Origin of the sequence: Halegenticoccus tardaugens (assembly GCF_004116405.1) — an archaeon.
Taxonomy (GTDB): Archaea; Halobacteriota; Halobacteria; order Halobacteriales; family Haloferacaceae; genus Halegenticoccus; species Halegenticoccus tardaugens.
Genome location: NZ_SDIC01000012.1, coordinates 1 through 55,716, shown reverse-complemented (window position 1 = coordinate 55,716; position 55,716 = coordinate 1). Strand labels below are relative to the sequence as shown.

The following is a 55,716-nucleotide window of genomic DNA, read 5'->3' as shown; positions in this document are numbered from 1 at the left end:
ACGATCAATCAGACGAGACAGACAGCGAAGATGGCAAGAGCGCGGCGGGACGCCTCCCCCTCCGCCGCCGAACCGTGCTGGGTGCGGTGGCCGCCGCGGGCGCGGTGGGCGCGCTGTCGGAGCCGGCGGCTGCGGATGCGGCCGACGACGCGAGCGCGAAGCCGGCGTCGGTGGAGGGGGACGACGCGCCGCCGGGGACGGACGCCCTGCTCGCGTACGTCGAGGCCAACTACGGCGAGGAGTTGACGGACGACCGGCTCGACGCGGTGCGGGCGGGGATCGAGGCCGACCTGCGCGCCGCGGCGGAGGTGCGCGCCGTGGACCTCGATCCGGCCACCGAGCCGGCGTTCGCGTTCCGGCCGCACCGGGGTGAGGACTGATGGACGAGTCGGTCCTCTTCGGCACGATCGACGACCTCGCCGCGGGCCTCCGAGCCGGCGAGTTCACCTCGCGCGAACTGACGGAAGCGTACGTCGAACGGTTGCGGACCGTCGGCGAGGAGCTGAACGCCGTCGTCACGGTCACGGAGGGGCGCGCGCTCGACGCCGCCGACCGGATGGACGCGGAGCTGGCGGCCGGGGAGGACCGCGGACCCCTCCACGGCATTCCCTACGGCGTGAAGGACCTGCTCGCCACGCGAGACTACCCGACGACGTGGGGGGCCGTCCCCTTCCGCGACCAGCAGTTCGACTACGACGCGACGGTGATAGAACGGCTCGACGCGGCCGGCGGCGTGCTGGTGGCCAAACTCGCCATGATCGAACTGGCAGGCGGGCTCGGCTACGACGCCGCCGACGCGTCCCTCACCGGCCCGACGAAGAACCCGTGGAACGCCGAGGCGTGGACCTGCGGCTCCTCCAGCGGCCCCGGCGCCGCGGTACCGGCCGGCCTCGTCGGCTTCGCCGTCGGGAGCGAGACGTTCGGCTCCATCGTCTGCCCGTCCGCGTTCAGCGGCGCGGTCGGCTTCCGCCCGACCTACGGCCGGGTGAGCCGCCACGGCGCGATGGCGCTGTCGTACACCATGGACAAACTCGGGCCGATGTGCCGGTCGGCCGAGGGGTGCGAGCGCGTGTACCGCGCGGTCGCCGGCCCGGACGAGCGCGATCCGACCACCGCGGATCGGCCCGCGTGCGCACCCGGCTCGACGGGACGAAAGCGACCGCGCGTCGCCGTCGTCGAAGGGGCGGGCGAGGACGAGCAGGAGGGCGTCCGCGAGAACTATCGCCGGTCGGTCGAGATCGTTCGAGAGTTCGCCGCGGTCGAGGAGATCTCGCTGCCCGACTTCCCGTACGAGTCGGTCGCGGGGCTCGTCATCGACGCCGAGTCGGGATCGGCGTTTTCGGACCTCGTCGAGGGCGGCGACGCGCTCGAGCTGTCGAACGAAGGTTCGCGGGTGGGCGGGTACGCCCAACAGGTCGTCCTCGCGCGCGACTACATCGACGCGATGCGCGTCCGGACGGAGATCCAGCGCGCGCTGGACGAGACGTTCGCCGGCTACGACGCCGTGGTGGTCCCGGCGCGAGCGTCCGTCGCCAGTCCGCTGGAGGGCTCGTTCGTGGACTACTTCGCTGAGTACGGTACGACGTCGATGGGCGCGGCCTCTAACGTGGCCGGCCTGCCGGGCGTCGTCGTCCCGAACGGGTTCGGCGAGCGCGACCTCCCGACCGCGATCGAGTTCGTCGGGCGGGCGTACGCCGACCTCTCCGTGCTCGCCGTCGCGGAGGAGTACCAGTCGCGGACCGATCACGTCGACTACGCCGACCTCGCGGGAGCCGTGGGCGGATAGTCTCGGACCGTCGGCCGGGGACGGTCGCGGACGTCGCTCACTCCAGAAGCTGGCGGGCGATCGTGTTCCGCAGGACCTCGCTCGTCCCCTCGTAGATCTCGTTCAGCTTCGCGTCGCGGTAGTACCGCTCGACGGGGAAGTCGCTCGTGTAGCCGTATCCGCCGTGGATCTGGATCGCCTCGTTCGCGACCTCGCGGCTGATCTCGCTCGCGTAGAGCTTCGCCTGCGCGGCCTCCTTGATGTAGCTCTCGCCGCGCATCTTCCTGTCCGCCGCGCGGTGCATCAAAAGCTTCGCGGCCTGCACCTTCGTGTCCATGTCGGCGAGCTTGTGCTGGATCGCCTGAAAGTCCGCGATCGGCCCCCCGAACTGCTCGCGCTCCTGCGAGTACCGCAGCGCGTCCTCCAGCGCGGCGCGCGCGATTCCGATGCTCCGAGCGGCGATGGTGATCCGTCCGCCGTTGAGCGTCTTCAGCGCCTGGACGAACCCCTCGCCCTCCTCGCCGAGCAGCCGATCGGCGGGGATCCGCATGTCGTCGAACCGAAGCTCCGCGGTCGGACACCCCTTGTCGCCGAGCTTGTGCTCCGTCCCCTCCACGACGAAGCCATCGTCCTCCTCGGGTCGGACGACGAACGAGGAGATCCCCCTGTTGCCCGCCTCCGGGTCCGTCTTGGCGAACAGCGTGACCGTGTCGGCGACGGAGCCGTTCGAGATCCACAGCTTCCCGCCGTTTATCACGTACTCGTCGCCATCCTCGACCGCGGTCGTCCCCATCGCGGGCACGTCGCTGCCGGCCCCCGCCTCCGAGAGCGCGAACGCGCCGACGTCCTCGCCGAGGTTGAGCGGCGTGAGGTACTCCTCCTTTTGCCCCTCGTCGCCGAACTCGTACAGCATGTTGCCCGCGAGGCTGGTGTGGGCGGCGACGACGGTGCCGAGCCCGCCGCTGCCGCGGCTGATCTCCTCCAGCCCGATCGCGTAGGAGTGGTAGTCGAGACCGGCCCCCCCGTACTCCTCGGGGAACGGCATGCCCATCAGGCCGAGTTCGGCCATGGCGTCGATCAACTCGCGCGGGAACTCGTCCGTCTCGTCGATCTCGGCGGCGACCGGCCTGATCTCCTCGTCGACGAACTCGGCGACCATGTCCCGGATCTGCGCTTGCTCCGTCGTGAGGGCGAAGTCCATACCACGCACTTCGGGCGTCGACGCTTTATCTTTTCCACACGGTTCATCGTTTACGACCGCGGGCCGCTCCCGTCATTTTCGGGTACGCCGGGCGTCAGAATTCGGTCTGCCCACGAGACTTTTTATGTTCCCCTCCCTAACCCACCGTACTTGAATGTCTGGAGACGTTGATCCCCGGCCCCTCGACGAAGATTCCGACCTCGAGTGGTGCCACGAGGCGGTGCAGGGCGTTTCGCGCACCTTCGCGCTGACGGTGGACGTGCTCGACGAACCGATGTCGTCGTACATCTGTCTCGGCTACCTCGTCTGCCGAATCGCCGACACCGTCGAGGACGCGGACCACATCCCCGTCGACGAACAGGCCCGCCTGCTCCGGCTGTACGACCGCGCGCTCGACCCCGACGACGGGACGACCATCGACGAGTTCGCGGCCGCGGTCGCACCGCACGTACCGGCCGGCGACGATCGAAGCGAGGACTGGAACGTCGTCGCGAACGCCCCCCGGATCGTTCGAACCTTCGAGTCGCTGCCCGACGACGTCCGCGAAGCGGTCACGCCCCCCGCACGCGAGCTCGTCCAGGGGATGGCGATGTTCGTCGAGCGCCACGCCGACACCGGCGGCCTGCGCATCCAGTCGCGCGAGGAGCTCGAAGAGTACTGCTACTACGCGGCGGGCACCGTCGGCAACCTCATCACGAACCTCGTGACGCGCGGCGAGATCGACCGCGAGCGGCGCGCGCGGCTGTACGACACCGCCGAGGAGTTCGGGCTCCTCCTCCAGCTCGTCAACATCTCGAAGGACGTGTACGACGACTACACGGCCGAGAACAACGTCTACCTCCCCGCGGAGTGGCTCGCGGCGGAGGGCGTCTCGCAGGACGAACTCGTCGAGCCGAAGAACGCGACCGCGTCCGCCGCGGTCGTCAAACGGACGGCCCAGCACGCCCGTTCGTTCCTCGACGACGCGCAGACGTACCTGGAGACGGTGCCGACGACGGACGGCAACACGCTCGCGGCGTGGGCGATCCCGTTCCTCCTCGCGGTCGGGACGCTCCGGGAGCTTCTGGACAACCCGGAGGACGCGCTGTCGGAGCGCGGCGTGAAGATCTCCAGACAGGAGGTGTTCGCGGTGGTGTCGTCGATGTCCTCGGGGGGTCGCGAGTCCCTCGCGGAGCTTCGGGAGACGATCTTCGCCCAGCCGTACCACCGAGCCGCGGCGCAGCCCGAGTAACGCCCCGGCGCGAGCGGTCGGACGGCGTCCTCAGGCGAACACCGCGTAGGCGAACAGGAAGCCGAAGTAGACGAGCACGAGCGCGCCGAGCGCGACGATCCTGAAGCGTCTGATCTCGGCTTCCTCCTCGTCGTACGCCTCGTAGAACGCCTCGCGCTCCGCCTCGTCGAGCGAGCCGGCGTGGTCGAGCCCGCGGTGGAGCGCGAGGTGTTTCTCGCGCGCGAACGGCCGACCGCAGTCTGGGCACTCGTACGCCTGTTCGCCGTCGGGAACGGTCGCGCCCGTCTGGGCCGGGTTCGGGCCCGTCTGAGTCGGGTTCGCGTCCGTCGCGGTCGTGTTCGTGCGCATGGTCGATGGAGCGGTCGTCGAGTCGGTACGGTCGATCTAGGACGGACCCACCCGAGTAGGTTTCGGAACGGGGCGGGGTCACGGGGTCGCGCGCGCTTGGGAGGTTTTTTAGTAGTCGAAGGGCAACGCCCGGGTATGAGTACGGAAGACTCTCACGAGGACCACGGCCATCACCTCCCGGCCGTCCAGGACTGGCCCCGCGGGTTCGGCGAGGCCAGCTGGTGGCCGTTCGTCACCGCGCTCGGAGGTGCGGGGATCTACTTCGGAGCCGGCCTGTACATCGTTGGCGAAGGAAACAGCGGCCTCATCGATCCGATCGTCGGACCCGCCGTCGCCATCGCGAGCGTCGGGCTGTTCCTCGTCGGCCTCTACGGCTGGCTCTACCACGCGTTCGTCAGCCACTTCTGGTCGCGCGGCGCGGACGAGGAGGCCGAAACGGCGCTCCGCTGGGGCATGATCGCCTTCCTCGGCTCCGAGTTGGCGACGTTCGGCGCGGTGTTCACCTACTACTTCTTCATCCGCGCGGGCACGTGGCCGCCGGAAGGCGCGGAACTCCCGGGGCTGATCAACTCGCTCGTCCTCGCCAACACCGCGCTCCTCGTGGCATCGAGCTTCACCCTCCACTGGGCGCACGTCGCCATCCGCCGCGAGAACCGCCGCCAGTTCGTCCTGGGGCTGCTCGCGACGCTGGTGCTCGGCGCGGTGTTCATCGCCGGGCAGGTGCTCGAGTACTTCGAGTTCATCGTCCACGAAGGGTTCACCCTCACGAGCGGCATCTTCGCCTCCGCGTTCTTCGGGCTGACCGGCCTGCACGGCCTGCACGTCACGCTCGGCGCGGTGCTCCTCGGCATCGTGTTCGTCCGCGCGCTGGCCGGGCAGTACTCCGCCGACCGTCACGTCTCCGTCAGCACCGTCTCGATGTACTGGCACTTCGTCGACGTCGTCTGGATCTTCCTCGTCGTCGTGCTGTACGTCGGCGCCGCGATCGGCGGCGCGTAGGCGTTCGACCGACTCCCTTCTGCGTCCGACGGGTCCGCGCTCAGCGGTCCGCCTCGCTCGCATCGCGCGTCGGCTCGCCCGTCCCGCGCGTCGGCTCGTTCGTTCCGCGCGGTTCCTCGCTCGAATCTCGCGCCCGCTCGCCGTCGGCCGACGGCGTCTCGACCGTTCCGTCGGCGTACTCGATTCGCGCGACCTCCCGCCGAGTTCCGTCGTCGTACCTGTACCTGACGCCCTCCTCCTCGGACCCCGTCGCCCGGTGCGAGCCGTCGCAGAACGGCGCGTCGTCGCTCAGGCCGCAGCGGCAGATCGCGATGTCGCCCTTCTCCTCGTCGACGTGCTCCGGACCGACGATCAGCGGACGGCGTGCGGTGTGCGTGACGTCTCTGGCCATGGCGGGCGTTCGGACGGCGGGCGGTTAGCGTTCACGGCGGCGCGCGAAACGGGGAGGTGGTACTCGTACGCGTCCCGCGTCGAACGCTTAATGCACCTGCCGCGACCGAGTGTCGACTAGATGATCGACTGGAAGCGACAAACGACCTACTACCTCCTCACGCTCGTCGCCGTGATGCTCGGCTACGCCGTCGTCTACCACGAGGCGATGGCCGCCTTCGAGGGGCGGGAGCCGACGTTCCTCCACTCGCTCCAGGTCGTCGTCGAGACGTTCACCACGACGGGCTTCGGCTCCGACGCTCCGTGGTGGAGCCCGGAGATGAACCTCCTCGTCATCGTGATGGACCTGACCGGGGTGGTGCTCATCTTCATGGCGCTGCCGGTGTTCGTCTTTCCGCTCCTCGAAGAGCGGCTCTCGACGACGGTGCCGACGTCGGTCGCGGGGTACGAGGACCACGTCGTCATCTGCGCGCACACGCCGCGCGGGGAGACGCTGGTGCAGGAGCTCGATTCGATGGACGTCGCGTCCCTGTTCGTCGTGTCCGATCGAGACGAGGCGCGCGACCTGTACGAGCGGGGCCGCAGCGTCATCCACGGCGACCCCGAGTCGGTCGAGACGCTCGAAGGCGCGTGCGTCGCGGACGCCAGGGCGCTCGTCGCCGACGCGGACGACGAGACGAACGCGAGCGTCGTCCTCTCGGCGAAGGAGGCCGCGCCCGACACGCGGGTCGTGAGCCTCATCGAGAGCCCGGAGGTGGCGGACTACCACCGCTACGCCGGCGCGGATCTGGTCGTCTCGCCCCGACGCATGCTCGGCGAACGCCTCGCGAGCAAGGCGACGACGGCCGTCTCGGCGAATCTGGGCGAGGGGGGGTTGTCCGTCGGAGGGGACGGAATCGGCGGGGACGAACCGCCCGGCGACGATGCGGGCGACGGTGACGGATCGACCGACGACGAGAACGAAGGCGACGAACCGGCCGTCGACGCCGTCGACGCCGACGAATCGGCGGTAGACGCCGTCGAGATCGGCGGCGAGCTGGAGATCGCCGAACTCCTCGTCCACCGGGGGAGTCCGCTGGTCGGCGAGCGACTCGCGGACAGCGGCGTCGCCGACCTCAGGGGAACGAACGTCATCGGGGCGTGGTTCCGCGGGGAGTTCGTCACGCCGCCCTCGCCCGACGACGTCATCGACGAGCACACGATCCTGCTCGTGGCCGGCCCGGAGTCGCAGCTGGAGCGACTCAAGGAACTCACGCTCTCGGCGACGCGACACAGCGGAGGCGGGGCGGTGCTCGTCGCGGGGTACGGGGAGGTCGGCTCGACGGTCGCCGAGGCGCTCGCCGCCGCCGGCTCTCGGACGGTCGTCGTGGACCGCGTCGAGGGACCCGGCGTCGACGTCGTCGGCGACGCCACCGACCCGCAGACGCTCTCGTCGGCGGGGATCGAGGACGCCCGGAGCGTCGTGTTCGCGCTGGCCGACGACACGGCGACGATCTTCGCGACGCTCGTCGCGAAGCAGCTCGCGCCGGCGGTCGAGGTCATCGCCCGCGCCAACGACGCCGAGAACGTGCCGAAGCTCTACCGCGCCGGCGCGGAGTACGTCCTCGCGCTGTCGACGGTGAGCGGCCGGATGCTCGCGTCGGACCTCCTCGACGAGGAGATCATCTCCCCGAGCACGCAGATCGAGATCGTCCGCACCGCGGCCCCGCGACTCGCGGGTCGCAGCCTCGCGCAGGCCGACGTCCGCGCGCGGACGAACTGCACCGTCATCGCCGCGGAACGGGGCGGCGAAATCCTGACCGAGATCGGGCCGGACTTCGTCGTGCGCGACGACGACGCGCTGATCGTCGCCGGGACCGACGGGGACATCAACCGGTTCAACGAGCTCGCGAGCTGAGCTCGGAGGGTGCGACCGAGACGGTACGCGCGACCGACTCGCCAGTAGGGTTTTGTCGACGTGACCGAAGGGTCAACCGTGTCACGCCCCGACGCGTACTCGTTCGAGCGCTACCTCGCCGCCAAGCGGACCGTCGACGACCGCGCCCTGCACCGACCGACGCTCGACAGGCTGACGGCGGAACTCGCCGAGAGAGCGTCGCGAGCCGACGGACCGGTTCGGATCCTCGAAGTGGGCGTCGGCATCGGAACGATGCTCCAGCGGCTCCTCTCGTGGGGGGCGCTGCCGGACCGCGTCCTCTACACCGGCGTCGACGTCAGGCGGGAGGCGGTCGACGCCGCCCGTCAGCGCCTCCCGCCGTGGGCGCGCGATCGCGGCTACCGGGTCGACGGCGGCGACCGACCGCTGCGGCTGCTCCGCGACGACGAGGCCGTCACGGTCGAGTTCGCGGTCGAGGACGCCTTCACGTTCGCCGCGCGGGAGGCCGTCGAGCGCGAGTGGGACGCCGTCGTCGGCTGCGCCTTCCTCGACCTCGTCGAGCTACCGGCGGCCCTCGACGACCTGTTCGACCTCCTCGCACCCGACGGCCTGTGTTACTTTCCGATCACCTTCGACGGGGAGACCGTCTTCGCGCCCGCGCCCGACCCCGCGTTCGAGCGCGGGGTGATCGACGCCTACCACGCGACGATGGACGCGCCGGATCGCCCCGGCGGGAGCCGAACCGGGCGGAGACTGTTTTCGGAGATCGGGAGGGCCGGCGGCGAAGTCCTGTCGGCCGGCGGTTCCGACTGGGTCGTCCATCCGCCGTACTCCGACGACGAAGCGTACTTCCTGCACCACATCGTCGACATCGTCGAGCGGGCCGTCGGCGGCGCCGCGGAACCGGGAGACGAAAACGGGATCGACCGCGAGGATCTCCGCGCGTGGGCCGAGGGCCGACACGACGCCGTCGAGGCGGGCGAACTGACGTACGTCGCCCACCAGATCGACCTGCTCGGCCGCGTCCCGTAGGCCGGCGTCGCTCGTCGAACTTCTGATCAGCCCGCGGGCTGTCGGTCGCGGTCGGTCCGCTCGGTCGGTCCGAGGCGTCCCGTCACCAGGAACCAGTCGCGGACGAAGCCGAGGAGGAACGCGCCGCCGAACAGCGCGGCCCCGGCGGTCGCGGGCGCGCCGGCGAGCGCCGGCGAGAGCGCGGCGGCGACGAACGCCATCTGGAGTCCCGCGAGGGCGCGCCTGCTCCGCCGCGGCGGGAGGTCGTACACCGGGAGTCCCCGCCGCTCGCGGAGGCGGATCCCGGCGACGAACAGGTAGCGCGCGGCGCTCACCGACAGGTAGGGGACGGGGAGCGCGCCGGCGACGACGGCGACGGACGGCGCGACGAGCAGTCCGAGCGCGTCGAACGACGTGTCGAGGCGCGCCCCGAGCACGGTCTCGCGGCCGGCGCGTCGCGCGACCGTCCCGTCGGCGTAGTCGAGCACGACCGCGGCTCCGTACAGCAGGGCGGGCACCCACCGGAGCGCCCCGCCGGTCCAATCGAGGAGGAGAAATCCCGCGAGCCACGAGAGCAGGACGCCTCGACAGAGCGTCAAGTCGGTGCCGAGGCCGAACCGGGGGAGGAGCGCGTCGCCGTCTCGACGGCGGTTGGCGTCGAGCCGGCGGCCGACGAGCAGGCCCTCGGCGGCGAGGACGACGCCCGCGAGTCCGAGCCACCGAGCCGCGGCGGCCGCGCCGACGGCGAGCCGGAACGTTCCCGCGACGGCGAGCGTCAGACACGCCGCGACCGTCGCGAGAAGCGCCGCCCGTCGGCGGAGACTCGCGCGCGCGCTCCGGTCGCGGGTGTGCTGGACGCTGCTCACGTTTCGAGAACGGCTTCGAGTGTAATAGTTCTAGTCGAATAGAACGTGAAACGGCGGACGCGGCGGCGTGGATTCGGTCCGTTCGCTGATACCTCCGGAAAGTATTTGTTCGGCTTTGCGGGACATAGGGGCGAATGAAGGGAGACATAGTCGAAACGGTCACGGGGTGGGACTCGGAGCCGTTCGCGGGCGGGTACGCCGGCCTCGCCGCGCTCGCAGAGGAGGGATTCACGGGCGCGCTCAGCGAGGGGTCCGCGTGGGCGTTCGCGGTCAACGGGCGGTTCGTCGGCGTCTTCGACGGGACGATCGAGGCGTTCGAGGGGGCCGACGGCACGGCGTACGCCGCGCCCCATCCGTCGCTGCCGCTCCTGTACGCGATGCGCCTGCGCGGCGGCGAAACGAAAGGGAAGTACTACACGAACGACACCCCGCTCTCGGAGGTCGACGAGACCCTCTCGGCCGGGAACTTCACCGGGTACGTCGAACTGTCGGAGAACGTGCTCTCGGGGGAGTACTACGTCGTCTACCACGGCGGGACGTCGATGAGCGTCGCGTTCGTCGGCAACAACGGAACGTGCGTGACCGGCGACGAGGCGTTCGAACGCGCGGACGGCGAGGTCGGCATCTACGAGGTCACGGCCGTCGACCTCGATCTGGTCGAACTTCCCGAACCCGCGTCGACGGACGCGACCGAAGGCGACGGCTCGGCCGAGCGGGCGATAGACCGAGGTGCCGAAGCGGGAGGCGTCGAGCGGGGGGAGACCGACGTCGGAGGCGACGACGAACCCGGCGATCGCGACGCGGCGAGTCGGTCCGAGACGGACGAGACCGAAGGCGACGGACGCGACGAACGCGCCGCCGTCGAATCGGAGGCGGCGACCGAAACCGCGGTCGACGACCCCGGCGGGTCGATCGCCGACGCCGGCCGGCCGACCGACGCCGACGGCGGATCGGACGACTCGGCGGAGGTCGAATCGACGGAGGTCGAATCGGCCGACACGAGCGAGCGGTCGTCCGAGACGACCGATGACGATGACGTGTTCAGCGAGGAGGCGCAGTGGCGGAACGCCAAATCGATCCCCTCGCTCGACCCCGAACGCTCCGGGTCGGTCGCGAGCGGGGGAGGGCGTCCGGGCGGCGCGGAGCGGACCGCCGGCGGCGGGCAACGCGCGAACAGGAGCGCCCGAAAGCCCCCCCGCCGCCCGAACGCCGAGGACCCCCGTCGAGAGCCGGTCGCCAAAGCGGGCGAGGCAGGCGGAGCGGGCGTCGTCCAGCGGCTCGAACGACGGCTCGACGCGGTGACGAGAGAGCGCGACGAGGCGGCGGCGAAGGCGGAGCGACTCGCGGTCGAGCGGGGCGAACTCGCGGCGGAGCGCGACCGTCTCCGGGAGGAGCGCGAGCGACTTCGATCGCGGGTCGAGGAACTCGAAGCCGAGAGGGAGCGGTTGGAGGACGCCCTCGACGACGCCGGATCCGGGACCGACTCCCGAGCGGCCGGGCGGACGATGACGGAGCGGTCGGCGCTCGACGGGACCAACCTCTTCGTTCGCTACGGGACGAAGAGCGAGGGGACGCTGGAGAAGGCCCACGGGGGGGAGGCAACCCGCGAGGAGGTCAACGAGAACCTGCGCGTCGAACACCACACCGGATTCGACGCGGACGGCGTCTCCGTCGGCGGCGAGCCGTTCGAGGAGTTCCTCGCGGAAACGGTCGAGTACGGGTTCGTCCGGTGGGTCGTCGAGGACCTCCTCTACGAGATCCGCGAGACGGGGAACGAGGGCGTTCTCGACGGCCTGTTCGACGCGATCCCGAAGATCGACCGGGCCGAACTCGGCGGGTCGGTGTCGCTCCGGTACAGCGAGGGCGGCGAAGAGCGCCGCGAGCAGCGATCCTTCGACGTCGTCCTCCGCGACAGAATGGGGAATCCCTTACTCGTCGCCGACCTGAACGACTCTCGCGAGCCCGCGACCGAGCGCATGATGACGGATCTCATCGAGAACGCGAGCAAGCTGTGCGAGTCGGCGTCGTCGCTCGGCGGGGCGTTTCTCGTCACCGCGAGCTACTTCGAGCCCGAGGCGCTCGAGACGACCGCCGACGCGACCGGCGGCGGGTTGCTCGGCCGCGGGCGGCGAAAGAGTTTCGTCAAGCTGTCGCGGAAGCGCGGGTTCCACCTCTGTCTGGTCGAGACGCGCGGCGGGGACTTCCACGTGAGCGTTCCGGAACTCTGATTCGGGCGGCGCGGGGACGCATCCGCCGTCGTTCCTCCCTCCGTCTTATCGCTCGATCTCCGCCGCGTCTTCGATCCGCATCGTGCGGAGCTTTTCGACGATCTCGTCGAGCTTGTCGTCGAGTTCGTCGACGAACTCGGAGGTGCGCTCGGTCGTGATCGCGCCCTGGCTGGACGGCTCGATGAGGTTCTCCTCTTCGAGCACGCGCAGCGAGTATCGGACCTTGTGGTGGGGGTACCCGGTCTCGTTGGACATCTTCACGATGCCGATCGGCTCGCTCTCGATGACCATCTTCAGCACCTGCAAGTGCCGTTCGAGCATGTCCACTTCCTTCTCAAGTCGATCTATCATGCCATTTGTTAACTTGTCTTTTAGGCTTTTAAAAGTTGCTGTCGAACGTCGAAAATCGATCGACTGGTGTCACACGTCGGTTGTGATAGTAGTTAACAGTTCTGGTCGGAGCCGGGAAAATACACGGGTCTGCGCAGTCGACGGCCGAACGCCGCTCTCCTGTGCTCGTTCGTGCACAGGATCCGTCGAGAGATCGTAATCGGTTTAGCGGGTGGGCCTGAATCGGCGGGTATGACCGTCACAATCGTCGGCTCGCAGCTCGGCGACGAGGGCAAGGGCGCGCTCGTCGACCTCTGGGGCGGCGAGGCCGACGTCGTCGTCCGGTACCAGGGCGGCGACAACGCAGGACACACCGTCGTCGAAGGCGGCGAGGAGTACAAGCTGTCTCTGGTCCCGAGCGGTGCCGTCCGCGGCAAGGTGGGCGTGCTCGGAAACGGGTGCGTCGTCAACCCGCTGACGCTGTTCGACGAGATCGACGCCCTCCGCGGTCGCGGACTCGACCCCGACGTCCGCGTCGCGAAGCGCGCGCACGTCATCCTCCCGTACCACCGCGTCCTCGACGGCATCGAGGAGGACGCGAAGGCCGATTCGGGCGTGAAGGTGGGCACGACCGGCCGCGGCATCGGCCCGACGTACGAGGACAAGGTCGGCCGGCGCGGCGTCCGCGTCGGCGACCTCCTCGACCCGGAGGTGCTCCGCGACCGGCTGGAGTACGTCGTCCCGCAGAAGCGGGCGCTCATCGAGGAGGTGTACGGGCTGGAGGCCGGCGAGGAGTGCGACGTCGACGCCCTCCACGAGGAGTACGCCGAGTACGGCCGCCGGCTCGCAGAGGAGGGCATGATCGTCGGGGGGAGCGACTTCCTCCACCGCCGGCTGGAGGCGGGAGACGACCTCATGTTCGAGGGCGCGCAGGGCACGCTCATCGACATCGACCACGGGAACTACCCGTACGTCACCTCCTCGAACCCGACCGCCGGCGGCGCGGCGACCGGCAGCGGCGTCGGTCCGACCGTCGTCGGGCGGGGCGAGGTCGTCGGCATCGTGAAGGCCTACCTCTCGCGGGTCGGCGAGGGGCCGCTCCCGACCGAGCTGGACGGCGACGAGCGCGACGAGGAGCTCGCCGACTACATCCGCGAGAAGGGAGGCGAGTTCGGCACCGTCACGGGCCGGCCGCGGCGCATCGGGTGGCTCGACGTGCCGATGCTCAGACACGCCGCCCGCGTCAGCGGCTTCACCGGCATCGCCGTCAACCACCTCGACGTGCTCGCCGGGCTGGACGAGGTGAAGGTCGGCCACGCCTACGAACTCGACGGCGAGGAGCGGCTGACCGTGCCCGCCACGACGGAGCGGTGGGGCGACTGCGAACCGGTCCTGAAGGAGTTCGAGCCGTGGCCGGAGGTCGACTGGGGCGAGGTCGCCGCCGAGGGGTACGACGCCGTCCCCGAGGCCGCCCGCGAGTACCTCGACTACGTCAGCGACGAGGTCGGCGCGCCCGTCTACGCCGTCGGTATCGGCCCCGGGCGCTCGCAGACGGTGGAACTGATCGATCCGTTCGACGCGTAGCCGGTGGAGGGAAAAACCGAACTCGAAACCGTGCCCGACCCGGCGTTTCTTCGCGGTGATCGGCTCGCCCTCCGGACCCGCACGAAACGTCGCTATCCAAACACTTATCCCGGCCGCGTCGGATCGACGTAGCCAACGGAGGGGAAGGAAGATGGGCATCAGAAATCGGCGAGGGAGGCCGACGGAGTTCACGCGGGAGGACTGTATCGAAGCGTTACGGACGGCCACGGAACGTCTCGGGCGCGCGCCGACCATCCTCGAATACCAGTCGCTCGGCCTTCGACCGTCGTCGGCGACGATCCGGAACCGGCTCGGCGGGTGGACCCGCGCGAAGCGAAGCGCGGGGGTGGCGTCGGGCGAGTCGAGGATCGAATCGGACGAGTGACGGCGGCGGCCGCCGGGCTGGCGTTCACTCCTTGAGCGCGCCGCTCGTGAGGCCGCTTATGATCTTCTCCTGGGCGATCACGACGAGGATCGCGACGGGGAGCAGGCCGATGATGCTCGACGCGGCCATCAGGTTGTACAGCGCGGTGTACTGGGTCTGGTAGCCGAGGATGCCCCAGACGATCGGCGACCAGTTCCCCGCCTCCCCGTTCGTCATCAGGAACGAGAAGAAGAACTCGTTGTACACGTAGATGAACGTCAGCACGCCGGCCGTCGCGACGCCGGGCGCGGACAGCGGGACGATCACGCGAAAGAGCGCGCCGAACCGCGTCGCGCCCTCGACGCGAGCGGCGTCCTCCAGCCCGTCGGGGATCTGCCCGTAGAACGTCGTGAGGATGAAGATCGAAAGCGGCATGTACAGCGCCCCGGCGGGCAGCATGATCGCGAAGGGCGTGTTGAACAGCATCGGGCTGCTCACGCCGAAGATCTCGACGTTGCCGGTGAAAAGCTGGAACAGGGGGATGATGAAGCCCGCCGGCGGGAAAAAGGAGATCGCGAGGATGACGAGCATGAGCGGTCCCCGACCCGGGAAGTTGATCCGACCGAAGACGTACCCCGCGAGGCTCGCGAGCACCAGCACGACGACGGTGGTCGACAGCGCGATCACGAAGCTGTTGAACATGTAGACGTGGAACGGGAGGACCTGGAACACCTCGACGAACGCGCCGGGGTTGAACCCGTTCGGGAGCAGCCCGATGTTCGACAGCGCGCCCTCCGGCGTGAGCGCCACGACCAAGAGCCAGTAGATCGGAAACAGCGTGGTGACGAGAAAGAAGATCGTCACGACGTAGAACATCGCCCGGTACGTCCGCCGCGGGTTCTCGATCGAGCGCCGCACCCACCGCGTGTACGGCCCGGCGTCGTCGTCCGGTTCCTCCGTCCGCGGCCGTTCGGTCTCGGCCGCCATCTCAGACGCCCCCCTCGCTTCGGTAGAAGCGCACGATGTAGATCGAGGCGATCAGACCGATGATGGCCGCCGTGACGAACGCCACGGCCGCGGCCGTCGCGTAGCGGCGCACGCTGAACGTCGTGACGACCAGACACGAAAGCGTCGGCACCGTCGTACAGCCGGCCATCGTCTCGGCCAGCCCGTAGATCCGCGCCGCGTCGAGCGTCCGAAACAGCATCGCGACGAGCAGCGTCGGCAGCACGAGCGGCAGGGTGATCAGCTTGAACTGCTGCCACTTCGTCGCGCCGGCGACCTTCGCGACGTCGTAGAGGCTGCGGTCGACGCTCTGGAGGCCCGCGAGGATGAGAAGCGCCATGAACGCGGACGTCTTCCAGACGTCGGCGAGGATGATGAGCCAGATCGCCTCCGCCGAGTTCGTGAGCGGCGTCCCCGAAAAGCCGAGCGACTGGGCGACGTCGACGCCGAAGCCGATCCCCGGCGTGAAGATGAGATAGAAGATCATCCCCTGGATGACGATCGGCACGGCCCACGGGAGGATGATCGCGACGCGGACCCACCGACGGCCGCGGAAGTCCTGATCGAGCACGAGCGCCTGCCCGAACCCGATCACCGTCTCGAAGAGGACGCTCACGACGGTGAAGATCGCCGTCACGAACAGCGCGCTCTCGAACGGCGAGTTCAGGTCGATGAACGGGTTGGGAAGCGCGACAGTGTCGAGTTCCCCGGTCAGGAGCGCGACGTAGTTTTCGAGCCCGACGAACCGCCCCACCTGTTCGGTGCCGCGGAGGCTGTCGGCGCGAAGCGAGAGTTCGAACGTCATGGCGAGCGGCGCGAGCGCGATAACCGTCAGGAGGACGAACGCGGGTATCAACAGGAGATAGGCGAACTGCGTGTCGTTCAGGTTCTCCGCCCACTGGATCGCGCGGGCGTACGCCCCGGATCGTTTCTGTACCCCGGATTCCGTTCGTTGTTCTTGTGCCATCGTTATCCGTTGTAGTTCTCGATCTCTTCGAGCTGCGACTGCAGCGTCGCCATCGCTTGCTCCGGCGCGACGCCGCCGCCGTACGCGCTGTTTACGATCTGTGCGATTTTCGTCGACTCCTGCGGCCAGACGACCGTCACCGGCCGGGGGATCGCGTTCTCCCCGGCGACGCGGAGCGGTTCGACGGCGTCTCCGAGCAGGTCTCGGGCCGCCTGCGACCGGAAGAGTCGCGGCTCCGGCGGGAGCCACCCGATGGCGTCCAGGAGCGTGAACCGGAAGCTGCGCGTCGTCATCGCTTCGAGGACCTGCACGGCCCTGTCCAGCTTTTCGGTGTTCGGATTGATCGCCACGTGCCACCCGCCGAGCGACGCGGTCGGTCCGCCGATCCCCCGATACCGCGACTGGCCCTCGGAGACGGCGTACGGGAGAGGCATCACGCCGAGTCTGTCCCCGAGCGATTCTCTGCTGAGGGGGATCGCGTACGGCCAGTTGCGGTTCGCGACCGCGTTGCCGTTGGTAAAGGGCGAGAGCGAGGGATCTTCGATCCACGAGAGCACCGCTCGCGGGGAGATCGGGCCGGCGTACCCGTCGAGCGCGCCGGACGCGTCCGGACCGCCGATGAAGGTCCGGATCATCCGGATCGAGTCGATCACGGGCTGGGTGTCGACCGTCACGGGACGCTGGCCGACGGGGCCGAAGAGGGTGTCGCGGCCGCCGAAGTACGCGCCGCCCCACGACGACATGAACTCGTTGAAGTCACAGCACGAGAGTCCCTCGTAGGCGCTCGCCTGGAACGTGAAGCCGTACTGGAGGTCCCCGTTTCGATCGAGTACGTCGCGCACCGCCCGCGCGAATCGCTTCCAGCGGATCGACTCGGTGGCCCAGTTTTCGCCGGCCGGATCGTAGCCGGCCGCCTCGATCAGGTCCCGACGGTACAGCATCGTCGGGACGTCCATGAACAACGGCACGCCGTACAGATCCCCGGTCTGCGGGTGTTCGGCGGTCTGAACGCTCGCTTCGAAGTACCGGTTTTCGATCCGTCGGACGAGGCGGTCCGGGAACGCGTCGCTCTCGGTGAGGTTCAGGAACTGTTGCCGGACGATGAAGGGGATCGCCCACCCGCTGTCCACCATGATGAGGTCCGGATTCGAGAGGTTCGCGTCGAGCCACCGCTGGATCTGTTGCTGGCGGGAACTCGTGCTGCTCGGGCCGGCGAGGATGTCGAGCGAGACGTCCCGCGAGAGACCCGCATCGTACAGCCCCTGGCGGACCTCCCCCGCGACCCCGGTCACGTTCGAATCCGCGAGCCACTGCACGGTGTTCGCGTCCGTCTCCCGCCCGAACGCGGTACAGCCGGCCAGTCCCGCCGCGGCTCCCGTCGCTCCGGCCGCCTTCATGAAACTCCGACGGGAAACGCGTCTGCGCGCCGACTCGCGTGAGTTCCCACGGTCCATCACTACACACGTCGGTCCGCTCTCGAATAAATTTCAAGTCGGATGACCTTGATTTACAGCGCAGTCGGTCATTCACCGTTCGTCACAGATACGGAATCTTGGACGATGCACGCGTGCGAGGGGGAACGGCGAACGTCGGGTGGGAAACCGGACGGTGCCGAGCGCTCGCGGCGCGAGATCCCGCGCGCACGCCCGCAGGTCGCGCGAAGCGCGGGTCGCGAGCGCGAGGAGGCGCTTTCGGACGCGTCGTCGTCGGTACCGAAGCCGCCGACCGTCCCTCATCCGAACGCGACCCTGAAAGCGAACCCGTACGCTTTTGAGCGGTCCGACCTTCACGTCGGGCAATGAAGGAGTCGCTGATGGACATCGTCTGCTGCCCGATGGACAAACACGACCTCGAACTCGAGGTCGACGAGCGAACCGACGAGGAGGTGCTCGAAGGGACGCTCGTCTGCACCGAGTGCGGCGAACGGTACCCGATCGAGGACGGCATTCCGAACCTGCTGCCGCCGGACATGCGGGACTGACCCCGCCCGTCGTGGGCGATCGGGTCCGGTCGCAACGTCGGGTCCTGAACCTTTTTCGTTGGTGGGTGCAACGGGGCACACGTGCCCGACTCGCTGACAGTGGACGTGAACCGAAAGCGGCTCCACCACGTCGAGGTTCCGGACCGGTTCGTCACCGACGAGTCGTTCGTCGTCGACCTCGTCAACCGCGGCGAGTCGGTCCACGTCCACCTTCACCTCGACGACGCGTTGTCGCAGGTCGCGACCCTCGAAGGCGGCAACCACTACGTCGAACGGGGCTCGACGCGCTCCGTCGAGATCGACGTCGCCGCCGTCCGCGAGCCGGTGACCGGAAAGCTCAAACTCGTCACCGGCTACGGGGCCGAGGTCGCGTACGTCGACGTGACCGTCGAACCGCTCGCCGTCGAGAAGGAACCCGTCGACGTGGACGAGGCCCTCGGCCGCCCGCGGCGACCGGAACCGGGCGAGGAACCGCTCGTCGAACGCCTGCGGACGCTCACGGCCGACGTCGGAACGCTCTCGATCGCCGGATTCGGGATCTTCGCGATCGTGCTCGCGCTCGGCGTGGGCGTGGTGGTCGACAGCGCCGCGGTGCTTCTCGGCGTCGGCGTCGTCATCGGCGGCGTGCTGGCGGCGCTCGTTCTCCTCACGAGGTAGCCGTCACTCCTCCCCGCCGTCCGGTCCCGTCGGTTCTCCCGAGAGGTTCCCCTCCTCGTCGAACCGCTTGGCCCTGAGGTATCGCGCCCGGTAGCGGTTCGCTCCCTCGTACACGTCGGCCTCGCGGATCTCGTCGATCCGCCCGTCGGCGACCGCGTCGACGATCGCTTCGAGCCCTTCCTTCTCGCTCGGCGTCAGTTCGAACTCGTAGGTCCGCGGCTCCTCGCGTTCGAGCGTCGCCCACGTTCGCGCCGCGGCGATCACGAGCGAACACGGCTCTCGACAGGGAAAGATCCCCTCGCCGCGATCCGGTTCGAGTTCGCGATCCGCGGTCTCGTCCCACTGTCGCCGCTTGAGACACTGCGAGTCGACGCAGCACGACTCGGCGATCCGATCGACGGCGTCCCCGCGGAGTTCGTCGACGACGTCGTAGATCCCGGTCTGGCGCGCCGCGGTTTCCGCCCAGTGGCTCACGTCGAGTTCGCCCGCGCGTTCGAGGTTCCAGTTCGCGATCGTCGCGGGGTAGAAGGCGTCGACGGCCTCGACGACGGCGCGCTGGTCGAGGGTTTCGATGATCCACCCGGATCGGAGCGACGGCGCCGTCTTCAGGGGGCGGTACCGCCCCTTCTCGTCGTAGGTGGCGATCTCGCGGGCCGCGAGGGGGTCGCAGAACGCGTCGAGATCCGCGGAGGGCGTCTCCGCGTCGTCGACGTGGCGGAGTTCGTACCGCCTCCCCCCGTCGGAACCAAGGGTCGCCGTCACCCGGAGCTGTCCCCACTCTCGGGAGACGCCCCCGCGGAGCGCGGCGTAGCGCTCCGGAACGCTCCCGTCGCCGTCGAGCGCGCCCTCGACCCACCGGAGGAACGCCCGGCGGTGGTGGCGCGGGGCGTCGGCCTCGACGCCGCCGCGACGCCGCGCCCCCCCGACCTCGTGGTGCCAAAAGTACCAGTTGGTGACGTACTCGGCGTGGGCCTCCGCCGCGGCGTGGAACGCCGACTCCGAGAGGTTCGTCCGCTCCTCCTCGGGCGTGCCCAGCGTGTAACCGCCGGTCCGGTCGTAGTCCTCCGCGCCGCGGTGGGCGTACAGGCCGTCGAACTGGACGCCGGGCCCGTCGGCGGCGGCGGCGAGGAGCGCGTCGAACTGCCGGGCCGCGAGCTCGATTCGAACGTCGGCGACCGCGTCCGCGTCGGTTCCCATCTCAGTCCCCCGTCGCCGGCGCGCTCCGGGTTCGCTCCCGGACGATCTCGATCGCCTCGCCGATGTCCGCGCCCGCGTCCGCCGCGCGTTCGAGGATCACGTCGGCCATCAGCGCCTCGGTGCCGACCGCGCCGGCGTACCAGATCCGGTGGCCGTCGACCTCTGCGGGCACGTCGTACCCCTCGCGGTAGTCGTCCGTGATCCCCATGTCCTCGGGGATGTCCTCCTGCGTGTGAAAGCCGTCGGCGATGAACAGCGGGACGACGACCACGTCCTCGGCCTCGAAGTGGTCCGTCACGTCGTCGACCTCCGGCTCCTCGTCCATGAAGAGGGCGCGGACCTCGTCGAACCGGTCCATCTCGCGGATCCGCGCCGCGTGGTAGTGGATCGCCTTCGCGCTGTTCTCGTTTCGTTCGGTGCCGTGACCGACGACCGCGAGGCCGAAGCCCTCGCCCACGTCGGGATCGTCCGTCACCGACTCCGCGCGGCGGATGATCACGTCGGTCATCGACTCGTGCGTGCCGACCGGGCCGCAGTAGTGGACGGTCTTGCCCACGTCCGTCGCCGAGAGCGTGACGTGGTCGGCGTCGATGCCGTCCGAGTCCCACTCGGAGACGTCCCACCCGTCGAGGCGGAGTTCGCGCGGGATCACCTCCTCGGTGAAGTAGCCCTCGCTGACGAAGAAGGGGACGACGTACGCCTCGTCGCTCTCGACGGTCCGAAGCACCTCGCGGAGGGAGGGCTCCTCCTTCCAGAAGCCGGTCTTGACCTCGTCGAACGCACCGACGGCGCGGATCGTGTCCGCGTGGTCGTGCGTCGGCGCGCTCGAATCGGGGTTGAGGTGCGACCCGTGCGCCACGATAACCAGCGCTTGCATACGTACGAGTGGGGAAAGGACGGTCTTAGGGACTTCGACTCGACGGGTCCGGGGCGGTGGGATCGACCGTCCTCTCAGGCCGTGATGCAGATGTCCGTCCGGGGGACGCAGACGGTGCGCTGACCGCCGGCCCGTCGACGCGCCGAGAGCGCCCTCGTCGCGACGCCGTACGCCGCCGCGGCGGCGACGAACGCGACGGCGGCCGCGCGCGGCTCCGAGACGACGATCACGAGGGCGACGTTCAGCGCGAGGAAGACCAGCGTCCCCGCGACGGTCGTCCGCGGACTGTACACTGGGTTGGGAGCGTGCGGTGGCTCTCTCATACAGATGGACGGACGTTCGCTATCGCCATGAATATAATCTGAATTACATTTCAGTCGGGGAGCGTACTGAAATCGAGTTCAGTCGATCGGGGGAACGCGCACTACACCGCGCCCCGGTCGCGCATCGCCTCGATTTCCTCGGACGAGTAGCCGAGCGACGCGAGCACCTCGTCCGTGTGTTCGCCGAGTCGGGGCGGATCGGCGGAGTCGACGCGCTCGAACCCGCTGGCGCGGACCGGAAACCGGGGGACGCGGACGGTGCGCCTGCGCCCCTCCGCGGTCGTCACCTCCGCGAGCGCGTCCGTCGCCGCGAGGTGCGGGTCCGCGGCGACGTCGCCCGCGTCGTTGACCGGGGCGACGGGCACCCCCGCCTCGCGGAGCGTCTCGACGAGCGTTCTCGCGTCGAACCCACGGAGCGCGTCGCGGAGCAGTTCGGTGAGCGCTTCGGCGTGCTCCCGACGACCGACGAGGGTCTCGAAACGCTCGTCGCGGTGGAGGTCGAGGCCGAGCGCCTCGCACATCGCCACCCACTGACGCTGGCTGGACGGCCCGACGAACACCCACTCGTCGTCGTCGGTGCGGAACACGTCGTACGGGGCCCAGTTCGGGTGGCTCGCACCGAGCGGTCCCGGCGTCTCGTCGTACGCCTGCGCGAACGAGAGCCAGTACCCCATCAACGCGACGGTGCTCTCGAAGAGCGGCGCGGTCACCTTCCCCCCCTCCCCCGTCGCGTCGCGCCGTCGAAGCGCCCCGAGGACTGCGATCGCGCCGTAGAACGACGCCGCCATGTCGGCGATGCTGGTCCCGCTGCGGACCGGCGGCTGGCCCGGGTGGCCGGTCACGCTCATCAGACCCGAGAGCGCCTCGGCGACCGGATCGAGCGCCGGATAGCGCTCGTACGGGCCGGGGTTGAATCCCTTGATCGAGCAGTAGACGAGCGAGGGGTGCGCCTCCCGGAGGTCGTCGTACCCGATGCCGAGTCGCTCCGCGGTTCCGGGCGCGAAGTTCTCGACGAGGACGTCGGCGTCGGCGAGCAGCTCTCCGAACACCGCCGCGCCGGCGTCCGATTTGAGATCGAGGGTGACGCTCCGTTTGTTCCGGTTCACGTAGTTGAACGAGCTGTTTCCGAGGGGGCTAGATTCGCGGATGGCGTCGCCGCCGTCGGGGTGTTCGACCTTTATCACGTCGGCGCCGAGGTCGGCGAGCAGCAGCGCGCAGAACGGCCCGGCGACGATGTGTCCGAGTTCGACCACCGCGATCCCCGACAGGGGGAGGTCGGCTCCGTCGCTCATCGGATCGACCGCTCCCGGTCGTCCGCCAGTTCGTCGCCGAAGACCGCCGACTCGCCGTCGGCGTCGAAGACGAACGCGTTCTCGCGGTCGAACCCGACCGCGATCCGGTCGCCGGGGCGCAGCGCGTCGAGGCCGGTCGCGACGACGTCGATCCGCGTCCCGTCGTCGGTCCGCCCGTGGACGACCGACTCGATTCCGATCGGTTCGACGACCTCGACGGTCACCTCGAACCGGTGCTCGCCGGCGTCGACCGCGAGGAACTGGGGGCGGATCCCGAGCCGAACCGCGTCGCCGACGGACGCCGGCAGCGCGTCGGCGGGCAGCGGGATGCGAAAACCGTGGCCCGCGACCGTCGCCGTCGAGCCGCTTCGTTCGACCCGACAGTCGAGGACGTTCGTCGACGGCGTGCCGATGAAGCGCGCGACGTACTCGGAGCGCGGCCGGTCGAAGAGTCGACGCGGCGGGTCGGCCTGCGCGAGTTCTCCCTCCCGGAGCAGCACGACCTGATCGCTCATCGTCATCGCCTCGGTCTGGTCGTGCGTGACGTAGACGATGGTCGTCTCCAGTTCCTGGTGGAGCCGCTGGATCTCGACCCTGAGTTCGGATTTCAACTTCGCGTCGAGGTCGCTCATCGGCTCGTCGAGCAAGAGCACGTCCGGATCCTGCACGAACGCCCCGCCGAGGGCGACGCGCTGTTGCTGTCCGCCCGACAGCTCGGCGGGCATCTTCTCCAGTTGTTCCGTGATCTGGAGCGTCTCCGCCGCCTCTTCGATGCGCGCGTCGCGCTCCGATTTCGGAACGCCCCTCACCTTCAGGCCGTACCCGATGTTCGCCCGGACGGTCATGTGGGGGTAGAGGGCGATGGACTGGAACACCATCGCCACGTTCCGTCGCTGGGGCGGCAGGTCCGTCACGTCCCGGTCGCCGAACGCGATGCGTCCGGCGGTGGGCGTCTCCAGCCCGGCGAGCATCCGCAGCGTCGTCGTCTTCCCGCACCCCGACGGGCCGACGAAGGTCGTAAAGGACCCGTCGGGGACGTCGAGCGTGAGGTCGTCGACGGCGACGTGGGTGTTTCCGAGGGTGCGAAACTCCTTTCTCAGGTTTTCGAGGTGAATGCTTGTCGACATCGTTATTCGAGCCCTCCCACGCTGAAGCCCTGCAGCAGGTACCGCTGGAGGAACAGCGCGATGAGAAACGGGGGGATCGAGATGAGAAGCGAGACCGCCATCGTCTCCCCCCAGCCGATCGTCACGCGGTCCAGAAACAGGCTCGCGCCGACGGTGATCGTGTACATTTCGTCCTGGCTCATCACCACGCGGGCCATCGTGAAGTCGTTCCACGCGACCGCGAACGAGAAGATGGCCGCGGAGATGTAGCCCGGCCGGGCGACGGGCAACACGACGTCCCGGAGGGTCCGAAAGCGTCCCGCCCCGCGGACCCACGCGGACTCTTCGAGCGCGATCGGAACCGTCTGGAAGTACTGCCACATCAGCCAGATGGTGAACGGGGCGGAGATGGCCGTCAGCGCGAGCGTGAGCGCGAAGTAGCTGTTCAACAGCCCGAGGGCGAAGAAGATGACGTAGAGGGGGATGGCGAGCACGATCGGGCTGAACATGTACGAGAAGAGCACGGCCCGGGCGGCGAGGCGTTTTCCTCGGAAGTCGAACCGCGTGAGCCCGTACCCCGCCGCGACGGCGATCGACGTCGAGAGGAGCGTCGAACTCGCCGTGACGATGAGGCTGTTGACGAAGTACCGGACGGTGCTCGTCGTCTCCAGCAGGACGCGGAAGTTTCGCAGCGTGGCCTCCGTCGGCACCAGACTCACCTTTCCGCCGGCGAACGTCGCCGACGGCGATTGCATCGCGATGATCACCATCAGGTAGACGGGAACGGTGACGAACACGGAGACCACTAGCGCGGTGAGATAGATCGCGACGCGCTTGAAGCGCCGCTGGTTCCGGTAGGAAATCCGCGGCGCGCGCCGAGGGGCGGTCGCCATCAGACGCTCACCTCTTCCTCCGGCGCGAACGCACGGAAGTACACCGCCGCGACCGCCGCGAGAAGGGCGAACATGATCCCCGCGAGCGCGGTCGCCTGCCCGAAGTTCACCTCGTTGAAGGCGAGCTGGTAGATCTGGATCGGTAGCGTCGTCGTCTTCTGAAGCGGCCCCCCGCGGGTCGACAGGTAGATGATATCGAACTTGTTGAACATCCAGATCCCGCGCACGAGGAGGATGATGAGGATCGCGCTCCGGAGGTGCGGCAGCGTGATGTCGCGGAACGCCTGCCACGTCGTCGCGCCCTCGACGCGGGCCCGCTCGTAGAGATCCGAGTCGATGGCCTGAAGGCGCGCGAGGAGGATGAAAAACGAAAACGAAGCGAACTTCCAGACGCTCGTGACGACGACCGCGGGCATCGCCCACGTCACCGTCGAGAAGAAGGCGACGGGTTCCTCCACGAGCCCGGCGTCCCGTAGCACCTGGTTGAGGACGCCGATGTTCGGATCGAGGATGAACTTCCACATGAAGATGACCACGAGCGTCGGCAGGAGGTACGGGAAGATCATCATCGTCCGCAGCGCCGCGCCGCCGCGGATCCGCTGGTTGACGACGAGCGCGAGTCCGAGACCGATCACCAGGCTGAGAACGGTCGTCGAAACCGCGTAGACGACGCTGTTCCAGAGGAACCCCCAGAACGGCGGCGCGGCCAGGAGTTCGACGTAGTTACCGAGGCCGACGAACGTCGGGTCGGTCGTCGGGTCCCGAAACAGGCTCATCCACAGCGCGTAGAGGATGGGCACGGCCCAGACCACCGCGAAGAACACGACGAGGGGGAGAAAGCAGACGGCGAGAAGCAGCGCCGAACCGCCGAGCCGGCCGGAGAGTCGCGTTCCGACCGCCGCGCTCATCGCTGGAACTCTCGGAGCTTCCCGCCGAGCCAGTCGACCGTCTCCTCGGGCGATTTCCCGCCCACGAGCAACTGGTCCGCGGCCTGTCCGAACGCCTGGTTGCCGTAGGCGTCCGCGGCGACGATGTTGGGCGCGCCGTCGTCGCCGGTGGCGAGCACCGACGTGAACACGTCCCAGTGTTCCCTGACGAGTTCCATCACTTCCGGGAACTGCTGGATCGTCTCGTTGCTCTCGACGGCCTCGCTGTCGAGCTGCGCGCGGGTCGGCGGGAACTGAAACAGCGGGGCGGAGAGGACGAAGTCGAAAAAGCGGTCGCTCTCGTTGAAGAACGACACGAATTCCTGCGCACCCTCGGTCGCCTGGCCGTCGTTTCTGACGAGGTGGCCCTCCATGTACGCCCACCACTGGTCCTGCGATTTGCCCGAAGGTACCGGAAACGGCATCGGTTCGAGCGTTTCCACGAGGTCCGGCCGGTTACCCTGAATCGTCAGGATGGGAAGCCCGCCGACGCTGACGATGGCGGCCGCGTTCTCCTGCTGGAGCGCGCCGATGGCGTCGCCCCACTCCCAGCCGCTGCCGTTCGGCGAGAACTCGGCCATCCGCTTTACCCACTCGAACGTCTCGACGGCGGCCTCGCGGTCCGATCCCTCGTCGACGGTCACCTCGATGTCGTCGGAGGGGCCCCGATAGATCTCGACGTCGTTCTGCCAGAGGTACTGGGTCATCTGCGTGTCCGCGTTGTTCGTCTGCCCGGACTGGACCACGTACCCGTTCATCTCGCCCTCCCCGGTGACGCGCTCCGCCTCGGAGAGCCAGTTCTCCCACGTTTCGGGGTCCTCGTCGTACACGTCGCTTCGGTACCACCCCATGAGCGGTTCGACCATCGCCGCGGCGAAGTACGACTCGTCGTCGACGGAAACCGGGTCCGGGAGGTCGTTGTCCTCGACGGCCCCCGTGACCGGCGCGAGGACCTCGTCCCGCTGAAGCCGGTAGGCGTCGGTCGAGGTGTCGAAGATGACGTCCGGCGGGTTCCCCGCGGCGACCATCTTCTGCATCTCCTGATCAGACGAGGTGCCCTTCGCGGTGTAGATCATCTCCACCGTGTAGTCGGACTGCTCTTCGAACTCGGAGACGATCTGATCCATCACCTCCTTAGAGTCCCCTCGGTCGGAGAGGTACCTGATCGTCGTACCGTCGCCCCCTCCGCTTCCGTCTCCGCCGCCGGTGCCGAGACAACCGGCGAGCGCCAGCGCCGTCGCACCCCCGGCCGATCGGAGAAAGCGCCGGCGCGTCGTCGTTCGCCGTTTCGTCGTCGAACCTGTCGCGTGTGCCATCAACGTTTGTTATAGATTATCACACGTACCTTCACGCCCCACGAGTGTCGGGTTACTAAATACGCCCGACGGACGACGGGTTCGACGGTCAGCGCGCGTCTTCGACCGGAGGTCGGTCGGCAGACCTGGGGGAGGCGGCGATCGAAGCGTCCGCGAGCGCCTCCGACAGCAGTTTCTTTTCGGCCTTGCGGAGGTGTTCCAGGAGCGTGGAGTGGCAGATGCCGAGGCGTCCGGCGAGCGTCTGCGCGTCCGTCCGCCGGGGCCAGTCGTAGTAGCCCGCCTCCAGCGCGAGCGAGAGGACCTCGGCCTGTCGCGCCGAAAGCGGCGTCGACGGCGTCGAAAACGGCTTGAGTTTCTCGAGGTGGACGCTCCCGAGTTCGCGCAGGTCCGCGATTATCGCCTTCAGGTCCGCCCGCCTGAACACCACGACGTCGAACACGCGCGTCGTTCCTTCGAACTTGCTCATCCGCTGTAACATCCCGTGGTTCTTCCGGATTATCGGCAGCGCGCCCGACGATCGCTTGGTGATCAGAAGCTCTTTCTCCCCGACCCGTTCGACCGCGTGTACCGCCTCGCTCGCCCGGAGCCTCCCCTCGATCCCGTCGCAGTGGTCGCCCGCGTCGATGACGAACTTGATTGACTCGCCGTCGATGACCTCACACTGCGTCACGAGAAACGGCCGCTCGCTCCGATCGCTGATCTCGCTGAGGACGTAGTCACGATCGAGGTCGAGATAGATCGTCGCCCTGAGCATTGATACGCGTTACCATCAAACTCATATGAATGTGTCCCCCGAGACCTCCGTCCAAACGGAATCGTCGAACGGCGACCGGCCCCCGCAGAACAGTTATGAGGCGACCCGAAGAGGCCGAACTATGACCTCGCTTGCAGCCGAAACGCGAAGCGCCGTCCGCGAACGCCCGTTCCTCCTTCGGGCGCTCCGAGCCGGGGCCGTAAACTACACCGCGGCCGCGGCGTTTCTCGACCTCGACGGCGATCGCGAGGCGGTCGCGACGGCCCTCCGGCGGTTCGCCGACGACCTCCCGCCGTACCGGACGGCCGAGCGCGACGCGAGGGTGACGATGAAAAGCGGCGTCGGCGCCGTCGACGACCCGGCGGACGCGCTCGTCTCCGTCGGCGGAATCGGGTTCGAACCGGACGCGGGCGAGGAGACCGCCGTCGTGGCGACGGGGGACGTCGACGCGGCGGCGCTCGCGGCGGTTCTCGACCGGCTTCGAACCGCCGGGGTCGACGTCGCGGCCGCGGGCGTCGCGGCCGGATCGCTCGCGGTGATCGTCGGGCGGCGCGACGGCGCGACCGCGGTTCGAACCGTCGAGGCGGTGCTGATCGCCGTTCCCGATCGATCGAACCTCTCACGGACCGAACAAAATCGATAAACGTCCGCTCCGGCTACCTGTCCCCCGTGAACTCCTCGATCGAATCGGCGGAGTGGCTCTCGCTCGGCGACGACGAGCGCGTGCTCTGGCACGGTCGCCCGAGCGCCTACGTCTTCGCGCGGGACCTCGCGCCGGTCGTCGCGCTCGCCCTCGTCGGGTTCGCGGTCGCGATCGGCCTGCGCTTCGCGCTCCCGGACCTCCCGTGGTGGGTGCCGCTCCTCCCGCTCGCGCTCGTCGCGGTCCTCGTCTTCGTCGGGCTCGCGGCGTACCTCCGCTGGACGACCACCCACTACGTGATCACGAACCGCGGCGTGTTCCGCAAGCACGGGGTGCTCACGCGGGACGTGACGCGCCTCCGCATCGACCGCATCCAGAACACGTCGTACAACCAGTCGACGCTGCAGCAGCTGCTCTCGTTCGGCGACCTGACGCTCTTCACCGCGGGATCGGGGACCGTCGACCTGGTTCTGGAGGACGTTCCGGACCCGGAGGACGTAAACCGGGTGCTGAGCGATCAGCTCGAAGCGACGCGCACGGCCGGGGCGGCCGAGTAGTCGTCGAGTCGCCGACTCGCGCCGGCGCGTCCCGGTCGGACTCGGCTACGGGTCCGCCACCCGCGGGTCGATTCCTACAAGCATTAGGTCCTCGCGCTGCTAGCCGACCGTGATGACGCTGTCCGTGACCAACACCCTGACGGGCGAGCGCGAGGAGTTCGAGCCGGGCGGAGACGAGGTCCTGTTGTACGTCTGCGGGCTCACGGTCTCGGACGACGCGCACCTCGGTCACGCGCGCGTCTGGGTGCACGCCGACGTGATGCACCGGTGGCTGGAACACGAGGGGTACGACGTCCGCCACGTCGAGAACTTCACCGACGTGAACGAGAAGATCGTCGCGCGGATCGGCGAGGACGACCTCGGCGAGACGGAGGCGGCGGTCGCGGCGCACTTCGTCGCCGCCGTCCTCTCCGACATGCGGGGGCTGAATCTCCGGCGCGCCGAGGTGTACCCTCGCGTCTCCGAGCACATCCCGGAGATCGTCGACCTCATCGAGACGCTGATGGAGAAGGGCTACGCCTACGAGGGGGGCGGCTCCGTCTACTTCGACGTCACGGCCTTTCCCGACTACGGGAAGCTCTCGAACCAGCGGATCGACGAGATGGAGGCGCAGGGCGACCCGGACGAGCGGGGCGAAAAGCGCCACCCCGCGGATTTCGCGCTGTGGAAGGCCGGGGGGGTCTCGCCCGCGGACGTCGCGGAGCACCGCACGGGCGACGAGCCGCTCGACGACGCCGACGCGCCGTCTGGGGAGACGTGGGAGTCGCCGTGGGGCGAGGGCCGACCCGGCTGGCACATCGAGTGCTCCGCGATGAGCATGACGCACCTCGACGAGACGATCGACGTCCACGTGGGCGGCCACGACCTCGTCTTCCCGCACCACGAAAACGAGATCGCACAGAGCGAGGCCGCGACGGGCCGGCGGTTCGCCCGCTACTGGCTGCACACCGGCCTGCTCGAAACGGCGGGCGAGAAGATGAGCTCCAGCCTCGGCAACTACTTCACCGTCTCGGCCGCCCTCGAGGAGTTCGGCCCGAACGTCCTCCGGACGTTCTACCTCTCGACCGCCTACGGGTCGAAGCAGACGTTCTCCGAGGACGCGCTGGCGGAGGCGAGAGAGCGCTGGGAACGGCTCGAACGCGCCTACGAGACGGCGGTCGAAGCGTGCGACGGCGTCGACGCCCGAACCAAGGTCGAGGACGCGACGCTGCGGGGCGCGGTCGAGGAGACCCGCGGGGAGTTCGCGCGGGCGATGAACGACGACTTCAACGTCCGCGAGGCGATGGCGGCGCTCCTCGAACTCGCGACCGCGGCGAACCGCCACCTCGACGGCCGCGACGAGTTCGACTACCGGGGGCTCCGCCGGACGATCGAGACGTTCGACGAACTCGGCGGCGGCGTGTTCGGGCTGACCTTCGCCGACGGCGCGTCGGCGGGCGACGTTCGCCTCGCGGGCGAACTGGTCGAACTCGTGCTCGACGTGCGCGAGCGCGAGCGGGCGGCCGGTAACTACGAGCGCGCCGACGAACTGCGAGACGCCCTCGCGGCGCTCGGCGTCGAGGTCGAAGACGGCGACGACGGGCCGACGTACCGGCTGTGAGCGCACGGAGTGCCGGTGCCCCGAAGTCGTACTCGTTCTCCCGTCGCCGACGGGATCAGTCCCACGTCACCCACAGGAGGAAGGCGATGCCGGCGGTTTCGAGGACGTGCAGCGCCATCATCGCCTGCCAGGCGATTCGGGGCACTTCGGTCGCGAACCACCCCGACAGCGTCGAATCGAAGAGATAGAAGTAGAACGCGAGGGCGTTCTCGGCGAGCAGAAACAGCGCGAAGAGCAACAGCCCGAGCGTGTGCTTCGAGCGGAGTTCTGCGTAGTTGCGAACCCAGACGTAGCTGAGCGTCAGGAGAAACAGCACGTTCAGTCCGGCGGCGACCCGCGCGACGTCGAACCAGACGCTCATCTCACCCTCCATTTCCCGCGAGCGTTCATATACGCTTTCCCAAATCTCTCCATAGTGTGCTCCCCTCGGCGCATCTCAGTCCACCTGCTCCGTGATCGTCTCGACGATCTCCCAGTGGTGCCGGAGTCGGTCGCTCGGGAGATACACCGCGCCGTACCCGTCGCCGCTGTTTTGCACCATGTCGTTGTCCATCAACACGTCGAGGTGATGGCGGATGGTCTTGTAGTCGAGATCGAGGTCCTCGGCGAGCTGGTTGGCGTTCCGCGGGCGCTCGTCGAGCGCCCGCAGCACCCGAACGCGGTTCTTACCGCCCCGCGTTCCGGTCAGCACGTACCAGAGGACTGCCTCCATCGATCGGTACAATAGACCGAAATCACCTAAGCGCATCGACGTCGAACTGCGCTTCTCGGCGGCGCGCTTCTCGGCGTCGACGACGCGAACCGATCGCGCCGGTCGACCGCCGAGTTCGATCGGCCGGACCGACCGACGGTCACGTCGTGAACAGGTCGCTCCCCTCGGGGATTTCGAACAGTCCCATCCGGACGCCGGCGTCGAGCCACCCGTACCCGTACGAGAAGGACGCGAGCGCGTTCACCGGATCGCCGGTCTCGCGAAAGTGCCGCCCGTCGTCGAGGTACGATTCGGCCATCTCGCGGCACTCCGCGGCGGCCCCCCCGAGCGGCGTCCCGGGCGGGGCGGCCGCCTCGGCTTCGTCGAGCGCGGCGGCGAGTAACTCGCCGTACCGGTCGGTCTTCTCTTCGAGATCGGCGGCCATGTCGCGACCGTCGCCGCGACGGGGGGTAAGCGCTTCGACGTCGCGCCGGGTTCGGTACCGGAGGGCGGTCGCCGCGGACCGAAATTGCGGCACGTCCGCGGGACAGCGCAAGTTAAATACCCGCTCGGTCGCAACCGGTGACATATGACTGAGAACGCTCGGAGCGCCGCCGGTTCCGAGGCGGGCGACGGGATCGTCGAGCACCGGAAGCTCATCGTCGCCGGCACGGGTATCGCCGGACTCACGGCGGCCATCTACGCCGCGCGGTCGAACAACGACCCGCTCGTCTTCGAGGGCGACGAGCCGGGCGGACAGCTCACGCTGACGACGGAGGTGGACAACTATCCCGGCTTCCCAGAGGGCATCTCCGGTCCGGAGCTCATAAACGACATGAAGTCCCAGGCGAAGCGCTTCGGCGCGGAGGTCGAAAACGGCGTCCTCGAAACCGTTCGGGACGACGGACGCCCGTTCCGCGTCGAGCTCACGAACGGCGACGTCTACGCGGCCGACGCGGTCATCGCGGCGTCGGGCGCGAGCGCCCGAACGCTCGGCGTTCCCGGCGAGGAGACGATGATGGGCTACGGTCTCTCGACGTGTGCGACCTGCGACGGGGCCTTCTTCCGCGACGAGAAGATCGTGGTGATCGGCGGCGGCGACGCCGCGATGGAGGAGGCCTCCTTCCTCACGCGCTTCGCCTCGAAGGTGTACCTCGTCCACCGACGCGAGGAGTTCCGCGCCGAGGACTACTGGATCGACCGCGTGATGGAGAAGGTCGACGACGACGAGATCGAACTGCTGTTGAACACGGAGGTGACGGAGATCCACGGCACGCAGGAGGAGGGCGTCGACCGCGTCACGATGGTACGCCACCCCGAGGGCCACCCGACGGCGAAGCTCGACGACCCCGAGACCGAGGAGTTCGATTTCGAGGCGGGCGCGGTGTTCTACGCCATCGGCCACACGCCGAACACGGACTATCTCGCCGACACCGGCGTCGAGATGGACGCGGAGGGGTACATCCGGACGAAGGGCGGCGCGGGCGGCGGACAGACCGAAACGGACGTCCCCGGCATCTTCGGCGCGGGCGACGTCGTCGACTACCACTACCAGCAGGCGGTGACCGCGGGCGGCATGGGCTGTAAGGCCGCCATCGACGCCGACGAGTACCTCGAATCCCTCGACCGGACGAGCGCGGAGGCGGGCGAATCCGCAGCGGCGGAGTCGGACGACTGAGCGGTCGTCACCGCGAAGGTGGGACGACTGAGCGGTCGTCACCGCGAAGGTGGGACGACCGAACGGCGAACGCCGTGAGGGTGAGACGACCGAGCGGTCGTCACCGCGAAGGTACGACGACCGAACGGCGTCGGTTCGGGGGCGAGAATAGCCGCGAACGTCCGGTAGAACGACGGACGGGGCGCTCGGACGCGTCATCGACGACGACAGTCGTATATACGCTCGGAAGCTATCCGGCGTATGAGTCTCGTCACCCGGATCGTCGGCGCGAACTGGCGCTGTAAGAGCTGTGGACGGGAATACTGGGCCAACAGGCGGCAGTGCGGCAACTGCGGAAGCACCGTTTTCGTCCCCGTGAACTGACCGGAGCGGGGCCTCGGTCGATCGCCGGAGTCGCGTCTTCGGGCGGTCTGCGAACGCGACGCTCGTCGTTCACGAATCCCTGAGAGTCGGTACTTTGTTGGCTCGTCGGCGCGTGCGTCCGCACATGCACGGCTCCGCCCTCCTCGCGCTCGCGTCGCCGATCCAGGTGAGCGAAATCGCCGGGATTCCGCCCGGTGAGCTGTTCGCGCTGCTTCTCGCGGCCGGATTCGCCATCCTCGTGGGGCGCGTCCTCCTCTCCGTCGCGAGCTTCGTTTTGGGCGTCGCGTGGCGCGTCGTCACCGTGGCCACGGTGGCCGCGGGGGTGCTGTTTCTGGTCTCGACGCTCGTCCCCGGTTTCCCCTGAGCGACCGGGGCCGAGAAGGATCCACAGATCCTTGTGTCCTCTCGCCCAACCTGAACTATGGTAGACACGGAAACCTACACGATCGAAGGGCCCGACGGCGACACCGACGCGTTCGATCTGCCGGCGGGGCTCGTCGACGTGCTGTCGGAGCAGGGAGAAAACCCCGCGGCGGTCGTCGGCGACGTCGCGCTCCTCTCGTTCGTCCAGCGCGCGCACACGGTCGTCCACCACGCCGAGGGGGACGTCCCGGCGGATCTGGCGGAGATCAACGACGTCGCGGAGGAACTGTTCGAAGAGCGGTTCGGTGTCTCGTTCGGCGAGGCGACCGGACACCAGCACTGAAACGGCGGACGGATCGCGGGTCAGAGAAACGCGAGCGGAACCATGAGCGCGAAGCCGACGGCGAGCCCCGAGAGGAGCTCCCGCCTGCCGCCGCCGGGGAGGGTTCGACCGAGGTCGAGCGCCTCCGGGATGAACTCCGAGGCGACGAGGTAGATCATCGCGCCCGCGGCGAAACCGAACCCGGCCGCGACGAGGTCGCGCGCGACGCTGACGAAATAAAAGGCGACCACCGCGCCGATCGGCTGGGGGAGGCTGGAGAAGACGGCCCACCAGACGAGCTTCCAGTTCGACACGCCCATGGCGCGCAACGGGATCGAGACGGCGACGCCTTCGGGGACGTTGTGGATGGAGATGGCGACCGTCATGAACGCGGCGAGGACGGGCACCGCGACGCCGAACGCCGACACGCTGTCCGCGCCGACCAGTCCGAAGTCGGCGAACGAGACGCCGACCGCGACCCCTTCCGGGAAGCTGTGGACGGTCAGGACGCCGAGGATCAAGAGCAGCTTCCGGTAGCTCGCCTCCTCGTACTTCCGCGGGTGCACGTCGTATCCCTCGACGACCGCGTGGGCGACGATCACGAGCGCGACGCCCGCGACGAAGCCGACCGCGAGATCGAACGGCGTCCCGTTCGCGAGCCCCTCCGTGAGGAGTCCGAACACCGACGCGGAGAGCATGATGCCCGACGCGACGCCCCAGAGGACGACGTTCCACCGGGCGTTCAGGTCGTCTACGAAGAAAAACGGGATCGCCCCGACGCCCGTCGCGAGCGCGGTGAACAACCCGGCGACGAACACGAAGGCGAGTTCGAAAAGGACGACGTTCACCCCGCGTCCCCCGCGACGGACGACGATTTCAATCGTTCAAACCGAGAGACTGCATCGGGATTCGTCCGTGATTCGTGGCGCTGGTCGGTCACGCCCGTTCTTAGGTGGTCTACAACTAAATGGGTTCCCGGAGTACGCCAGTCCGGCGATGGCATTCAAACACGCAACCACGGACGGCGGGGTGTCGTCATGATCGAAGCGCTCGCGGCGGTTCCGCTCCAGTCGGGGGGCGGAGTCCTCTGGTACGCGATCGTGTTCTTCGTCCTCGCCATCTTGGCGGGGTTGGCGGGCTTCCGAGGCGTCGCCGGCCTGACCATGGAGATCGCGCGCATCCTCGTGCTCGTCTTCCTGGTGCTGGCGGTCCTCTCGCTGCTGTTGTAGCGGCCGACGCGGGCGGCCGGACTGGCTCGAATCACACCGTGCCGGCGCGGTGCCCGCCGGGACGACCCGGCGGATCCTTCGCTGTCGCCGTTTTCGAACCGCGAGAATTATCGGAGAGGACGAGCGTAGACCTCGGTATGCACCCACGTGCCGAGGAGTTCGAAGAGCGCGTCCGCGAGGAGCACGGGCTGGAGATCGAGGTTCGCGAGTTCGCCGACGGGACGAAAACCGCGGCCGACGCCGCCGCGGCCGTCGGCTGCACCGTCGGACAGATCGCGAGCAGTCTCGTCTTCGAGGCCGACGGCGACGCCGCGGTCGTCGTCGCGAGCGGCGCGAACCGCGTGAGCGAGGAGAAACTCGCCGCGCGGCTCGGCGTCGATCCGACCTCGGTGTCGATGGCCGACGCCGAGACGGTGAAGTCGGTCACGGGCTGGGCCATCGGCGGCGTCCCACCGCTGTGTCACGCCGGCGACCCGCCCGTCCTGTTCGACGAGACGCTCGGGGAATACGACGCGGTCTGGGCCGCCGCCGGAACGCCGACGGCGGTGTTCCCGATCGACCCCGAGACGCTCCGGCGGTGTGCGGACGCCGAGTCCGTCGACGTGGCCGAGTGAACGAACCGGAGCGGACGGAACGCGCCACAAACGATTTTAGGGTCGAGAACGAACGAGGATTCGACTGATCGAATTCTCGCGTGTCGCGACGGTCGAACGACACCTGAGATGGCGACGATCGCGACCGCTGCGTTCGAGGGCAAACACTATATTCTAAGAGGCAAAAGGATAGTTTAGATGGGTCAAATATTTGGGGGCGAGGATGTCCGAGATACTTGATATATTCGTCGGCTCCGTTCGGGACGGTTTCATTCAGGTCAGCGTGTTCGTCGCGGTGACGGTGCTCCTGTTCAGTTACGCCCAGTACCGGACGGACGGACGGCTGGTGCGACGGTTGGAGGAGAACAAGCGGGCGCAGCCGCTCGTCGGCGCGCTCATGGGGCTCACGCCGGGGTGCGGGGGGGCGATCGTCATAATGCCGCTGTACGTCCGCGGGAGCGTGAGCTTCGGCACCGTCGTCGCGACGCTCATCGCCACCGCGGGCGACTCCGCGTTCGTCATCCTCGCGCTGGCCCCCGAGGCCGCGCTGTACGCTTACGGCCTCGCATTCGCCGCCGCCGTGATCTTCGGCTACGCGATCGACTGGTTCGGCATGGGCGTCTCGCGCATCGATCGGGCCGTCGGTCGGATCGGGCGGACGGCCACCGACGGCGGCTTCGCAACCCCGCCGGTCGGCAGTCAGGTCCACCACTACGAGGAGGCGCAGGGGTGCGGGTGCGAGGGCTGCGAGGAGCCGACCCGCGATTCGCCCCTCATGGAGGCGCTGAGCAGAGCCGCGCTCGGATTCTGGTGGCTCGCCGCGATCGGCGGCCTCGCCGTCGGCGTCGTCTTCCTCGCCATCGGCGCGCCCGACGTCCCCATGGTCGCGGAGGTGAGCTTCGCCGGCGCGTTCACCGTCTTCGGGATCGTCGGGACCGTGCTGTCGTTCTACCTCTACTTCGTCGGCCGGCGCTACATCGGCCACGGCCACGTCGGGCGGGCGCGCGACACCTTCGGGAACGTCTACGAGACGTTGACCCACGCGGCGATGGAGACCTCCTTCGTCACCGTCTGGGTCATCGCCGCCTACCTCCTCTACGAGTACGGGATCCTCGTCACCGGCGCGAACATGCAGGCGTTCGCCGCCGCCGCGGGCGTGCTCGCGCCCGTTGGCGCGGCGGCCGTCGGCGTGATCCCCGGCTGCGGGCCGCAGATCGTCCTCGCGACGGCGTACACGCAGGGCGGGATTCCCTTCTCCGCGCTCGTCGCGAACGCCATCAGCCAAGACGGCGACGCGCTGTTCCCGCTCATCGCGATCGACAAGCGCGCGGCGATCGTCGCCAGCATCTACACGACCATCCCCGCGCTCGTCGTCGGCGTCGGACTCCACCTGCTGTTCGGTCCGATGTTCGGCTTCGGGGTGCTCGGCGGGTGACCGACGCGCCCGCGGGCGGGGCCGAGACGGGGGACGAGAACGACGGGGGCGGCGGAACGATCCGCGTCTGGCTCGTCGAGCGGACTTACTCCGACGACGAGCAGAACGTCGTCATCCTCGTGTACGCGACGCCCGACGGGGAGCGCTACCTCCGCAAGGAGCGCGCCCTGACGAGCTTCGACGACGCGAGGGACACGACCGCCGCGGTCGACGCCGACCCGGGCAACCTCGGCCGCGTCGAGGACGCCGAAACGCGGGAAGCGTACGCCGCGGCGGCCGAGCGAACGCGCGCGAAGCGCGACCCGAACGACGTGCTATAGGGCCCGGCGACGCGCCGTGCGGCGCGGCGAATCGAACGCCGACGCGGGTTCCGACCGGAGGTTTATATATCGAGCGGTTGGAGATATCCAAAGATGCAAGCGTGTACCACGGACGTCGGCGCAGACGTGCGTAACGCCCCGGGAGGAGCCGGCGGATTCGTCTCTTCATGCGGTTATTAGACGACCCGCAGCGGCGAGGACTCGCCCTGATCGTCGCGGCCTCCGCGCTCCTCGTGCTGGCGTTCGGCGGGAGCTGGGCGCTCGCCGCGGACACGACCGTCATCACGCCGGAGGGCGAGGACGCCGGAACCACGCTCGTCGGCGTCCAGGGACCGGGCCCGGACGGGAACGTGACGGCGATCGACGGCGACGGCAACGTCTCGTGGTCGAAGGGCGGGACGATCGGCTACCTGGACGTCACGTACCTCGACAACGGGTCGGTGCTCGCGGCGTTCGCCGACGGCGGCTATGGGGAGTGCGGACCGTACGAACCGCCGTGCAAGCGGACCGGCGTGCACATCATCAGGCCGGAGCCCGAACCGCGCGTCGTCGCCGAGTGGAGCTACCCCGTCCGGACGCGCAAGGACAGCGAGGTCCACGACGCGGAACCGTTGCCGTCCGGCGAACTGCTCGTCGCGGACATGGAGTACGAGAGCGTCTACGCGGTAAACACTTCGACCGGCGACCGCTCGTGGACGTGGAACGCGAGCAGCTACTACGAGCCGCCCCCCGATCCGACCCGGGAGGACTGGCTGCACATCAACGACGTGGATCGCATCGGCGACGAGCGTTACCTCGTGTCGGTCCGCAACACCAACCAGCTTCTCGTCCTCGAACGCGAGGAGGGAGACGACGGGGCGCGGGTCGTCGAGGTGATAAACGAGGACCGCGATCCGGACGTGCTGAACGAACAGCACAACCCGCAGTGGCTCGGCGACGGCGCGGTGGTCGTCGCAGACTCGGAGAACGACCGCGTCGTCGAACTCCACCGCAACGACGCGGGCGAGTGGGAGGTCGCCTGGGCGCTCACGGAGGCGAACGGGATTCCGTTCGACTGGCCGCGGGACGCCGACCGCCTCCCCAACGGGAACACCCTCGTCACCGACAGCCGGAACGACCGCGTCGTCGAGGTCCGCCGCGACGGCAGCGTCGTCGCGAGCTACGAGGTGCGGTCGCTCCCGTACGAGGCGGACCGCGTCCCCGTCGGCGAATCGGCCGGGGGGCCGTACGAGACGACGTCGGATCCGATAGAGGACGCGCCGCACGACCGCGACGTTCCCGTGCTATCGACGCTGCTCGACGCGCTCCACCACGTCGTTCCGGTCCCGTACTGGGTATCGGAGCTACACCTGTCGGTGACGGCGCTCACCCTCGGCCTGTACGCGTGGGGCGGGCGGCTCCTGCTGAAAGGGTAGCCGGATTCCGGACCGCCGATCGGTTTTGGACGATTTTTCGACCGACTGGCGCCTGCTGACACGATCCGTGAGACGCGGCACACACCCAGATTTATGCGGAGACGGCGGCAAATCTCGGGCGATGGGAGAGTTATCCGAGTTGTTCGCGCCGGGACGGGTCGCCGTCGTCGGCGCGACAGAGCGCGAGGGGTCGGTCGGTCGCGCCATCATGGACAACCTCGTCTCCGACTTCGCCGGCGAGGTCGTGCCGGTCAACCCCAACTACGACGAGGTACTGGGACTGCCCTGCGTCCCGGACGTCGGCGACGCCGACGCCGACCTCGCCGTCGTCGTCGTTCCGCCGAAGATCGCCGTCGAGGCGGTCCGGCGGGCCGGCGAGGCCGGCGTGCGGAACGTCGTCGTCATCACCGCCGGCTTCGGCGAGACGGGCGCAGCGGGAGCGAACCGCGAGCGAGACCTCACCGAGGTCGCGGACGAGTACGACCTGAACCTGGTGGGTCCGAACAGCCTCGGGATCATGAGCACGCCGAACGGCATGAACGCCACGTTCGGCCCGGAGAACGCGGAACCGGGGTCGATGTCGTTCATGAGCCAGTCGGGCGCGTTCATCACGGCCGTCCTCGACTGGGCGAACGACGAGGGCATCGGCTTCAAGGACGTGGTCTCGCTCGGCAACAAGGCCGTCCTCGACGAGGCGGACTTCGTCCGCGCGTGGGGCGACGACCCCGACACCGACGTGGTGATCGGCTACCTCGAAGGGATCGAACACGGCCGCGACTTCATCGACGCCGCCCGCGAGGTGACGCGGGACACGCCGATCGTCCTCGTGAAGTCCGGTCGGACGGACGCGGGCGCGCAGGCCGCCTCCTCGCACACCGGCACCATCGCCGGCAGCGAACAGGCGTACGAGACCGGGTTCGATCAGGCGGGCGTCATCCGGGCGAACTCCGTGCAGGAGCTTTTCGACTCGGCGCAGATGCTCGCGAACCAGCCGCTCCCGGAGAGCGACGACGTCGCGGTCGTCACGAACGCGGGCGGCCCCGGCGTCATGTCGACCGACGCCGTGGGAGAATCGGGGCTCTCGATGGCCTCCTTCTCCGAGGAGACGCTCGAAACCTTCGGCGAGACGCTCCCCGAGGAGGGGAACATCTACAACCCGGTCGACATCGTCGGCGACGCCGACAACGATCGCTTCCGCGAGGCGCTCGACGTCGCCCTCGCGGACGAGAACGTCGGCACCGCTCTCGTGCTCTCGTGTCCGACGGCCGTCCTCGACTACGAGGAACTCGCCGAGGCGACCGTCGATCTGCGCGAGAAACACGGCAAGCCGGTCGCCGCCTGCTTCATGGGGGGCGAGCGCGTCGACGAGGCCGCGTCGGTCCTCCAGGAGGCCGGGATCCCGAACTACTTCGACCCGTCCCGGGCCATCGAGGCGCTCGACGCGCTGCGGCGGTACCGCGAGATCGCCGGGCGCGAGTACGACGAGCCGACCGAGTTCGACGTCGAGCGCGAGCGCGCCCGCGAGATCCTCGAGAGCGTCCGGGGGCGCGACGACAACCGCCTCGGCGTCGAGGCGATGGACCTCCTCTCGGCGTACGGGATCGAGACGCCCGCGGGCGAGATCGTCGACTCCGCCACCGACGCGGAGACGGTCGCCGAGGAGATCGACGGCCCGGTCGTGATGAAGATCGTCAGCCCGGACATCCTGCACAAGTCCGACATCGGCGGGGTGAAAGTCGGCGTCGCGGACGAGGACGTCTACGACGCCTACGAGGACCTCGTCACCCGGGCGCGCAACTACCAGCCCGACGCGGCCATCCTCGGCGTGCAGGTGCAGGAGATGGTCGACCTCGATGCGGGCGTCGAAACCATCGTGGGAATGAACCGCGATCCGCAGTTCGGCCCGCTCCTCATGTTCGGTCTCGGCGGCATCTTCGTCGAGGTCCTCGAAGATACGACGTTCCGGGTCGCGCCCGTCTCCGAGCGGGAGGCCCGGGAGATGACGGAGGAGATCAAGACCGCGCCGCTTCTGCGCGGCGCTCGCGGCCGCGACCCCGTCGACCGCGAGGGCGTGGTCGAGACGATCCAGCGCCTCTCGCAACTCGTCGCGGACTTCCCGGCGATCCTCGAACTGGACATCAACCCACTCGTCGCGACGCCGGACGGCGTGCGGGCGGTCGACGTGCGGCTCACCGTCGACCCCGACGAACTATGACCACTCCCGACAACGATCAGCCATGAACACGCTACTCGTCACCTCGACCCAGGACAGCACCGGAAAAACGGCGATCTCGATCGCGCTCGGCCTGCTCGCGAAGGAGCGCGGCCTCGACGTCGGCTACATGAAGCCGAAGGGGACGCGCCTGCAGAGCAAGGTCGGCAAGACGCTCGACCAGGACCCGATGCTGGCGCGCGAACTGCTCGGCCTCGACGCCGAAATACACCAGATGGAGCCGATCGTCTACTCGCCGACGTTCGTCGACGGCGCGATCCGCGGCCAGGAGAGCGGCGACGAACTCGCGGAGATCGTCCGCGAGTACTACGAACAGCTCTCCGCCGGCAGCGACCTCATGCTGATCGAGGGGGCCGGCCGCTACACCACCGGCGGCATCATCGACCTCACCGACCCCGACCTCGCCGACCTGCTCGACGCCGAAGCGGTCCTCGTCACGGACTACAGCCAGCCGAGCGACGTGGACGACGTGCTCGCCGCGGCGGCGGACTTCGGCGACCGACTCGCGGGCGTGCTGTTCAACCGCGTCCCCGACGCGGCGTACGAAGAGCTGGAGACGGACGTGGTGCCGTTCCTCGAAACCCGCGGCGTCACCGTCCTCGGCGTCCTGCCGCGAAAGCGCGAGCTGGCGGGGATCACCGTCTCCGACCTCGCGGGCGAACTCGGCGCGGAGGTCGCGACCGACGCGCCGACGGACGGGTTCGTCGAGCGGTTCCTCGTCGGCGCGATGGGCGGCGACGAGGCGCTCCGGTATTTCCGCCGCACGAAGGACGCCGCGGTCATCACCGGCGGCGACCGCTCCGAGATCCACACGGCCGCGCTCGAAGCGCCCGGCGTGAAGTGTCTCATCCTCACGGGCGGCCACCGACCGCCGAGCGCCGTGCTCGGCAAGGCGGAGTCGAAGGGCGTACCGGTGCTCCTCGTCAACGCGGACACGATCACCGCCATCGACCGCGCCGAGGAGGTCGTTCGGGGCGGACGGACGCGCGACGAGCGGACGGTCGACCTGCTCCGCGACCTGCTCTACGAACACGCCGACGTCGACGTGCTCGTCGGCGCGCCGGCGGCCGAGAACTCCGACGAGGCGCTCGCCGACAGCGGCGAAGACGACGAAGAGAGCGCCTGACGCGACGCGTCGAGGACCGAGACCGTTTTTCCGCGTCCGAGCCCCGCGCGTCCGAGCGACGGATCGCGGGCGCGTCGCGTTCGGCCCGCCGGACGGCGACAGGGAAACGGGCTTATGCCGTCGCGGACGAACACCGAGTAATGGGGGAGCCCCTCGAAGTGGTGGTCGTCGGCGACGACGAGTGGACGGGGCGGCTGTGCGACTCGCTCGGGCGCGACCACGGGTTCGCCGTCGTCGCCGTCGAGAACGAGGGCGACGTCGTCGGGTCGCTCTCGTCGACGACGGACTGCGTCGTCGGCGACGGACTGTTCGACGCCGCGGGACTTGCGACCGTCGAGTCGATCCGCGAGCGGCGGGCGGCGCTTCCGGTCGTGCTGCTCCACCGGTCCGGCGACGAGGCCGGCCGCGCGCTCGACGCGGGCGCGGACCGCTGCGTTCGGCGCGTCGGCGACGCGGCCGACGTCGCGGCCGAACTCGCCGCCGTGATCCGGGACGCGGTCGACGCGTACGCCGCGGCGCGGACGCTCCCCGGCGAAACCGACCTCGTCGGCGACGCGCTCGACACGCTGTCGGACGTCTTCTTCGTGTTCGGACTCGACGGCTCCTTCCTCCGCTGGAACGATCGACTCCCGGCCGTCACGGGGTACGGCGATGACGCCATCGCGGAGATGGCCCCGACCGACTTCGTCGCGCCCGAGGACGTCGACGCGATCACCGTGGCGATCCAGCGGGTGATGGAGGAGGGGCAAGCGCAGGAGCGCGCGGACCTGCTCACGACCGACGGCGAGCGGATTCCCTACGAGTTCACCGGGTCGCTGCTCCGGGACGAGGCGGGTGCGCCCGTCGCCATCTGCGGCATCGGCCGCGACATCACGGAGCGCAAGCGTCGAGAGCGCGCCCTCGAACGGCAGGCGGAGCGGCTGGAGACGCTGAACCACGTCAACGCCGTCATCCGCGACGTGAACGAGGCGCTCGTCCGGGCGTCGACCCGCGAGGAGATCGAACGGGCGGTCTGCGAACACCTCGCCGCCGAGGAGCCGTACCGGTTCGCGTGGATCGGCGAGTTCGACTTCTCCGGGGGGCGCGTCGAACCGCGCGCGTGGGCCGGCGTCGAAGACGGCTACCTCGACGCTCGCTCGAACGCCGGGGACGGGAGCGACGAGCGCGTGACGGCCGCGACGGCGGTACGCGAGGGGACGGTCATCGTCGAGCAGAACATCGCCGACGACGTCGCGGCCGGATCGTGGCGGGAGGCGGCGCTCGAACGCGGGTACCGGTCGGCGGCGGCGATCCCGTTGACCTACCGCGACGCGACGTACGGCGTCCTCTGCGTGTACGCGCCGCGGTCGAACGCCTTCGACGAGACCGAGCGCGCGGTGCTCGCCGAACTCGGCGAGACGATCGCCTACGCGATGTGCGCGGTCGAACAGCGTCGCGCGCTCGTGACCGACTCCGTCGTGGAGTTGACCGTCCGGTTCGACGGCGACGGCTCGGACCCGGCACCGTTCTTCGTCGAGTCGTCGGCGTCGACCGACGCGACGGTGTCGCTCGAAGGCGTCGTCGAGGGATCCGACGGATCGCTGGCGGAGTTTCTCACCGTCGACGACGGATCGGCGGACGCCGTGATCGACCTCGTCGGGACGCGCGGCGGCGACGCGCGACGCGTCGCCGAGTACGACGGCGTGACCGTGCTCAGGGTTTCGACGCCCGCCCGGTCGGTCGCCTCGCTCGTGGCCGACCACGGCGGCGTGCTCCGCGACGCGTCGGCCGACGAGGGCGTCGGCGAGATCAGGATCGAACTGCCCCAGCGGGCGGACGTGCGGACGATCATGGACGCGATCCGCGGGCGGTACCCGGGCGCGGAACTGCGCGCACAGCGCGAGCGCGAGCGGACGAGCACGCGCGGGCTGGAGTTCCGCGACGCGTTCGACGGGACGCTCACGGACCGACAGCGCGAAGTGCTCGAAACGGCGTATTTGGCGGGGTACTTCGAGTGGCCCCGCGGCAGCACCGCCGAGGAGGTCGCGGCGTCGCTCGACATCTCCCCGCCGACGTTTCACGAACACATCCGCCGGGTGCAGAACAAGCTTCTCGGGGCCTTCTTCGGACGCGGCGACGGCGACGAGTAGCGCCGACGAGGGAGAGTTTCGAACTCCGTGCCGCGCTCGTCGACCGATCGACTCGGCCGTCGACACCTCCCACGACTGTTCCGCTCGGCCGACAGTTACGAACCCTAACTGGTTAGGATAGTCGTTTTTATCATTCTATTTGATAATTCACATCGCAATGGCGAACAATGATGGGAAACCATCCAGAAATAAACGGCGGTTCGGCCTCTCGCGGCGGGCGTTCCTCCGGTCGTCGGGCGCGGTCGTCGGCACGGCTTCTCTCGGCATCGGGAAAATCGACGTCGTCGGGGCGTCGGAGGCGACGGGCGGGCCATTTCTGAACTGGCGCGCTCGCGAGGCGGGCCACGCGTGGGATCGCGGGTACCGCGGTCGGATCGATCGGACGGTCGCGCTCACCGACAGCGGTCTCGACGCCCGTCACCCGGACCTCGGGCCGTGGAACGGCGTCCGCGCCGTCACTCGCGACGGCGAGTTCGTCCTGACGACGGATTCAGCCGACGCGGTCGATCGGGTCGAACTCGACGAAGCCGAGTCGTTCTCGGGGACGATCGGGCCGGGGACGTTCCTCGCGCCGGAGACGGAGCGACACGAGGTTACGGCCCCGACGGAGGCGTCGGAGCTCCGGGCCGAACTCTCGTGGACCGCGGGCGAGGTGAACGACCTCGAATTCTACGTCGAGACGGCCGACGGCGAGCGCATCGCCACCTCGGCCACGGCGGAGGTTCCGGAGGTCGTCCGGACCGACGTCGACGGCGGCGAGACGTACGCTTTCGTCGTCGAGACGTACGTCAACGTCGCGACCGACTACGCGATCGACGCGACCTACTACCGGTACGAGGGCACCCCGACGGAGTACGCGGGCGACGTGTTCGCGGGGGCCGAGGGGGAGATTCGCCCGTATACGGCGAAAACCGTCGGCTGGTACAACGAGAGCGACCGGTACGGCGAGTACGACGAGCCGCGCGACGGCAACGGTCACGGGACGCACGTCGCGTCGATCATGGCCGGCAGCGGTCGGGCGAGCGCGATCGATCCCGCGACGGTGACGGAGGACGAGCCGCGGACGACGCTCGCGCTCGGGGACGCGCTCACCTACGAGGTGTCCGCGCGGGCGGGCACGGGCGTCTACGCCTCCGCGTACGGCGACTTCGTCGAGATTCGCATCGAGGGTCCCGATGGCGAGGAACTGGCGGCCTCCACCGTCGGGGTCGACGACACGAGCGAGTGGGACAACAACGTCGTCGACGCGCCGACCGTCCACGACGAGGGCGAGGCGACGTACGCGGTCCACGTCACGCCGTACGACGGCGAGATCCTGACCGCGGCTCGCGTCGAGCGCGTGAGCGTCGGCGCGTTCTACCGCGAGGACGAGACCGTCGGCGATCGAACCGCGGACGGCGACGCGAGCGTCCACGCGGGGCTGGCTCCGAACGCCGGCATCGTCGGCCTGCAGGGGCTCAGCGGCGCGACGCAGGACCTGGCCGACTACGCCGACGAGTTCGCGGCCGCGTTCAACCTCCGGGCGGTCAACATGTCGTGGGGGTACGTCGGCGGCGCGCCGCTCGGCGCGGCCGGCGGCCTGCTGGCCGCCGACCCCTCGCTCGTGAAGGACATCGCCTCGGCGGGGATTCTGGTGTCGGCGTCGGCGGGCAACAGCGCGACCCCGGCCAACTCCGGCGGCCCGGCGCTCGCCGACGAGGCGATCTCCGTCGTCGCCACCGGACCGCTCGACGGCATCGCCTCGTACTCCAGCGGCGGCCTCGCGGCGTACGACGAGGACGCGGAGACGGCGTACAGAAAGCCGGACGTGACCGCGCCGGGCGGCACGGTGACGGACCTCGCGCGCGCCGCGGAGAACGGCGACCCGGACGCGTCCGAGGACGGGGAGACGCCGATCCGCGACTACACGGGGAAGTCCGGTACGAGTATGGCCGCGCCCTACGTCACGGGCGCGGCAAGTCTCCTCGCGCAGGCAATGGAGGAGGACGCGCCGGGGTCCGTCGCGCTCCCGGAACCCGCGGACGCGGGGCTGGACGACGCGCTCCGGTTCAAGCAGGTGCTCCTCGCCACGGCGACGGAGACGGCGTTCACGGCCGCGCCCTACCACCGCGCCCACGCGCCGACGTACGATTTCGGCGGCCGCGACCCCTACGAGGGGTACGGCCGCGTGAACCCCGGCGCGGCGGTCGACGCGGTCGTCCGCGAACTCCCGATCGGCGAGACGATCCGCGGCGTGGTCGGCCTGAACCTCCCGGCGGACGAGCGGGCGGTCGCGGGGTACGTCGACGCCGACGCGGGGATCTACGAGGTCGACGTGGCGGTCAGCCACCTCTCAGGGGCGAACGAGGGCGCGGTCGAGGGCGATCCGCACGTCGACCTGTTCGTCTACGACCTCGAAGCGCCGGCCGACCACGGCGAGCCGAACGTCGTCGCCCGGACGCAGGCGCTCGCAGGGGAGGGCTCGCTCTCCGTCGCAACCGAGAGCGGCGCGTACGCCGTCGTCGCGAAGCTCGTGAACGTTCCCGGCGCGGTCAACGGCTACGACGTGCAGGTCCACCTCGACCTGACCGTCGCGGAGACGCAGGGATTCCTGGCGTCCGGTACCCGCGAGGACGACGCCTCCGTCTTCACCGGCGGGCAGACGAACCGGATCGACGTCTCGGTCGAGGCGACGGAGGCCGTCGTGATCCGCGACGTCGTCCCGGCCGAGTGGACGGTCCTGACGGAGCACTCCGACGACGTTTCGCGGGTCGAAGACGCGGGCGACGTGCAGTACGTCCACTTCGAGGCGGGACCGTCCGACGAACCCGCCGCGACCTACTTCGCCGAAGCGCCGACCGACCCGGAGGAGAGCGGCGAGTACGTCTTCGGCCCGCTCGCGGCCTCAGCCGACGGCGGCGACACCTGGGTCCAGCTCGACGGCACGAGCGACGCGAACGTCGTGCTCGGGCAGGGCACCTGACGCGCCGCGAATCGCACAGACACGCAATCGACGAACCACACACCACACGAATGACGGACCGCACGAAGTTCACGACGCTCACGAGACGAACCGTACTCAAAACGACCGGCGCGGCCTCGCTCGCCCCCTTCGCGGGCGTCGCGAGCGCCGGCGGGCTCTCCGACGTCGTCGACGATACCCTGGACGCCGCGAGCGACGCGCTCCAGGAGGCGCTCGTCGTCTTCGCGTCCAACGACGACGTCGACCGCCTCGGTGCGCTCGACCTCGCCGAGGGCTACCTCGCGTTCGAGGTGCTCCCCGTCGGGTACGCGACGCTCACCGGCGCGCAGATCGAAACCGTCGCCGGGTGGCCCGAGGTCCGGCGCGTGCAGGCGAACCGCGAACTGGAGTACTACAACGACGACGGCCGCGAGGTGACCGGCGTCGAGACGGTCCAATCGGCGGACGGCTACACCGGCGAATCGGCGCACGCGGTCGTCATCGACAGCGGCGTCGACGGCGACCACCCGGATCTCGCCGACGCCATCGACGCGAACTACCAGTGGGCCGGCAACCCCCTCGGCGATCCGACGCTGTGGGTCGACGCCGGTCCGGCCGACACCGACGAGATCGGCCACGGGACCCACTGCTCCGGCACCGTCGCCGGCGACGGGAGCGCGAGCGACGGGCGGTTCCGGGGGATGGCCCCCGACGCGACGCTCACGAGCTACTCGACCGGCCTCGCGATCACGATCCTGAAGGCGGCCGCGGCGTACGACCACATGCTCGCGAACGGCGACGGCGAGACGTACCAGGTCGTCTCGAACTCCTACGGCGCGTCGAGCGGCGAGGACTTCGACCCCGACGACGCGCTCAGCGTCGCGACGTGGCACGCGCTCGACGCCGGCATCCTCCCCGTGTTCGCCGCCGGCAACGACGGCGACGACTACGGCACGCTCAACGACTACGCGAAGGCCCCGCACGTCCTCGGCGTGGCGGCGACGCGGGACGACAAATCCGTCACCGACTTCTCCTCGCGCGGCCGCGAGGACGACAACCACGACCGCGAGACCGCCCACCGGAACCTCGAAGCGTACTACGACGGCGACGGCGGGGACGACCCGCTCGGTCTCTACCGGCCGGGCGTGGGCGCGCCGGGCAACGAGATCGTGAGCACGATGTCGCCCGACGACCCCCTGCAGGCGCAGAGCGCCGACGACGGCCGCCTCTACTACGCGACCATCAGCGGGACGAGCATGGCCTGCCCGCACGCGACCGGGATCGCGACGCTCGTCGTGGACGCCTACCGGGAGAACCACGGCGCGTTCCCCGATCCCCTCGACGTGCTCAACACGGTCGAGGCCGAGGCGTACGACGCCCGCGACGGCTACGAACCGGCGAGCGTCGGCGCGGGCTTCGTCGACGCCGCGGCCGCGGTCGAACGCGCCGAGGCCGACGCGCTGGCCGGGTTCGATGACGTGACGCTCGTGGACTGATCACAAACCGATCTTTGAACCATGATGGACGACTCGAACGCGGACGGACGCACCGATCGATTTACCGAGGTAGACATTGACAGGCGTGACTTCGTCAGGCTCGCGGCGGCGACCGCCGGCGCGCTCGCGCTCCCGGGGAACGCCACGGCGGACGTGTCCTCGGACGCGACGACGACGGACTACGAGTACGTCGTCAATCACACGCCGGACGATTTCGCGGTCCCGACGCTCGTCACCTTCGCGGACGAGTCGGGGGTCGAGGAGTTCGACTCCCTCGTCTCCGACGCGGTGACGACGCTCGCCCCCCGGCCGGCTGGACACGCTCGGCTCACGGCGACCGAGGCGGCGGCCGTCGCCGAGATCCCCACCGCCGAGGAGCTGTCGCACTCGCCGGGGTCGAACCCGTTCTGGCGGCTCGGCTACTACCCGTTCGGGGTGTTCCCCGAGCCGGAGCGGAGCGTCGACTTCGTCGACTTCGAGCAGCTGATCGACGGGCTGACGCGCCTCGAATCGGAGCACGGCGATCGCCTTCGGGTGTACTCCATCGGGGAGAGTCCCGGCCACTACAACGAGGTGTCCGCTCGGCCGGATCCAAAGGACGTCTACGTCGCGGAGGTGACGAACGACGTCGGGGACGATGACGCCTTCCGACGGAAGGAGAAGGTCTTCTACAGCCTCTCGCTGCACGGGCTCGAACGCGCCGGCGCGGAGGCCGGATCGCGATACGTAGAGCGTCTGCTTCGCGGCGAGGATCCGGAGACCGAGGAGTTGCTCGACGACCTCGTGTTGATCTTCTGTTACACCAACCCGGACGGCTGGGTGGCGAAGCATCCCCAGTACGAGAGCGGGTGGCAACTGCTCGGACCCGACGAGGGCGCGCCGGTCGCCCCGTTCTACGAGCGCGGGAACGCGGGGGTGTACGACACGAACCGGCAGTATCCGACGGTCGGGTGGATCGACCCGGCTCACTACCCGGGCGAACCCGACGACCCGGCGGAGCGGTCGCTGGAGCGCGTGACCGACGCGCTGGCGATCGTCGAGCACTTCCGGGAGTACGAGAGCCTGAACTACGGCGCGGACCTCCACGGGATGTTGAACTCCAAGGAGTTCGTGCTGGGACTGATCAGCCAGGATCAGTTCGACACCCGCGACCTGCACGAGCTGTACGAGATGAACCGCGTCATCGACGAGACGCTGGAGGACGCGCTCGAAACGTGGGTGACGGCCGGCGAGTTCCAGGAGGCCGTCACCGGCGGGACGAATCCCGCACCCCTCGGCTTCGGGACGCTCCCGGAACAGGCGTACGACTACAGCACCATCTGGGACACCATCGGGTACACCGTCTCCGGGGCGATGGGCGATTGGATGGCCCACCCGGAGGAACTCGGTGGGCTCGGTATGACGACGATGGACTTCGAGATGGCGTACTCGCACATGGTCGGGTCGAACGCGTTCGATCCAGAACTGGTCGAGATGCAGGTGACCGGCTACGTCACGGCGATTCGGACGGTCGCCGACTACGCGGTCGCGAACAGCGACACGCCGAACACCGACGACGAGTTCGAGGCCGTCGTCGAGGCGGGCGGCGAGTCGACCGCCTACGTCGTCGCCGACGCGCTCACCCGATCGTCCGACGACCTCTCGTTTCGCTCGGACGACGGCGGGGACGGAGAAACGGCGGTCGACCACACCGTACACAGAGAGCGCGTGGCGGCCGAGGGGAAGCGCTCGACGACGTTCGAGGTCGAATCCGGCCTCCACACGCTCTCGATCCACGTGCACGGACACGAGGCGCTGTTGCGGACGGAGTTGCTCGATCCCGACGGGGCGGTCGTCCGGTCGTTCGACCCCGACGGTGAGCACGCCGCCGGCGGGCGGTGCTGTAGCGGTCCCGGGTGGATCGTAACCGAGCCCGAGGCCGGGACGTGGACGGTTCGCGTCGAGAACCTGATCGACGCCGCGGAGCAGGTCGACGTGCGGGTCGCGACGCTCGCCGCGTCCGGCTCGAACCCCGATCCGCGGGACGCTCTCGGGTACGAACAGCGCGACTACGAGGTAACGCCGCTTCGCTTCTTCGAGGACTACGAGGACGCCGTCGCGGACGGCACGGTCGACCCGGTGACCGTCGCGGAGGTAAAGGAAGGCGCGCTCTCCGCGTACGACAACGCCGTCGTCATCCACGACGAGGGGCTGGACGACGCCGACTACGTCGCCGCACTCGACGACTTCGTCGAGAACGACGGAACCCTCGTGCTGACGGACGCGGGGGTTCGCTCCCTCGGCGCGATGGAGAACGATCTCGCGCGTTCGATCGCCGAGGACGACGTCGTCGACGCGGCGTTCTACGTCGCCCACCTCGAAGAGAAGGACCTCGACCACCCGATGCTAGAAGACGCGCGGCCCGTGCAGAAGACGCTCTGGAAGATCGCGCCGCTCGGCTACTCGACGGACGACGAGGCCCCGATGACGCTCGTCGACGAGGAGGCGTTCAGGCTCGCGGCCGCCTCGGGAGGGACCGTGGCGGCGATCGCCGCCACGACCGACGGGGCGGTCTCCGCCGGCTCGCTCACGCGGAGCGAGGGCGACGGAACCGGGATTCACGTGATCGGCGGGCTGTTGCCGCCGGCGTCGCAGTCCAACCTCCATCCGTTCGGCCTGCTGGATTACGCCGTCTCGTTCCTCGGCCAGCTCGCGCTGACGAACGCGCTCGGCTTCAGACAGGTCCGTCGAACCGGGACGGAAGAGCGGACCTTCGGCAGCGGTTCCTTCGAGGTCGACCCGGCCGAGCCCCCCTTCACCGTCTCCGGAACCAGGGAGGACGACGGATCGACGTTCACCGGCGGGCAGACGAACCGCGTGGACCTGGCCGTGGACCCATCGCTGGAGGCCGCCGTCCGCGACGTCGTTCCGTCGGAGTGGACGGTTCTCGAAGCACACTCCGACGACGTCGAACGAGTCGAGGAGACCGAGGACGGACTGTACGTCTACTTCGAGTCGACCGCCGCGGCGGACGACGAGACGCACTACACGTACTTCGCCGAAGCGCCGGACGAACTGACAGAGACGAACGCGTACGAGTTCGGCCCCGTGGAGGTGTCTGTCGACGGCGATCGATGGGTGCCGGTCGACGGAACGACGGATTCGAACGCCGTCGCGGGCGTGGAGACGTAACGGGCTCCGACGGCGGGGTCCAGCGAACCGGCGCAGTTCACTCCGCGGGACGCGGCGCTTCGAGGTCGGCGAGCGGGATCGTCGAGTACTCGATTGCGACGACGTCCCGCACCGCGCGCGCGTCGCCGACGAACGCCGACACGTCCTCGATCGGTCCTTCGAGGACGAAAAGCTCCGCGCAGTACCGCTCGCCGACGTGCGCGTGGGCGTTCGATCGAACGACCCCGTCGTGGGCGTGGCGGAGGCGCGACAGCCGCGTTTCGACGCTCACGGACCCGTAATCGAAGATGACGGTCAGCGTACAGACGTGCGTTCCGTCCCCGCATTTCTCCGGCGCGAACTCGTCGAGGAGGGTCCGCGCCCCCCTTCGGACCACCTCGCTCCGTCCGCCGTATCCGTGTTCCTCCGCGTAGGCGTCGAGCCGATCCACGAGCGCGTCCGGCATCGAGATGCTGACGACGACCATATAACAACTAGTTCCTTATCGATAATAGAAATTATTATGATTTTGTAGTGGAATCGTAATAAATACTATTAAGTGAAGTTATTTTCATAATCAGCGTATGCCGTCTCGCACGGACCCGATTCCGGTGACAGTTCTGAGTGGCAGCCTCGGCGCGGGGAAGACGACCGTGTTGAACCACGTGCTGAACGTCGAGCGCGAACTCGACGCCGCCGTCGTGGTGAACGACATGGGCGAGGTGAACGTCGACGCCGACCTCGTCGAGCGCGAGTCCGAGCTCACGCAGGAAGACGAGGAGATCATCGAACTCTCGAACGGCTGCATCTGCTGTCGCCTCCGCGGCGACATGCTCGACGAGGTCGGGCGGCTCGCCGAGCGGCGCGACTTCGACTACCTGCTCGTCGAGTCGTCCGGGATCAGCGAGCCGATCCCGGTCGCGCAGACGTTCGCGCGGGGGTTCGAGGACGCGTCGTTCGACCCGACGGGCGTCTACGAACTCGACACGATGGTGAGCGTCGTCGACGCCTACAGCTTCTGGAAGGGGTTCGACTCCGGGCGCGCGCTGACGGACGAGGCGGTCGAACCCGACGACGCTCGCGTCCCCGAGGAGGTGCTCATGGACCAGATCGAGTTCTGCGACGTGCTCGTGCTCAACAAGTGCGATCTCGTCCCCGACGAGGAGCTGGCTGAGATCGAGGCGACGATCCGGGCGCTGCAACCGCGCGCGAAGGTCCTCAGGACGGAGCACGGTCGGGTCGACCCCGACGAGATTCTCGACACCGGGCGGTTCGACTTCCAGCGCGCGAGCCAATCCGCGGGCTGGAAGCGCGAGCTACAGGAGGGCCACCACCACGACGACGCGGCCGCGGAACACGGCGTCGTCTCGTTCGTCTACGAGCGGGATCGGCCCTTCCACCCCGAGCGGATCGCCGCGCTGCTCCGCGATCTCCCGGACGGCGTCGTCCGGGCGAAGGGCTTCTTCTGGTCGGCCGGCCGCGAGGACGTCGCAATGGGACTCGACAAGGCGGGTCGGTCCGTCAGGGCCGGCCCCGCCGGCGTCTGGCTGGCGACGCTCCCGGAGGAGGAAAAGCGGCGCTACTTCGCCGCGCGGCCGGGCATCGAGGAGGACTGGGACGACGAGTGGGGCGACCGGGGCATCCAGCTCGTCTTCATCGGTCGGCAGGTCGACGAGGAAGCGCTCGCGTCGGCGCTCGACGACTGCCTCCTCACGGAGGAGGAGATGGACGAAGCGTGGGACGACTTCTCCGACCCCTTCTCGCCGGAGGGACAGCGCGAGCTAGCGCTCGCGGACGATTGATCGCCGGTATGACGAGCGATTCGAAGATTCCGGTGACGGTGCTGAGCGGAAGTTTGGGTGCGGGGAAGACGACGACGCTCAACCGCCTGCTCACCCTCGAGGACGGCCGCGACGTCGCGGTCGTGGTGAACGACGTGGGGGAGGTGAACGTCGACGCCGACCTCGTCGAGCGGCGGGCGGACCTCCCCGGCGGGGAGAGCCGCGTCGCCGCCCTCTCGAACGGCTGCATCTGCTGCGGTCTGCGCGGTGAGCTCCGGACCGAACTCGTTCGACTCGCCCGCGAGTACGAGTTCGACTACCTCCTCGTCGAGGCCTCGGGGATCGGCGAGCCCGCGCCGATCGCGCGGGTGTTCGCCGGCCGCGGTCCCGCGGCCGACCTGTACCGGCTCGACACGACGGTCACCGTCGTGGACGCCCCGCGGTTCCTCCGAGCGTTCGCCGACGGCGACCCCGAGCGCGCCGGCCCCGACGACGGCGGGACGCGCCCGCTCGCCGACCTGCTTGTCGAGCAGGTGGAGTTCTGCGACGTGCTCCTCGTCAACAAGCGCGACCTCGTCGCCGACGAGGACACGGCGGAGGTAGAGCGCCTCCTCCGATCGCTCCAGCCGAACGCGCGCCTCGTCTGGACGGCGTTCGGCGAGGTCGATCCCGGCGAGATCCTCGACACCGGGCTGTTCGACCGGGAAACCGCGAGCAAGTCGGCCGGCTGGAAGCAGGCGCTCGAACGACACGGTTCCGAGGGCGAACGGGACGAAGAGGGCGACCCCGCTGACGCGCGAAATCGCGACTTCGACCACGGCCACGATGACGATCACGGTCACGACCACGGCCACGGCCACGATGACGACCACGACCACCTCCACCCGCCGGAGGAGTACGGCGTTCGCTCGTTCGTGTACGAGCGGAGCCGGCCCTTCCACCCCGGACGGTTCGCCGCGTTGCTCCGCGACCTCCCGGACGGCCTGCTCCGCTCGAAGGGGCTCGTGTGGGTCGCCGGTCGCGAGCGGCTGGCGCTGAACCTCAGTCAGGCGGGCCCGCGGACCCGCGTCGACGTCAACGGCCGCTGGGTGGCGAGCCTCCCCGAGTTCCAGCGCGACGCCTACCGCAGGGCGCACCCCGACGTGCACTGGGACGACGAGTGGGGCGACCGCGAGATCACGCTCGTCTTCATCGGCCGGGGGATCGACGAGGGGGCGCTCGCGTCGGCGCTCGACGATTGTCTCCTCACGGAGGAGGAGATGGACGAAGCGTGGGACGGCTTCGACAACCCGTTCCCGGCCGCCCCCGCGCAGGAGTTGGTCGCCACGGACGCCGGGATCAAAACGAAGCTCTCGACGACGCCATGACCGATCGGACGACGAAACCGGGGTTCGTCCCGGTCGAAGACCGCAGAACGCAGGACGACCACGGACACGACGTGATCGATCCCTTCTACGCGGCGATCGTGACGGTCTCCACCTCGCGCTCGCGCGAGGCGGCGAGCGGTCCCGTCGACGATCCGGGCGGGGACGCCGCCGAGGGGATCCTCCGCGAACGCGGCCACGACGTGACCGTCCGAGAGCTCGTCCCCGACGACTACGCGCGGATCCGGACGACCGTCCAGCGCGCGATCGACCGCCCGGACGTCGACGCGGTCCTCACGACCGGGGGAACGGGCGTCACGGCCGACGACGTGACCGTCGAGGCAGTCTCGGGCGTCTTCGAGAAGACGCTGCCCGGCTTCGGCGAGCTGTTCAGGCGGTTCTCGTACGACGAGGTCGGCACGCGCGCGGTCGCGACGCGCGCCGTCGCGGGGATCGCCCGCGGCGCACCGGTGTTCGTCCTCCCGGGCAGCGCGAACGCGGTCCGGCTGGCGACCGAGGCGATCATCGTCGAGGAGACGCCTCACCTCGCCGGGTTGGCGACGAGCCACCGAAACGACGGCGCGGACGGCGGGGCGGAGAAAGCGCATGACTGACGTGTGCCCGACGCGGAGGCGTAAACGATGACACACCCGACGTGGAGGCGCGAACGATGACGCTGTACGGCGTCGGACTCGGTCCGGGCGACGCGGGCCTCGTGACGGTGCGCGGGCGGGAGGCGCTCCGGCGGGCAGACGTGGTGTACTCGCCGGGGCGGCTCTCGCGGGCGGTCGCGCTCGATCACG

At 69.1% G+C, this 55,716-nt stretch carries 55 protein-coding genes (1 of these 55 only partly in view); 33 read left to right on the top strand and 22 right to left on the bottom strand.

Annotated elements, in window-relative coordinates; genetic code table 11:
• Both C3L37_RS23455 and C3L37_RS23450 read left to right on the top strand, forming a co-directional pair.
• Positions 1 to 380: the 3' portion of a hypothetical protein gene (locus C3L37_RS23455; protein ID WP_129116964.1), read on the top strand. Its footprint begins 4 nt before the window's first position; the window shows 380 of its 384 coding nt (coding positions 5-384); its start codon lies off the left edge, out of view; its stop codon occupies positions 378 to 380.
• Positions 380 to 1,786 (top strand): amidase, encoded by a 1,407-nt coding sequence (locus tag C3L37_RS23450; protein ID WP_129116963.1) that lies wholly within the window; start codon positions 380 to 382, stop codon positions 1,784 to 1,786. Before C3L37_RS23455 ends, C3L37_RS23450 begins: the two co-directional genes overlap by 1 nt.
• A gap of 37 nt (positions 1,787 to 1,823) precedes the next feature.
• Here the strand turns inward: C3L37_RS23450 and C3L37_RS23445 are convergent, their stop codons facing one another.
• Entirely contained in the window at positions 1,824 to 2,966 is a 1,143-nt protein-coding gene (locus C3L37_RS23445; RefSeq protein ID WP_129116962.1) for an acyl-CoA dehydrogenase, read from the bottom strand.
• A 154-nt stretch (positions 2,967 to 3,120) separates the two neighbouring features.
• Here C3L37_RS23445 and C3L37_RS23440 point away from each other — a divergent pair, with 154 nt between their 5' ends.
• Positions 3,121 to 4,197: a phytoene/squalene synthase family protein gene (locus C3L37_RS23440; protein ID WP_129116961.1), complete on the top strand. Its 1,077-nt coding sequence runs from the start codon at positions 3,121 to 3,123 to the stop codon at positions 4,195 to 4,197.
• 30 nt (positions 4,198 to 4,227) lie between these two features.
• Here C3L37_RS23440 and C3L37_RS23435 read toward each other — a convergent pair whose 3' ends face one another.
• Positions 4,228 to 4,545: a C2H2-type zinc finger protein gene (locus tag C3L37_RS23435; protein WP_228546448.1), complete on the bottom strand. Its 318-nt coding sequence runs from the start codon at positions 4,543 to 4,545 to the stop codon at positions 4,228 to 4,230.
• Positions 4,546 to 4,680: 135 nt separating this feature from the next.
• Here C3L37_RS23435 and C3L37_RS23430 point away from each other — a divergent pair, with 135 nt between their 5' ends.
• Entirely contained in the window at positions 4,681 to 5,544 is an 864-nt protein-coding gene (locus tag C3L37_RS23430; RefSeq protein WP_129116960.1) for a cytochrome c oxidase subunit 3, read from the top strand.
• 40 nt (positions 5,545 to 5,584) lie between these two features.
• Here C3L37_RS23430 and C3L37_RS25620 read toward each other — a convergent pair whose 3' ends face one another.
• Entirely contained in the window at positions 5,585 to 5,935 is a 351-nt protein-coding gene (locus tag C3L37_RS25620; RefSeq protein ID WP_129116959.1) for a CDGSH iron-sulfur domain-containing protein, read from the bottom strand.
• 120 nt (positions 5,936 to 6,055) lie between these two features.
• Here C3L37_RS25620 and C3L37_RS23420 point away from each other — a divergent pair, with 120 nt between their 5' ends.
• Both C3L37_RS23420 and C3L37_RS23415 read left to right on the top strand, forming a co-directional pair.
• On the top strand, positions 6,056 to 7,831 hold the full coding sequence (locus C3L37_RS23420; protein WP_228546447.1) for a potassium channel family protein: 1,776 nt from the start codon (positions 6,056 to 6,058) through the stop codon (positions 7,829 to 7,831).
• A 78-nt stretch (positions 7,832 to 7,909) separates the two neighbouring features.
• Complete coding sequence (locus C3L37_RS23415; protein WP_164974858.1) at positions 7,910 to 8,842, top strand: class I SAM-dependent methyltransferase; 933 nt, start codon at positions 7,910 to 7,912, stop codon at positions 8,840 to 8,842.
• A 26-nt stretch (positions 8,843 to 8,868) separates the two neighbouring features.
• Here the strand turns inward: C3L37_RS23415 and C3L37_RS23410 are convergent, their stop codons facing one another.
• Positions 8,869 to 9,687: a CDP-alcohol phosphatidyltransferase family protein gene (locus tag C3L37_RS23410; RefSeq protein ID WP_129116957.1), complete on the bottom strand. Its 819-nt coding sequence runs from the start codon at positions 9,685 to 9,687 to the stop codon at positions 8,869 to 8,871.
• 134 nt (positions 9,688 to 9,821) lie between these two features.
• On the opposite strand from C3L37_RS23410, the gene C3L37_RS23405 reads away from it, so the two are divergent.
• A complete protein-coding gene (locus C3L37_RS23405; RefSeq protein WP_129116956.1) occupies positions 9,822 to 11,915 on the top strand; it encodes a DUF7527 domain-containing protein in 2,094 nt (697 codons plus the stop codon).
• Between the two features lie 45 nt (positions 11,916 to 11,960).
• Here C3L37_RS23405 and C3L37_RS23400 read toward each other — a convergent pair whose 3' ends face one another.
• The gene (locus C3L37_RS23400; protein ID WP_129116955.1) at positions 11,961 to 12,266 is read right to left on the bottom strand and encodes a hypothetical protein; all 306 of its coding nucleotides are present in this window, start codon (positions 12,264 to 12,266) and stop codon (positions 11,961 to 11,963) included.
• Positions 12,267 to 12,497: 231 nt separating this feature from the next.
• Here C3L37_RS23400 and C3L37_RS23395 point away from each other — a divergent pair, with 231 nt between their 5' ends.
• Entirely contained in the window at positions 12,498 to 13,829 is a 1,332-nt protein-coding gene (locus C3L37_RS23395; RefSeq protein WP_129116954.1) for an adenylosuccinate synthase, read from the top strand.
• A gap of 151 nt (positions 13,830 to 13,980) precedes the next feature.
• Entirely contained in the window at positions 13,981 to 14,214 is a 234-nt protein-coding gene (locus C3L37_RS23390; protein WP_129116953.1) for a homing endonuclease associated repeat-containing protein, read from the top strand.
• Between the two features lie 24 nt (positions 14,215 to 14,238).
• Here C3L37_RS23390 and C3L37_RS23385 read toward each other — a convergent pair whose 3' ends face one another.
• The 3 genes from C3L37_RS23385 to C3L37_RS23375 are packed head-to-tail and all read right to left on the bottom strand — an operon-like array spanning position 14,239 to position 17,619.
• Positions 14,239 to 15,180: a carbohydrate ABC transporter permease gene (locus C3L37_RS23385; RefSeq protein ID WP_129116952.1), complete on the bottom strand. Its 942-nt coding sequence runs from the start codon at positions 15,178 to 15,180 to the stop codon at positions 14,239 to 14,241.
• A gap of 1 nt (position 15,181) precedes the next feature.
• A complete protein-coding gene (locus C3L37_RS23380; RefSeq protein WP_129116951.1) occupies positions 15,182 to 16,165 on the bottom strand; it encodes a carbohydrate ABC transporter permease in 984 nt (327 codons plus the stop codon).
• A 2-nt stretch (positions 16,166 to 16,167) separates the two neighbouring features.
• The gene (locus C3L37_RS23375) at positions 16,168 to 17,619 is read right to left on the bottom strand and encodes an extracellular solute-binding protein (protein ID WP_129116950.1); all 1,452 of its coding nucleotides are present in this window, start codon (positions 17,617 to 17,619) and stop codon (positions 16,168 to 16,170) included.
• A 344-nt stretch (positions 17,620 to 17,963) separates the two neighbouring features.
• Between C3L37_RS23375 and C3L37_RS23370 the strand changes: the two genes are divergently transcribed.
• Together C3L37_RS23370 and C3L37_RS23365 are read left to right on the top strand one after the other, a co-directional pair.
• Positions 17,964 to 18,146, top strand: coding sequence for a methytransferase partner Trm112 (locus C3L37_RS23370; RefSeq protein WP_129116949.1), 183 nt, complete (start codon positions 17,964 to 17,966; stop codon positions 18,144 to 18,146).
• An 81-nt stretch (positions 18,147 to 18,227) separates the two neighbouring features.
• Entirely contained in the window at positions 18,228 to 18,803 is a 576-nt protein-coding gene (locus C3L37_RS23365) for a DUF7524 family protein (protein WP_129116948.1), read from the top strand.
• Positions 18,804 to 18,806: 3 nt separating this feature from the next.
• On the opposite strand, the gene C3L37_RS23360 is transcribed toward C3L37_RS23365, so the two are convergent.
• From C3L37_RS23360 to C3L37_RS23320, 9 genes are all read right to left on the bottom strand, one after another.
• Positions 18,807 to 20,000: a DR2241 family protein gene (locus tag C3L37_RS23360; RefSeq protein WP_129116947.1), complete on the bottom strand. Its 1,194-nt coding sequence runs from the start codon at positions 19,998 to 20,000 to the stop codon at positions 18,807 to 18,809.
• 1 nt (position 20,001) lies between these two features.
• Positions 20,002 to 20,877 (bottom strand): CbiX/SirB N-terminal domain-containing protein, encoded by an 876-nt coding sequence (locus C3L37_RS23355; RefSeq protein WP_129116946.1) that lies wholly within the window; start codon positions 20,875 to 20,877, stop codon positions 20,002 to 20,004.
• 74 nt (positions 20,878 to 20,951) lie between these two features.
• Positions 20,952 to 21,200, bottom strand: coding sequence for a hypothetical protein (locus C3L37_RS23350; protein ID WP_129116945.1), 249 nt, complete (start codon positions 21,198 to 21,200; stop codon positions 20,952 to 20,954).
• Positions 21,201 to 21,301: 101 nt separating this feature from the next.
• Positions 21,302 to 22,492 (bottom strand): CaiB/BaiF CoA transferase family protein, encoded by a 1,191-nt coding sequence (locus tag C3L37_RS23345; protein ID WP_129116944.1) that lies wholly within the window; start codon positions 22,490 to 22,492, stop codon positions 21,302 to 21,304.
• A complete protein-coding gene (locus C3L37_RS23340; RefSeq protein WP_129116943.1) occupies positions 22,489 to 23,619 on the bottom strand; it encodes an ABC transporter ATP-binding protein in 1,131 nt (376 codons plus the stop codon). Before C3L37_RS23340 ends, C3L37_RS23345 begins: the two co-directional genes overlap by 4 nt.
• A 2-nt stretch (positions 23,620 to 23,621) precedes the next feature.
• Complete coding sequence (locus tag C3L37_RS23335; protein WP_129116942.1) at positions 23,622 to 24,491, bottom strand: carbohydrate ABC transporter permease; 870 nt, start codon at positions 24,489 to 24,491, stop codon at positions 23,622 to 23,624.
• Positions 24,491 to 25,399, bottom strand: coding sequence for a carbohydrate ABC transporter permease (locus C3L37_RS23330; RefSeq protein ID WP_129116941.1), 909 nt, complete (start codon positions 25,397 to 25,399; stop codon positions 24,491 to 24,493). Before C3L37_RS23330 ends, C3L37_RS23335 begins: the two co-directional genes overlap by 1 nt.
• Positions 25,396 to 26,649: an ABC transporter substrate-binding protein gene (locus tag C3L37_RS23325; protein ID WP_228546454.1), complete on the bottom strand. Its 1,254-nt coding sequence runs from the start codon at positions 26,647 to 26,649 to the stop codon at positions 25,396 to 25,398. The genes C3L37_RS23330 and C3L37_RS23325 overlap by 4 nt, the downstream gene beginning before the upstream one ends.
• Before the next feature lie 172 nt (positions 26,650 to 26,821).
• Positions 26,822 to 27,487, bottom strand: coding sequence for a helix-turn-helix domain-containing protein (locus C3L37_RS23320; protein ID WP_129116939.1), 666 nt, complete (start codon positions 27,485 to 27,487; stop codon positions 26,822 to 26,824).
• 121 nt (positions 27,488 to 27,608) lie between these two features.
• Between C3L37_RS23320 and C3L37_RS23315 the strand changes: the two genes are divergently transcribed.
• The 3 genes from C3L37_RS23315 to cysS all read left to right on the top strand — a co-directional run bounded on the left by C3L37_RS23315 (position 27,609) and on the right by cysS (position 30,284).
• Positions 27,609 to 28,130 carry a DUF7523 family protein gene (locus C3L37_RS23315; protein ID WP_129116938.1) on the top strand — a complete coding sequence of 174 codons (522 nt, stop codon included), beginning with the start codon at positions 27,609 to 27,611 and terminating at the stop codon, positions 28,128 to 28,130.
• 26 nt (positions 28,131 to 28,156) lie between these two features.
• Positions 28,157 to 28,684 (top strand): PH domain-containing protein, encoded by a 528-nt coding sequence (locus C3L37_RS23310; protein ID WP_164974857.1) that lies wholly within the window; start codon positions 28,157 to 28,159, stop codon positions 28,682 to 28,684.
• Between the two features lie 112 nt (positions 28,685 to 28,796).
• A complete protein-coding gene (gene cysS / locus C3L37_RS23305) occupies positions 28,797 to 30,284 on the top strand; it encodes a cysteine--tRNA ligase (RefSeq protein WP_129116936.1) in 1,488 nt (495 codons plus the stop codon).
• Positions 30,285 to 30,339: 55 nt separating this feature from the next.
• Here cysS and C3L37_RS23300 read toward each other — a convergent pair whose 3' ends face one another.
• From C3L37_RS23300 to C3L37_RS23290, 3 genes are all read right to left on the bottom strand, one after another.
• A complete protein-coding gene (locus C3L37_RS23300; RefSeq protein ID WP_129116935.1) occupies positions 30,340 to 30,645 on the bottom strand; it encodes a hypothetical protein in 306 nt (101 codons plus the stop codon).
• Positions 30,646 to 30,720: 75 nt separating this feature from the next.
• Positions 30,721 to 30,996, bottom strand: a complete 276-nt coding sequence (locus C3L37_RS23295; protein ID WP_129116934.1) for an ArsR/SmtB family transcription factor — start codon at positions 30,994 to 30,996, stop codon at positions 30,721 to 30,723.
• Between the two features lie 139 nt (positions 30,997 to 31,135).
• Complete coding sequence (locus tag C3L37_RS23290; protein ID WP_129116933.1) at positions 31,136 to 31,420, bottom strand: DUF357 domain-containing protein; 285 nt, start codon at positions 31,418 to 31,420, stop codon at positions 31,136 to 31,138.
• A 144-nt stretch (positions 31,421 to 31,564) separates the two neighbouring features.
• Here C3L37_RS23290 and C3L37_RS23285 point away from each other — a divergent pair, with 144 nt between their 5' ends.
• From C3L37_RS23285 to C3L37_RS23275, 4 genes are all read left to right on the top strand, one after another.
• On the top strand, positions 31,565 to 32,653 hold the full coding sequence (locus tag C3L37_RS23285) for an NAD(P)/FAD-dependent oxidoreductase (protein ID WP_129116932.1): 1,089 nt from the start codon (positions 31,565 to 31,567) through the stop codon (positions 32,651 to 32,653).
• A gap of 240 nt (positions 32,654 to 32,893) precedes the next feature.
• Positions 32,894 to 33,016, top strand: coding sequence for a hypothetical protein (locus C3L37_RS25490; protein ID WP_267195360.1), 123 nt, complete (start codon positions 32,894 to 32,896; stop codon positions 33,014 to 33,016).
• A gap of 124 nt (positions 33,017 to 33,140) precedes the next feature.
• Entirely contained in the window at positions 33,141 to 33,380 is a 240-nt protein-coding gene (locus tag C3L37_RS23280) for a hypothetical protein (protein ID WP_129116931.1), read from the top strand.
• A gap of 57 nt (positions 33,381 to 33,437) precedes the next feature.
• Complete coding sequence (locus C3L37_RS23275; RefSeq protein ID WP_129116930.1) at positions 33,438 to 33,722, top strand: DUF7545 family protein; 285 nt, start codon at positions 33,438 to 33,440, stop codon at positions 33,720 to 33,722.
• Between the two features lie 20 nt (positions 33,723 to 33,742).
• Here the strand turns inward: C3L37_RS23275 and C3L37_RS23270 are convergent, their stop codons facing one another.
• Positions 33,743 to 34,549 (bottom strand): ZIP family metal transporter, encoded by an 807-nt coding sequence (locus C3L37_RS23270; protein WP_129116929.1) that lies wholly within the window; start codon positions 34,547 to 34,549, stop codon positions 33,743 to 33,745.
• A 189-nt stretch (positions 34,550 to 34,738) separates the two neighbouring features.
• On the opposite strand from C3L37_RS23270, the gene C3L37_RS23265 reads away from it, so the two are divergent.
• The 11 genes from C3L37_RS23265 to C3L37_RS23215 all read left to right on the top strand — a co-directional run bounded on the left by C3L37_RS23265 (position 34,739) and on the right by C3L37_RS23215 (position 51,789).
• Positions 34,739 to 34,930: a DUF1328 family protein gene (locus C3L37_RS23265; RefSeq protein ID WP_129116928.1), complete on the top strand. Its 192-nt coding sequence runs from the start codon at positions 34,739 to 34,741 to the stop codon at positions 34,928 to 34,930.
• Positions 34,931 to 35,067: 137 nt separating this feature from the next.
• Positions 35,068 to 35,544, top strand: a complete 477-nt coding sequence (locus C3L37_RS23260; protein WP_129116927.1) for a YbaK/EbsC family protein — start codon at positions 35,068 to 35,070, stop codon at positions 35,542 to 35,544.
• A gap of 202 nt (positions 35,545 to 35,746) precedes the next feature.
• A complete protein-coding gene (locus C3L37_RS23255) occupies positions 35,747 to 36,958 on the top strand; it encodes a putative manganese transporter (protein WP_129116926.1) in 1,212 nt (403 codons plus the stop codon).
• Positions 36,955 to 37,278, top strand: coding sequence for a hypothetical protein (locus C3L37_RS23250; RefSeq protein ID WP_394345826.1), 324 nt, complete (start codon positions 36,955 to 36,957; stop codon positions 37,276 to 37,278). The genes C3L37_RS23255 and C3L37_RS23250 overlap by 4 nt, the downstream gene beginning before the upstream one ends.
• A gap of 167 nt (positions 37,279 to 37,445) precedes the next feature.
• Positions 37,446 to 38,693 carry a hypothetical protein gene (locus tag C3L37_RS23245; protein WP_129116925.1) on the top strand — a complete coding sequence of 416 codons (1,248 nt, stop codon included), beginning with the start codon at positions 37,446 to 37,448 and terminating at the stop codon, positions 38,691 to 38,693.
• A 121-nt stretch (positions 38,694 to 38,814) separates the two neighbouring features.
• Positions 38,815 to 40,908: an acetate--CoA ligase family protein gene (locus tag C3L37_RS23240; protein WP_129116924.1), complete on the top strand. Its 2,094-nt coding sequence runs from the start codon at positions 38,815 to 38,817 to the stop codon at positions 40,906 to 40,908.
• A gap of 22 nt (positions 40,909 to 40,930) precedes the next feature.
• Positions 40,931 to 42,052 carry a phosphotransacetylase family protein gene (locus tag C3L37_RS23235; RefSeq protein ID WP_129116923.1) on the top strand — a complete coding sequence of 374 codons (1,122 nt, stop codon included), beginning with the start codon at positions 40,931 to 40,933 and terminating at the stop codon, positions 42,050 to 42,052.
• A gap of 140 nt (positions 42,053 to 42,192) precedes the next feature.
• The gene (locus C3L37_RS23230) at positions 42,193 to 44,181 is read left to right on the top strand and encodes a bacterio-opsin activator domain-containing protein (RefSeq protein WP_129116922.1); all 1,989 of its coding nucleotides are present in this window, start codon (positions 42,193 to 42,195) and stop codon (positions 44,179 to 44,181) included.
• Between the two features lie 157 nt (positions 44,182 to 44,338).
• A complete protein-coding gene (locus tag C3L37_RS23225) occupies positions 44,339 to 47,143 on the top strand; it encodes a S8 family serine peptidase (RefSeq protein WP_129116921.1) in 2,805 nt (934 codons plus the stop codon).
• Positions 47,144 to 47,193: 50 nt separating this feature from the next.
• Positions 47,194 to 48,618 (top strand): S8 family serine peptidase, encoded by a 1,425-nt coding sequence (locus C3L37_RS23220; RefSeq protein WP_129116920.1) that lies wholly within the window; start codon positions 47,194 to 47,196, stop codon positions 48,616 to 48,618.
• Positions 48,619 to 48,642: 24 nt separating this feature from the next.
• The gene (locus C3L37_RS23215; RefSeq protein WP_164974856.1) at positions 48,643 to 51,789 is read left to right on the top strand and encodes a M14 family zinc carboxypeptidase; all 3,147 of its coding nucleotides are present in this window, start codon (positions 48,643 to 48,645) and stop codon (positions 51,787 to 51,789) included.
• A 37-nt stretch (positions 51,790 to 51,826) separates the two neighbouring features.
• Here the strand turns inward: C3L37_RS23215 and C3L37_RS23210 are convergent, their stop codons facing one another.
• Positions 51,827 to 52,255 (bottom strand): CopG family ribbon-helix-helix protein, encoded by a 429-nt coding sequence (locus tag C3L37_RS23210; RefSeq protein WP_129116918.1) that lies wholly within the window; start codon positions 52,253 to 52,255, stop codon positions 51,827 to 51,829.
• A 97-nt stretch (positions 52,256 to 52,352) separates the two neighbouring features.
• On the opposite strand from C3L37_RS23210, the gene C3L37_RS23205 reads away from it, so the two are divergent.
• The 4 genes from C3L37_RS23205 to C3L37_RS23190 all read left to right on the top strand — a co-directional run.
• On the top strand, positions 52,353 to 53,570 hold the full coding sequence (locus C3L37_RS23205; protein ID WP_129116917.1) for a GTP-binding protein: 1,218 nt from the start codon (positions 52,353 to 52,355) through the stop codon (positions 53,568 to 53,570).
• An 8-nt stretch (positions 53,571 to 53,578) separates the two neighbouring features.
• A complete protein-coding gene (locus C3L37_RS23200; protein WP_129116916.1) occupies positions 53,579 to 54,916 on the top strand; it encodes a GTP-binding protein in 1,338 nt (445 codons plus the stop codon).
• On the top strand, positions 54,913 to 55,527 hold the full coding sequence (locus C3L37_RS23195; protein WP_129116915.1) for a MogA/MoaB family molybdenum cofactor biosynthesis protein: 615 nt from the start codon (positions 54,913 to 54,915) through the stop codon (positions 55,525 to 55,527). Before C3L37_RS23200 ends, C3L37_RS23195 begins: the two co-directional genes overlap by 4 nt.
• A gap of 56 nt (positions 55,528 to 55,583) precedes the next feature.
• Positions 55,584 to 55,716, top strand: a 133-nt coding sequence (locus C3L37_RS23190; protein WP_228546206.1) for an SAM-dependent methyltransferase, incomplete at its 3' end; no start/stop codon positions are given.

Coding starts and splice junctions, on each gene's coding strand:
- C3L37_RS23235 (WP_129116923.1), top strand. CDS start 40,931: ATGAACACGCTACTCGTCACCTCGACCCAGGACAGCACCGGAAAAACG.
- C3L37_RS23340 (WP_129116943.1), bottom strand. CDS start 23,619: ATGTCGACAAGCATTCACCTCGAAAACCTGAGAAAGGAGTTTCGCACC.
- C3L37_RS23345 (WP_129116944.1), bottom strand. CDS start 22,492: ATGAGCGACGGAGCCGACCTCCCCCTGTCGGGGATCGCGGTGGTCGAA.
- C3L37_RS23390 (WP_129116953.1), top strand. CDS start 13,981: ATGGGCATCAGAAATCGGCGAGGGAGGCCGACGGAGTTCACGCGGGAG.
- C3L37_RS23420 (WP_228546447.1), top strand. CDS start 6,056: ATGATCGACTGGAAGCGACAAACGACCTACTACCTCCTCACGCTCGTC.
- C3L37_RS23210 (WP_129116918.1), bottom strand. CDS start 52,255: ATGGTCGTCGTCAGCATCTCGATGCCGGACGCGCTCGTGGATCGGCTC.
- C3L37_RS23255 (WP_129116926.1), top strand. CDS start 35,747: ATGTCCGAGATACTTGATATATTCGTCGGCTCCGTTCGGGACGGTTTC.
- C3L37_RS23260 (WP_129116927.1), top strand. CDS start 35,068: ATGCACCCACGTGCCGAGGAGTTCGAAGAGCGCGTCCGCGAGGAGCAC.
- C3L37_RS23215 (WP_164974856.1), top strand. CDS start 48,643: ATGGACGACTCGAACGCGGACGGACGCACCGATCGATTTACCGAGGTA.
- C3L37_RS23355 (WP_129116946.1), bottom strand. CDS start 20,877: ATGCAAGCGCTGGTTATCGTGGCGCACGGGTCGCACCTCAACCCCGAT.
- C3L37_RS23195 (WP_129116915.1), top strand. CDS start 54,913: ATGACCGATCGGACGACGAAACCGGGGTTCGTCCCGGTCGAAGACCGC.
- C3L37_RS23440 (WP_129116961.1), top strand. CDS start 3,121: ATGTCTGGAGACGTTGATCCCCGGCCCCTCGACGAAGATTCCGACCTC.
- C3L37_RS23330 (WP_129116941.1), bottom strand. CDS start 25,399: ATGAGCGCGGCGGTCGGAACGCGACTCTCCGGCCGGCTCGGCGGTTCG.
- C3L37_RS23405 (WP_129116956.1), top strand. CDS start 9,822: ATGAAGGGAGACATAGTCGAAACGGTCACGGGGTGGGACTCGGAGCCG.
- C3L37_RS23245 (WP_129116925.1), top strand. CDS start 37,446: ATGCGGTTATTAGACGACCCGCAGCGGCGAGGACTCGCCCTGATCGTC.
- C3L37_RS23230 (WP_129116922.1), top strand. CDS start 42,193: ATGGGGGAGCCCCTCGAAGTGGTGGTCGTCGGCGACGACGAGTGGACG.
- C3L37_RS23225 (WP_129116921.1), top strand. CDS start 44,339: ATGGCGAACAATGATGGGAAACCATCCAGAAATAAACGGCGGTTCGGC.
- C3L37_RS23275 (WP_129116930.1), top strand. CDS start 33,438: ATGGTAGACACGGAAACCTACACGATCGAAGGGCCCGACGGCGACACC.
- C3L37_RS23450 (WP_129116963.1), top strand. CDS start 380: ATGGACGAGTCGGTCCTCTTCGGCACGATCGACGACCTCGCCGCGGGC.
- C3L37_RS23200 (WP_129116916.1), top strand. CDS start 53,579: ATGACGAGCGATTCGAAGATTCCGGTGACGGTGCTGAGCGGAAGTTTG.
- C3L37_RS23320 (WP_129116939.1), bottom strand. CDS start 27,487: ATGCTCAGGGCGACGATCTATCTCGACCTCGATCGTGACTACGTCCTC.
- C3L37_RS23395 (WP_129116954.1), top strand. CDS start 12,498: ATGACCGTCACAATCGTCGGCTCGCAGCTCGGCGACGAGGGCAAGGGC.
- C3L37_RS23205 (WP_129116917.1), top strand. CDS start 52,353: ATGCCGTCTCGCACGGACCCGATTCCGGTGACAGTTCTGAGTGGCAGC.
- C3L37_RS23370 (WP_129116949.1), top strand. CDS start 17,964: ATGAAGGAGTCGCTGATGGACATCGTCTGCTGCCCGATGGACAAACAC.
- C3L37_RS23435 (WP_228546448.1), bottom strand. CDS start 4,545: ATGCGCACGAACACGACCGCGACGGACGCGAACCCGACTCAGACGGGC.
- C3L37_RS23295 (WP_129116934.1), bottom strand. CDS start 30,996: ATGGAGGCAGTCCTCTGGTACGTGCTGACCGGAACGCGGGGCGGTAAG.
- cysS (WP_129116936.1), top strand. CDS start 28,797: ATGACGCTGTCCGTGACCAACACCCTGACGGGCGAGCGCGAGGAGTTC.
- C3L37_RS23335 (WP_129116942.1), bottom strand. CDS start 24,491: ATGGCGACCGCCCCTCGGCGCGCGCCGCGGATTTCCTACCGGAACCAG.
- C3L37_RS23385 (WP_129116952.1), bottom strand. CDS start 15,180: ATGGCGGCCGAGACCGAACGGCCGCGGACGGAGGAACCGGACGACGAC.
- C3L37_RS23360 (WP_129116947.1), bottom strand. CDS start 20,000: ATGGGAACCGACGCGGACGCGGTCGCCGACGTTCGAATCGAGCTCGCG.
- C3L37_RS23240 (WP_129116924.1), top strand. CDS start 38,815: ATGGGAGAGTTATCCGAGTTGTTCGCGCCGGGACGGGTCGCCGTCGTC.
- C3L37_RS23265 (WP_129116928.1), top strand. CDS start 34,739: ATGATCGAAGCGCTCGCGGCGGTTCCGCTCCAGTCGGGGGGCGGAGTC.
- C3L37_RS23380 (WP_129116951.1), bottom strand. CDS start 16,165: ATGGCACAAGAACAACGAACGGAATCCGGGGTACAGAAACGATCCGGG.
- C3L37_RS23290 (WP_129116933.1), bottom strand. CDS start 31,420: ATGGCCGCCGATCTCGAAGAGAAGACCGACCGGTACGGCGAGTTACTC.
- C3L37_RS23220 (WP_129116920.1), top strand. CDS start 47,194: ATGACGGACCGCACGAAGTTCACGACGCTCACGAGACGAACCGTACTC.
- C3L37_RS23315 (WP_129116938.1), top strand. CDS start 27,609: ATGACCTCGCTTGCAGCCGAAACGCGAAGCGCCGTCCGCGAACGCCCG.
- C3L37_RS25620 (WP_129116959.1), bottom strand. CDS start 5,935: ATGGCCAGAGACGTCACGCACACCGCACGCCGTCCGCTGATCGTCGGT.
- C3L37_RS23375 (WP_129116950.1), bottom strand. CDS start 17,619: ATGGACCGTGGGAACTCACGCGAGTCGGCGCGCAGACGCGTTTCCCGT.
- C3L37_RS25490 (WP_267195360.1), top strand. CDS start 32,894: ATGAGTCTCGTCACCCGGATCGTCGGCGCGAACTGGCGCTGTAAGAGC.
- C3L37_RS23280 (WP_129116931.1), top strand. CDS start 33,141: ATGCACGGCTCCGCCCTCCTCGCGCTCGCGTCGCCGATCCAGGTGAGC.
- C3L37_RS23350 (WP_129116945.1), bottom strand. CDS start 21,200: ATGAGAGAGCCACCGCACGCTCCCAACCCAGTGTACAGTCCGCGGACG.
- C3L37_RS23300 (WP_129116935.1), bottom strand. CDS start 30,645: ATGAGCGTCTGGTTCGACGTCGCGCGGGTCGCCGCCGGACTGAACGTG.
- C3L37_RS23400 (WP_129116955.1), bottom strand. CDS start 12,266: ATGATAGATCGACTTGAGAAGGAAGTGGACATGCTCGAACGGCACTTG.
- C3L37_RS23445 (WP_129116962.1), bottom strand. CDS start 2,966: ATGGACTTCGCCCTCACGACGGAGCAAGCGCAGATCCGGGACATGGTC.
- C3L37_RS23285 (WP_129116932.1), top strand. CDS start 31,565: ATGACTGAGAACGCTCGGAGCGCCGCCGGTTCCGAGGCGGGCGACGGG.
- C3L37_RS23430 (WP_129116960.1), top strand. CDS start 4,681: ATGAGTACGGAAGACTCTCACGAGGACCACGGCCATCACCTCCCGGCC.